The organism is Planococcus beigongshangi, assembly GCF_016820495.1.
GTDB lineage: Bacteria > Bacillota > Bacilli > Bacillales_A > Planococcaceae > Planococcus > Planococcus beigongshangi.
Genome location: NZ_JADHDU010000002.1, coordinates 1 through 57,671, shown reverse-complemented (window position 1 = coordinate 57,671; position 57,671 = coordinate 1). Strand labels below are relative to the sequence as shown.

The window sequence follows — 57,671 nt, the reverse complement described above, 5'->3', positions numbered from 1 at the left end:
CCGTACGGGCTACGAGCATGACATTCGCTCCCGCTTCCGCCACCGCTCGCGCAATGGCTTCTCCGATGCCTTTCCCTGCACCCGTAACAATCGCGGTTTTTCCTTCTAGACTGAATGATTTCAACAAGTTAATCCCCTCCGCTTCTATTATAAGCGAAGATTCGGTAAATTGCCCCGCCGGTTTAAAAACCGGTATTATTTTTCACCGATTCTCACCAGTTGTTCCTTGTCCACTCCAAACGCACCAATACCGTCCGGATCTTTTTTGTACTGGATTACCCCAATCGCTTTATCGATGCCTTCAATCCCTTGGAAATCATCTGCAGTAACCACAAGGAATCTGTCGACATATACCCGGCCATCACCGATGATGATATTGCCTTCGTATTTAGTCGCAAGCTCCAGCCCATCGAGGCCATTTGCATCCTCTTCAGTCTTGGCGAATAAAACGCCCTCACCCTGAATAGTTTCCGGAAGTTCTGAAATCGCTTTTGCATCGTCTCCGGACACTTTCTTCAGCAATTCCTTTTCCATCAGGATTTCGGCAGTTGGCTCGTCCATGACCAAAGTACTTTTTTCGTCCGCTTCAATGATTTTCACAGAGAATGAATCTTTTTCAACTTGCCCTTTATGCTCTTCCTCAAGTGAACTCAAAACTTTTTCTTCATCTCCATACAGAATGATGCCATTCGCTGTCTCAAACAGACTGCACCCCGTCAATGCCATAACCCCTAAAAATGCCGATACCATCAATAATGCTTTTTTCTTCATAAGAATCTCTCCCTGTACTGTAATTTACGATTCACTCGGCGTCTGCCACCGGAGTGTTAACATCAGTATAGGATAGTCAGGAAAATACAGCGTCGTCTTTAGATGACGGCAACCTTACATTTTCGTCATGAAGAAAAAGAGCCTGTCCGGCTGCAGCCGGACAGGCTCTGACATTTTAGAGCTAAACCAATTGATAAACTTTTGAATACTTCTCTTCCAGGTATTTCGCCAAATGATCCGCATTCAATCCTTCGCCCGTCGCTTCTTCCAATATTTCAAGCGGCTTCTTCATCGAGCCATGGCGGTGGACTTTTTCCGTCAGCCATTCACGGATCGGTGCAACATTGCCTAAAGCAAGCAGTTGGTCGTAATTCGGCAGATCTTTCAGCATGGCATTCTTGAACTGGGCCGCATACATATAACCAAGTGCATAAGACGGGAAATAACCGAAGCTCGCCCCTGCCCAGTGGACATCCTGCAGAACCCCTTCAGCGTCATTCGAAGGGCGCACCCCGAGATACTCCTCATATTTATCATTCCACAGCTGCGGCAGATCCTTCACTTCCAAATCTCCATTGAATAAACCTTTTTCCAGTTCATAACGGATCATGATGTGAAGCGCATAAGTCAGTTCATCCGCTTCGATGCGGATCAGCGACGGTTTGGATTCGTTGATCGCACGGATAAAATCTTCCTGCGGCACTGAACCGAATTGTTCAGGTGAATATTTCTTCAGCAGCTCGTAATTGGCTTCCCAGAACTTCTCACTGCGGCCGACAAAATTCTCGAAGAACAGGGATTGCGATTCATGGATGCCCATTGAAGCACCGTCCTCCACGAACGTACCGCTCAACTCCTCGCCGATATTCTGTTCATACAGCGCATGGCCGCATTCATGGATCGTGCCGAAAACAGCTGTCCTGAAGTCTTTCTCATCGTATTTCGTCGTAATGCGGACATCCTGGCGATTGATGCCGATCATGAATGGATGCACGGTTTCATCGAGGCGTCCTGAGTTGAAATCATAGCCGAGCTGTTCCAGCAGTTCATTGCTGAAATCACGCTGTGCCTCTTTTGGAAACGGCTTGTAGAGGAAATCCGTTTCCGGTTTGCTTGAAGCGGCGCTGATCTTCTGCACGAGCGGAATGATCCGGCTGCGCAGCTGGCCAAACACTTCATCCAGGATTTCTGTCGTCATGCCTGGTTCGTACTGATCCAGCAGCGTATTATAGGCACTGCCATTCTTCTCGCCCCAATAGCCGATCATCTTTTTCGACGTCGCCACCATTTTTTCAAGATATGGCTCGAACAATGAAAAATCTGCTGTATCCTTTGCAGTTTCCCAAACGGATTCAGCCTTGGATTGGAGAATGACGAATTCCTTGTATTCTTCAGGCGGAATTTTCTTGCTTAGATCATATTGCTTGCGGGCTTCCTCGACAGAACGCAGCATCACCTGATCCAATTGGTCTTTGTTTTCTTCCAGTTCGGTAAGCAGGCTGCCGAATTCATCTGAAGTTGACATAATAAAAATATCTGAAGAAATCGTTCCGATTGTCTCCGATCTCAGATCAACTCCATTCTTAGGCGCGCCCGTGCGCAGGTCCCAATAAAGAAGTGAAGTCGCTTCATTATAAGCCTTGATTTTTTTCATATGGTCTGTAAATTTTTTTTCGATCGACATATAGCTCCCCCTTTAGTTAACGGGACTATTATATCATGAAATTTTATTGTATTCAGAAATTTTGTGCAGAAACCGGTAAAACTGCTTCCCACAGATGTTCAAGTGCCAATTCTTCCTCGTTTAACAGCATATGGATTTCCCCATGGTCTTCAGAGGTCCGGATCAATCGTCCGATGCCTTGCTGGATGCGCAGCTGCATGAACGGCAAATCGATCTCTTCCAGTGGATTCAGGGAAAATTTCCGTTTCGCTTCGAATACCGGATCCTGCGGAGGGAATGGCAGATCCACGATGATCACTTTCGTCAGCGCTTCTTTCGGCAGATCCAGGCCTTCCCATAAGTGGTAAGAACAAAGGACCTGGAATTTCGCCTCCTGGAAATCCTTGACGACCGTCGATAATTCCCGGTCTCCTTCAAATTCGATTTTAAAGGCATGGTCCAGCGGCAGCGACTGCTTGAAATTATCCATATCCATTTTTGATTTGAATAGAATCAGGGTCTGCTCTCCACCGGCCAGCAAATCGAACGCACGCTCAAATTTATGCTGCTGCTCAAGCGGATGCTTGATCACTTTCATGACGTCCTCGTAATCGAACGGAGAAGGGACAGAAAATGAATTGAAATCGTCAATGCCCAGGCTGTCAGCAAGATAAGTGAAATCCTTTTGGATCGACAGGGTGGCGGATGAGAAAATGATCGGCACTTTGCCGTCGAACAGTTTTTCGTCCAGAATATCCGTCACAAGCCGCGGCATGATGACGAGTGTTTCGATTTCATCCTTCACTTCCAGCCAGTGGACTGCGTCGCCTTCTTCGGTGAACAGCCCCATGGAAAAGATGTATTTCTCAAAGAATTCCTCTGCCAGACGGAGTTCATATTCCGGGATGGTGAATAATTCACCTTCAAAGACGAATTCCTCAAGTAACAGGTGGATGCGGCTGACCAGCTGTTTACCCAGACCGATCAATTCCGGATCGCGTCGGATCGCTTTCCTGTCTTCATCACTCGCTACGATATGAAGGCGCAGCGTGCGGAAGAAATCGTTGTGCATGTCGATGATCTCTTCAATCAGCTTCAATGTTTTTTCACGCACACCATCAATCAATACGCTTTCCGTCACTGCAAGCAGGGTACTTTCCTGCACTTCGTAAGTCAGGGCGCGCTGTGCGGCGAATTCCAGCAGATGTCCTTCGTCCAGTACAATCTGAGAAAACTCCGGCAATAGCGGTGTCTGGCCTTCACGGATGCGTGTCTCCTTCGTCCAGAGATGTTCCATCAGGAAATCATGCGAACAGATGACTAGGTCGGTCGCTTCGCGGTAATGGTTGCGGTGGATGGTCTGGCCGCATTTATTGCGCAGCTCACAGGCCGCGCAATTCTGGATCGGGTGATAATTGACCTGCTGCCATTCGTTATCGGCGATTTCGGGGAAACTGGAACGTTCACCGTATGGATACGTGTTCTGCATCGAAAAGGTCTTGTTGACGAAGTCCGGCAAACGCGTTTCGATATCATCCAGAAAATCCGCTCCGCTTCTTTTCTTGGCACCTTTAAAGCGCTGCAGGCACAGATACTGGTCGCGCGATTTCGCCAGCCGGACATCCAGGTTCAGATCGAACAGGTCGTTGAGGCGGTCGATATCGCCGCCTTTTTTCACCAGCTGTTCGATCAGCGTTTCGTCAGCACAGGAAATTAACGCGGGTTTTCCGGTATAGCGCGCATAGGCAATGGCCGGAAGCAGATAGGCAAGCGTCTTTCCTGTTCCAACCCCCGCTTCAGCGAACATCACCGACTTGTCTTTCAGTGCTTTTTCAATCTGGAAAGCCATGAAAATCTGCTCATCGCGCAGATCGTATCCTTTTTCCGGAAGTTCATCGTAGAAAACATCCCCGATCCAATCATTCAATGATTCGAAGAAAGTTTTGTCTTTCGTTAAGGGAAATGGTATAGGCTGTCTCATAAACTCTCCTCACAGAGAAACGGAAGAGCCTTTGCCCTTCCGTTCCCACAATTTTATTTTTTCGGACGCTCTCCCCAGAATTGGAAAAGGTCAGTTCGTATAAAGCCGTTGAATAATTTCCGCTTTTTCGTAGCCGGCTGCCCGTAAAGCGTTTCAAAACGTGCCATTGATGACAGGATATACACCGACCAAGTCGGGTGTTTGGCAAAAATGCGCCCCATGTCCTGGATCATTTCTTCAATGATTTCAATTTCACCGATACGTTCACCATACGGGGGGTTGCCGATGACGACTCCATTTTCTTCATCGGTCTTAAAATCCTTCACTTGACGCTGTTCGAACTGGATGATATCGGCAAAACCTGCTTCAAGTGCATTCTGTTCAGCGATTTTCACCATCCGGTGGTCGATGTCTGTACCCAGGATATTCAAAGGCTGGTCATAATTCGCCAGTTCCTCCGCTTCTTCACGGACCTGATTCCAGAGATCTTCACCGATCCAAGGCCATTTTTCACTGTCGAATTCCCGGTTATAACCCGGCGCGATATTTTGGCCGATCATTGCCGCTTCAATCGCGATGGTGCCTGAACCGCAGAACGGATCGATAAATGGACGGTCAGGCGTCCAGCGGGACAATTTCACCAATGCCGCAGCCAGTGTCTCTTTCAGCGGAGCTTCCCCCTGATCGACACGGTAACCGCGTTTATGCAGGCCTGCGCCGCTTGTATCAATGGATAGCTGGACTTTGTCTTTGAGTATCGATACTTCTATTTTAAAACGCGGACCTGTTTCATCCAAAAACGAATTTCGGTGATACGCTTTTTTCAATCGCTCAACGATCGCTTTCTTGACGATCGATTGGCAGTTTGGCACCGAGTGCAGCGTGGATTTTACGGATTTGCCCTGTACAGGGAATTCTGCATCCACCGGCAGGAATTTTTCCCATTCGATCGCTTTTGTTTTTTCGAATAATTCATCGAATGTATAAGCATCGAATTCTCCGGCGATGATTTTCACGCGGTCTGCAGTGCGCAGCCATAGATTCGTTTTGACGATATCCCGTTCATCGCCTTCAAAGAAAACTTTTCCGTTTTCAGTTGTTGTTGCATAACCCATTTCTTTCACTTCACCGGCAACAATCGACTCCAGGCCCATTGCAGCGGTAGCGAGCAATTTATATGACGCCATATTTACACCCTTTCCTCTTGCCTGATATTCCATTCCTCCATGAAAAAGCGGATCTCTTCCGGCCGCATCGGTTTGCTGTAATAATATCCTTGAACAATACCACAGCCCAGACGCTGAAGCAATTGTACCTGCTCCAGCGTTTCCGCACCTTCAGCCACCACTTCCATCTGCAGGCTGGAAGCCATCGTGATGATGGCATTTACAATCAATTCATTTTCTTTTTGATCGTGGATATTCTTGATGAAGCTCCGATCGATTTTCAGGAAATCAATCGGGAAGCGGTGCAGATAACTTAACGAAGAATAGCCTGTACCAAAATCATCGATTGAAATCTTGAAGCCCATGTTCTTTAATTCATTCAATTTTTCTGCTGTATGATGGCTATTGTTCATGACCGTATGTTCTGTCAGCTCCAGTTCAAAATAGGCAGGCTGGCAGTTCATCTTCTCAAAGATCTGCTTTAACACTGCGGTAAATTGACTCTGTTGGAAATGGATCCCGGATATATTGATCGACACCGGCAATCCGCAATCTTTCGCCAGATCATAGCGGATAAAATCTTCACAGACCCGTTCCAGGATGACTTCACTGAGCGGTGCAATCAGTCCGGTGGATTCTGCATGCGGAATGAATTCCGAAGGAGACACGGGTCCCAGTTTTTCACTGGTCCACCGGACAAGCGCTTCCAATCCGATCACCCGGTTGCTTCTCACGTCAACTTTAGGCTGATAAACCATCTCAATGGTTTTCGCTTCAATGGCTTTCCGCAATTCGCTTTCCAGGATGACCAGCCGTTTTGAAGAAGGTTGGAGGTCATCATGGAAAAAGCAATATTGGTTGCGGCCATTCTCTTTCGAAAAATACATGGCTTTATCCGCTTTGCGCAACAGCTCATCCGTTGTATCCCCATCATTCGGATACAGTGAAATGCCGATACTGGTGGAAATGTATATTTCCTCTCCGTTCAAATGGAAAGGATGTTCAAGGGCTTCAATGATCCGGTCAGCCAAATGTGCCGCTTCCCTCGGATGTTTTATCGCCGACAAGGCGATGACGAATTCATCCCCGCCGTACCTGGCGATGATATCTTTATTTTTTATCAGTCTGCGGATACGCTTAGAGACTTCTATCAATAGCATGTCGCCGATATCGTGGCCCAGAGAATCATTGATTTGCTTAAAACGGTCCAGATCAAGAAACAGCAAGGAATGGGAAATATTGTATTCTTCAGAAGTTTTCAGGAGCTGCTTCATCCGCTCCGAAAAATCATAGCGATTGGAGACACCGGTCAGCGAATCTGTCAGCGCCATTTCCTTCAGCTCCTGTTCCGCAACTTTGCGGTCAGTCAGATCCGTGAAGATTCCGCAATAATTGCGTATAGCCCCTTCCGCATCACGGACGGCCATGATGTTCAGCCATTCCGGATAAATTTCACCATTTTTTCGCCGGTTCCAGATTTCCCCCTGCCATTCCCCTTTATCATTGACTTCTGCCCACATCTTTTGATAAAAATCACTTCCATGAATGCCTGACTGAAGAATTTTAGGTGAATGTCCGATGACTTCATCCCGTTGAAAACCGGTTACCATCTCAAAAGCCGGATTGACATGAAGGATCCTTTTGGAAAGATCTGTGATCATGATGCCTTCTGAAACTTTTTGAAACACTTTTTCCGACAATTCTATGGGATAACCTGAAATTGAATCCTGCTTTCCTTTTACAAACAGTTCTTCAGCCACATTCAAGCATCCCCTTCTACTTATAATCATAAGAAAGGCTCTCCCAGAGGAGAGCCTTTTTACCAATCATTTTAAGACCATTGAAAATTCCATAAGCCATGTTTTGTTTTCCACGTACTCAAACGGCTTGCGCCTTGTACTCTTGGAAGGCAATCATCTATCTGCAAGACTTGCGCCTGCCTCTTCCTCAGTTCAATTCCTTCGGAAAAGTGCCCCTACCATAGTTTGGGTTTCTCACTCGCGGGGTTTACCTCGTTCCACCTGCATAATTTCTTATGCAGCTCCGTCACTGTGGCACTTTCAGGGTATTTCGACCATATCCGAAGACTTAGGTGTTCTACCCGCCGTCAGCTGTTAAGCTGCCTTAGCTTATTGTTTCGCTAAGCGCGATCACTACGGCCATCTCAGGTCCGTGCGAGCATGGACTTTCCTCTCCGGCCATTAACCGGAGCGATTGCCAGAATTTCAATGGCATCCATAAGTATACTGTAAATCCGGTGAGAAAACAAAAGGTTTTATTCGTTGTTTAACTTATTGCCGAAAACATGGTTCTCCAAATGGGAGAGTCTGCGTAAAATATCGAAATTTGTCGTCCCTGGAGCAGGGGTTGCCTGTTTCCGCGGAGCATCTTCCAGTTCAGCGCGCAGACGTTTGTTTTCATTCGTCAATTGATCGATCTTTTTAGCGAACGCTTCATAATCCTGAATGATATCGTCCAGGAAATGGTCCACCTCATCCTGGTTATAGCCGCGCATGCCAATTTTAAAATCTTTTTCAAGGATATCTTTAGCTGTGAATTTATTGTCCATTTTAATCGTCCTTCCATAAGCGGAAACTTCCTTCAGCGGGAAATCCTCACTGAAAGTCAGTTGATCCAATCGGTTTTTACGGGATAAAAGTCTGCTTATGGTAAGTATATCATAAGCATCATTTTTGTGTTTCAAAACTTATCATTTTGATGGACGATTTTTTTGCTTCTTAAGTTCCAGCCTGTTCAACCTTTTTTCAATATCCTGTGCTAGTGAAGCCCTGACCTTCAGGTGCATGCTCGCTTCTTTCGCAAATCCGGCCATGATCGATGCCTGTTCCGGATCTTTCATCTGATGTTCATACAATTTGGCGGCGTGAAGCCATGCTTCCACTTCGACAGGACCCCGCAGATTGGGAGCCGCTTCCTTGAAAAGTTTCAGCGCTTCCTCAAATTGTCCGCTCCTCTTCCGCTGGATAGCCAGAAGATAGCGGGCCAGTGCCGATGACGCGCCGCGCTCTGCCGTCACATGTTCGAGATAAGCGGCACTTTGATCGAATTGCTTCAGATCTGCATACCATTTCCCGATATTCGTATATGCTCCAAAAGTTTCAGATTCCAGGTCTTTCATCAGCAAATCGGACGAAAGCACATACAGAGACACAAGCGACAGAATATCCAATTCATTGTGCAGCAGGACTTTTTCAAGCGCTTCCGGATAGCCGCTTTTTACTGCGTCCAAATAGATGGCGGGGATAAGGAAACCCGGCACATCCCCTTCTCTCTTGAAACCCAGCTTTTCCTCTTCAATCGTGCTCAGTTTCATCCGTGCCAATTCGTTTTTCCAGATTCTTTTTGTGCCGTGAAACAGATCAATTTGGCGGAGAGGCTTTAGTTTCGGCAGGTCTTTCCGGTGCATCGTCCATCTCGAAGCGAGCTGCGGCCAGTCAAAACTCTTTCCGTTATAAGAGAAAATTATCGGCTCTTTCGACTTCCAGAGTCCTGTCTCATAAAGAAAAGCCGCTTCATTGGATGGGTCCGGCATGACAAATTGAACCATTTCAAAACCGTCCTTTTTCATTTCGAGCAGCCCTGCCAGGAAAATATAAGCGCCGGTCCCGCTGAGTCCTGTCGTTTCTGTATCAAAAAACAGGATGCGTTCGTCCTTCCCGAGTTTGAACGGGTGGTCGAACCCGGCATTCTCCCATGCTTCAAGAACCCGGCCCAATTCATTCAGCTGGATATTGCCGTGCTGTCTTTCAAAAGGATAGACGATGGTTTTTTTAAAGACGAACCCCAGATCGTTCTCGACAAGTTCCAGCCCTATTTCCTGCCAGCGGCTTTCATGAGCCGGCCGTTCCCTATTCTGTTTGGGCGTTTTCGGCCTTGACTTGGCTCCTGCATCTTTTTTCAGCATGCCTTTCATCTGAAGCAATTTATTTTCAAATGACATCGGATCTCACCTCTCTTCGCGAAGCTCGTCCAGTAAACGGATGACATTCTCTTTCATATTGACCATTGCATCCTGAGCTCCGATGCAGGACGGACAGCCGTCCAGACATGGACATTCGGCTACGTGGCTCCTTGCCTTATCAAGCAGCGGCAGCCACATATCGTAAATTCGCTCGCTGATCCCGATGCCGCCGGGATAGGAATCATGGATGAAAAATGAGGGCAGATCATTATGAGGCGATTTCACCTGCGGTACTACATGGACATCTCGCCGGTCGCATGATACGAATATCGGGATGAACGATTCGATGGCATAGGCAGCACCCGTCATCATATCCGACAGTTCAGAATCAGAAAAATCGGCCGGCTTTTCGAAACTCAGCCATGTCGATGACGTATGCAGTTCTTCGGCTGGCAGTGAAATCGGCCCGGAACCGATATTATCATGCGAATCAAACCGGATCTTCTTGAAAATGGTCGGCATCGCAAGTACGGCGATATCCCCGTAATAAACTTCCGATCTCCTCATGTCTTTTGTTTTATCTTCACTCATCACTTTCAATTCCACTGCAAGATTAGCGTCTGTAAAATAATCGACGTCCACTTCCCGGACATAGGCTTTCTTTTCTTCCCAGTCCAGGATCTCCACCTGGAACTGTGTACCCTGATGAAGATAGATCGCTTCTTCATGCAACAGCGTCAATGCACTGAAGCGGTCCATTTCACCGATCACCCGTGTATCCGATGGAACCGACTGGTCGATGATGACGACATTTTCCTGTGAAGCCGAACGGAGTGAAATGTCATGCGCCGGAAACCGGTCGCTCATCCAGTGCCAGCGGTCGGATGTCCGGACAAGCACGCCTTGCTCCTGCAGATATTCCAACAGTTCCTGCACATCAAATTCACCGTACATATCGTCTGTCGAAAAAGGCAATTCAAAAGAAGCGCATTTCAAATGATCCATCAGGATGATGATATTCTCCGGATGGATCCTGGCCTCTTCAGGTGACTGATCCAGCAGATAGGACGGATTGTTGATGATGTATTGGTCGAGTGCGGTTGACTGGGCAACATAGACGACAAGTGATTCGTCCTGCCTTCTCCCGGCACGTCCCGCCTGTTGCCAGGCACTGGCAATATTGCCCGGATAGCCGGTCATGATGCATGCCTGCAACTGCCCGATATCGACACCCAGTTCGAGGGCATTGGTCGAAACGACACACTGGATCGAACCGTCCCGCAAACCTTTTTCAATCGCCCGGCGTTCCGTCGGCAGATAGCCTCCCCGGTAGCCTTTGATGGACTCATCCTGCAATTTCATCTTGGTGATCGCCTGCAGGTAAGTCACAAGCATTTCAACGCGCACCCGGCTTTTCGCAAATACGATTGTCTGGACCCCTTGTTTGATCAATGTCGTCGCAAGGTCACGCACTTCAAGCACGGCGCTCCTTCTGACACCGAATGTCGGATGGATGATCGGCGGGTTATAAAAGAGGATATGCTTTTTACCGGCAGGTGCGCCGTTCTGGTCGATCAGGGCATGTTCTTCATTGGTCAGCGCTTCTGCCAGTTCTTTCGGATTGGCGATCGTCGCGGATGTGCAGATGAACACCGGATTGCTGCCGTAAAATTCACAGATCCGTTTCAGCCGCCGAATGACATGCGCCACATGTGTCCCGAAAACGCCTTTATAAGTATGCAATTCATCGATGACTATATAATGAAGATTTTCAAAAAGCGACACCCATTTAGTATGGTGCGGCAAAATGGCTGAATGAAGCATGTCCGGATTGGTCATGACGATCTGTCCCGCTTTACGGACCTTCGTCCGGATGGCTGGAGATGTGTCCCCGTCATAGGTATAGGACAGAATATCCCTTTCCGTTTTTTCGATCAGATCATGCAGATCGCTTTTCTGATCCTGTGCCAGCGCCTTGGTCGGAAACAGGTATAGGGCTCTGGCACCGGGATCGTTCAAAATTTTATGGAGCACCGGTAAATGATAGCAATACGATTTTCCGGAAGCGGTAGGCGTAACGGCAGTGAACGATTTCCCCCTCTGTGCGAGGTCGAAAGCATCCCGCTGATGGGTGTACAGCTGCTCAATGCCTTTTTTTCTAAGCGCTTCTTTCAGTCCGTCATGCATCTCTTCAGGAAATGCCGCATAGCTGGCAGGCTTTTCCTCTTTCGTATGCCAATGGACGATCCGTTCCATCATGTCCGGTTCCGTTTTCCATTCTTCCATCAACTGCGGCAAAGTTTTCTTTCTGATCATGGCTGTTCGCCCTTTTCATCTATGGCCAGCATAAAAGTCTGCAGTGTATACTGCGCCGCCTGTATAGTCTGCAGAAAACGCTTCCTGCTTGTTTCCTTGTAAAAACTCTGTACGAAAACCTGGGCCATTCCTTCCGCAGCATTATCAATCTGCGGCTTATGGACATACTTCGGACGTTCCTGCTGAATATACAGGAGTGATTTTTCCTGCCACCGCTCTATTTCCTGATGCCAATGATCGGCATATGGTTTAACGTCTTCATAGAAATCAGGCACCGCATCGCGTTCGCGCATGTCAAAAAAGCGGTCCTGGCATTTTCCGCATTCATCATATAATAAGGAAGAAAGTTCGCGAATGTTCATTTTCTTCATCCCTCCAATGCCTTAAGTTTATCATAATCGTATATGGGAGACGAATTTTATCGAACAGGCATTCTTTTCAATTGGAATATCATGTCCATTCGGCTATCATGTAGCTAGCGATTTGGAACCTGGAGACTCATTCATCGTCTAATTTAATGTGATATGATAAAGTAAGCGAGGTGTATCACAATGGCCATTAATTATCCTAATGGGAAAAAGTTCATTCCTGCGGATGTTCAACAGCCGGCTGACAAGAAGAAAAAAAGAAAAAAAGATTTCTCTTTCAGTAATCGGGGTAAAACATTAGAGGATGAGCTGAACGAAACGAACGATTATTATCTCGAACTCGGGCATGCCGTTATCCACAAAAAGCCGGTGCCGGTCCAGATCGTACGGGTGGAATACCCATCCAGGAGCGCCGCGGTCATAAAGGAAGCCTATTTTCGTTCCCCTTCCACGACTGATTACAACGGTGTCTGGAACGGGAAATATGTTGACTTTGAAGCTAAGGAAACGGAAAACAGTACGTCGTTCCCTTTAAAGAACATCCACGACCACCAGGTGCATCATATGGCGCAAGTCAGAAAACACGAGGGCCTGGCGTTCCTGATTATCCGTTTTTCTTCATTGGACCGCTATTTCATCTTGTCGTTCGAAGCATTTGAAGTCTATTGGAACCGGATGATGGAAGGTGGCAGGAAATCTGTAACACTTGCTGAAATCGAAGAAAGCGGCATTGAGATCAAACCGGGGGCATTTCCACGGATCGATTATCTGCCCCAATTGTATAAATTTCTTTAATAAGCAGCAACGAAAGTGAGGAACAATTTGTGAGTGAAAAACAAATGTCGCGCGAACAGCGCAGAAAAGCTATGGAACAGGAAAAGAAAAAAGGCAAGAAAAAGAAAACGTCGACAGGCGGCTGGATGAAACGTGTCATCATGGCCCTCCTTATCATCGGGATTGTCGGACTTGTTTTCGGTATCGGCCTTTTCACTTATTACGCCAGCGGGGCACCGGAACTTGATGAAGAACTTTTGCGCGATCCAATCAGCCCGACCTTCCTGGCAGCTGATGGCGAAACGGAAATACCTTTCTTCACTTCGGAAAACCGCGAATATGTCGATTATGAAAATATTCCGAAGCTGATGGAGAACGCGATTCTGGCAACAGAGGATAATCGCTTTTACGACCATTCCGGAATTGATTTCATCCGCCTGGGCGGAGCAGTCATCGCGAACGTGACCGGTGGATTCGGTTCCCAGGGTGCGAGTACGATCACCCAGCAGGTCGTGAAAAACTCGTTCCTGAAATTCGATAAAACACTTGAACGGAAAGCGCAGGAAGCCTATCTTGCCTACCAGCTTGAAAAAGAATATTCCAAAGAGGAAATCTTTGAAATGTATTTCAATAAAATCCTGATGTCCGGCAATATTTATGGTTTCGGAACGGCATCCGAACATTTTTTCGGCAAGCCGGTTTCAGAACTGGAATTGCACGAAGCTGCCCTTCTTGCAGGGATGCCGCAGAGCCCGAACGGCTATAATCCCTTCAATAATCCAGACCGCGCTGAAGAAAGAAGAAATGTCGTACTCAGCCTGATGGAGCAGCACGGGAAAATTACAACAGCAGAAAAAGAGGCAGCCCAGGCAATTCCGGTCACGGACAGCCTATTGCCGGCAGAGCAGCGTCCCGCTCCTATAAGCGGAGAATACACTGCTTTCATGGAAATGGTCGAAAGTGAAATCGAAGCACTCGATAGTGATATTTCACTGGATGAAGGATTGACGGTTTACACGACTCTCGAACCGGATGTTCAAAAAGCGGTAAACGAAACGATGGCCTCTGATATCTTCTTCAACGAGGAAGTCGAGTCCGGCTTGACGGTCGTTGATACGAAAACCGGCGCGATCCGTGCGATCGGTGCGGCCCGTGATTACAGCGGAGATGTCCGCAGAAACTACGCCACTGAGCGCGAGCGTCAAATCGGTTCTACCATCAAACCGTTGTTGGATTATGGTCCGGCTATTGAATATCTTGACTGGTCCACCGGCAAGACATTGGTGGATGAGCCTTACAGATATCAAGACGGCGACCAGGAAGTCCGGAATTTCGACGGTGATTTCCTGGGTGCCATGACGATGCGGGAAGCCTTATACCGCTCAAGAAACATTCCGGCTGTTAAAACATTAAATGAAGTCGGAGCTGACAATGCGAAAGAGTTCACTCAGAAATTAGGTCTGGACTTCGGTTCGATCGGTGAATCAGCTGCAATCGGCTCGCCGGGAGAAAACATTAATACAATAGAAATGGCCGGTGCATTTGCTGCATTCGGCAATAATGGGATCTACACTAAACCCCATACAGTGACGAAAATCGTTTTCCGCGACGGTACGACTGAACAGGTGGTTGCACCTGAATCGGTTCCGGCGATGAAAGACAGTACCGCTTATATGGTTACGGACATGCTCCGCGATGTACTTGACCCGAATATCTCCGGCGCGTCCGGTAAAGCGGCAGCCATCAATGGCCTCGATATTGCAGGTAAGACAGGTACTACAAACTTCACGGCACAGGAATTTGAGGATTACGGGCACCCAAGCAGTTCTGCACCGGATATCTGGTTTGCCGGCTACTCCCCTGAATATTCGATTTCGGTATGGAGCGGCTATCCAAGCCGTGCTGGCGCAATTAACACATCCAATGATGAACGGCTATTGGCACAACTGCTTTTCAAGGACGTCATGTCGAAAATCTCTTCCCCGGATTCCGGCAGATTCCAGCAGCCTGACTCCGTAGTGGAAGCGACGATCGAAGTCGGTTCTGAACCGCTCCAATTGGCGAGTGATTTTACTCCAAGCTCTCGAAGAAGCACCGAGCTTTTCGTCCGCGGAACTAACCCGACTGAAGTCTCGGAAGAATTCGTCCAGGAAGATCTGGATGCACCGACCGGATTGAATGCGGCAGTTGAAGAATCTAATGTTGCATTGACATGGAATTACGGCGAAGTTGACGATGTGCAATTTGAAGTGGCAGTCGAAGTTGACGGCAGCCGCTCAGTTCTTGGAACTACGGGAGACAGGGCGTTCACTTATGAAGGACTCGAAGAAGGCCGGGCATACACGTTCAGTGTAACGGCAATCAGAGAAGATCAGAGAAGTGACCCGGCATCTGTCATCGTAGAATTAAGGGCAGCACCAGAACCGGAAGAAACGCCTCCTCCGGAAGATGAAACTCCGCCGGAAGATGAAGCTCCACCGGAAGACGAAGCCCCACCTGAAGATGAAGCTCCGCCGGAAGATGATGGCGAAGGTAATGGTGATGGCAACGGGAATGGAAACGGGAATGGAAACGGGAATGGAAACGGCGAAGGTAATGGCAATGGTGAAGCTCCACCGGAAGACGGTGACGGCGAAGAATCACCTGATGCCGGTGGCGAAGGTGATGGCGAAGCAAACGGCGCTTCCGTCCCTCCCAATAACGGCAACGGCAATCGAAATGGAAATGGAAATGGAAATGGCAATGGCAATGGCAATAACGATGATGGCGATGAATGATGATCATCACAGAAAACCCCCTCAAGCGGATATCCGCTTGAGGGGGTTTTCTAATGCCGTCCTTTTTCAAGGAATGCTCTTTTAGAAGCGATCTTCTTTTGCATTTCAGTGAATAATTCCTGAAGCTGCCGGAAAGCTGCATACGAATTTTTGTTCTTCATGACAAAATCCAGCCGTTCTACATTATTCAACGGGGCTAATTGCGTATCACCGAAACTGCATTGAGCCAGTAAAGCCTGATAAATGGTAATCCCCTGAGTCATCTCCGTTTCGATCTTTCGCTTACGATCTGAAAGAAGCGACTCGATCTCCTGCTCTACAGAGGACCAGGAATCAAAGAAAGGAGAAACTTTTTCCTTGTCAATTGACTTCCGTAACATGTTCACGTTTGACCAGCCCTTTTTTCTCGCGTTTCTTCCCTTCCCGGCATCTGTCGAGTAACGGACAGATATGGCAGCCGGGATTTTGGGACTTGCAATGGTAACGCCCGAAGAAAATAATCTGATGATGTGTTTTCGACCAATCATCAGCCGGTGTTTTCTTCATCAGGGTTTCTTCCACTTGAAGAGGTGAATCCTTCCAGCGATTCAATCCGAGACGTTTCGCCACCCGCTCGACATGCGTATCCACAGCCAGGGCCGGGATGCCGAAAGCCACCGACACGACCACGTTAGCCGTTTTCCGTCCGACTCCAGGCAACGTCATCAGCAAGTCCCTGTCTGGCGGAACTTCGCTATTGTGCTCTTCAATCAGAATATGGCTCAACGCCTGGATATTCTTCGCTTTATTGCGGAATAATCCAATTGACCGGATATCGGTCTGCAGTTCTTCCAATGATACGGAAATATAGTCTTCAGGCGTATGATATTTTTGAAAAAGATCGGCAGTCACCCTGTTGACCAGTTTATCTGTGCACTGTGCAGACAGTAATGTCGCGATCAATAAGTCAAAAGCATTGCGGTGCACCAGTTCACAATGTGCATCCGGGAACATATGATCCATTTCATCAAGGCATAATTGCCATTCTTTCTTTGACATCATTCCAATCACCTACTAATTCCGGTCTTCAAGCCAATTGTAAAACTTCACTTTTTTCGCAGTATTATCTGCTACGGGCTGAATCTGGATATTTTTTTCCCTGAATGTCGCCGCATGTTTTGTCACTTCCGACGAAGTCCGGATATTCTTCTTCTTCCATTCAAAAAGAATCCGATCTACATAGCGCAAGCTCATCTTCTGTGAAATGACCGCTTCTTTCAATGCCATTCTGATTACGGCAGGTGTATGTCCGTCCTGGTCCATCCACATCGAAATCGTCTCAATTTCCATCGGCGACAGGAATCGGCCGAATTCCTGCTCAAATAACTGGAACACTTGCCCTTCCACCTCTTTTTGCGAATTCACTTTTTCCTGATGGGCTTCCTGGTCGACACAATCCATCAACCGGTTCCATAAAGGCAGCAAGGTAATGCTTTCAGTCAGAATGTCGTTGACCGTATCCTGCTGGATGGCTATAAACCCTTGCTGCATCAGTTTCTGCAGCATTGTCGTGACGCTTTTTTGAGAGCACATCATGCGTGCTCCGATTTCATCGGGAGTCGGAAACTGGTTGCCTGCCTGCTGAAAAGCATGCACATGCATCAATAGCATCGCTTCTTCATCCGAAATCTTCAATTCCTTATAAAATTGAAAAAAAAGCTGGGAAATGTTCACATTCCCCTGCTCGATCCATTTCTGAAGTCGATCTGGCTGCTTCATATCCCAACCACCTTTCTATCTATTAAATCTATTAAAAATATTTTTTATAATCGATATTCCGCAAAACAGCTTTGCTTTCCAGCGGGCTCCCGCCCAATCCTCCTCGTCCGCTGCGCTCCCTGCGGTGTATCGGTCGTGTCGCTAAGCCGCAGGAGTCTTCGCTGTTTTGCTCCATATCTTAGAAAACCTTCTCGTGCTGAAGTGGTTTCCATAAGCGAACTCGGACACTCGTCCGAGTGGGTGCTCAATGCTATGCTGAGACTGTAGGAGTCTTTGCTCCTCCACTTCAACTCAAGAAGTGAACCTAAGCGAAGGCGCGGCTCAGGACTGGGTGGAGCAATAAGACGAGTGTTCTTCTCGGCGTATTGTGGGAACCTGGTCCATAGCGTCAAAGCGGGATATAAATGTCATTTCTTTAATTCAATTAATAAGCTGTTTATATATTTTATTACGGATACAAACGGTTCAGCAAACGCGGGAACGGGATGGATTCACGGACGTGTTCCGCACCTGAAATCCAAGCCACTGTACGCTCAAGGCCAAGTCCGAAGCCGGAATGCGGAACTGCTCCGTATTTGCTGAGCTCAAGATACCAGGCATAAGCAGATTCGTCGAGATTGTGTTCCTGGATGCGCTGTTTCATCAATTCGTAATCGTAGATCCGTTCTGATCCCCCGATGATTTCGCCGTAACCTTCAGGCGCGATCAAATCGGCGCAAAGAACGACGTCGTCACGTTCCGGATGCGGCTGCATATAGAACGGCTTGATGCCGATCGGATAGTTGATGATGAATACCGGCATATCATATGATTCGGCAATAGCTGTTTCATGCGGTGCGCCGAAATCGTCGCCCCATTCAATATCGTCAAAGCCGTTGTCATTCAGCCATTTGATCGCTTCATCATAAGTGATGCGCGGGAATGGTGCCTGAATCTTTTCAAGTTTTGAAGTGTCTCTTCCCAGACGTTCCAATTCAAGTTTACAATTTTTCAAAACGGATTGGACGATATGGGAAACGAATTGTTCCTGGACTTCCAGGCTTTCATCATGTTCCATAAATGCCATTTCCGGTTCGATCATCCAAAATTCGATCAAGTGGCGGCGCGTTTTCGATTTTTCGGCACGGAAAGTGGGTCCGAAGGAGAACACTTTCCCTAAAGCCATTGCCGCTGCTTCCATATACAGCTGTCCTGATTGGGACAGGAATGCATCTTCGTCAAAATATTTCGTTGCGAAAAGTTCTGAAGTCCCTTCCGGTGCAGAACCGGTCAAAATCGGCGGGTCCACTTTCACGAAGCCATTGTCGTTGAAGAATTCGTATGTGGCACGGATGATTTCATTACGGACTTTCATGATGGCGTGCTGCTTGCGCGAACGCAGCCATAAATGGCGGTTGTCCATCAGGAATTCAGTTCCGTGTTCTTTGGGTGTAATCGGGAAATCTTTTGCTTCGTGCAGCACTTCGATTCCTGTCACCGCTAATTCATAGCCAAAAGATGAACGTTCATCTTTTTTAACTTCTCCGGTTACGTATAAAGACGTTTCCTGCGTCAGGCCTTTTGCAGTTGCGAAGATCTCATCGCCTACTTCAGCTTTCACTACGACTCCCTGGACAAATCCTGAGCCGTCACGCAATTGAAGAAATGCAATTTTTCCGCTTGAGCGTTTATTGGCGACCCAAGCCCCTAGTTTTATCGTTTGACCTTCATATTTAGCCATTTCGGCGATTGTTATTTTTTTCATACCAGCACTAGCCTCCAAAAATATGTTTTCAACGTTATTTCTGCCATCTTTCTGCAACGAATTTACCGATCCGTTCCACCGCTTCGTCCAAAGCTTCCATAGAAGTCGCATATGACAAGCGGATCGTGGATGGTGCGCCAAAACCGGATCCCGGGATCACAGCTACATTCGCTTCCGTAAGTATGGCCTCTGCAAATTCATCGACTGAGGCAAAGCCGGTTTTTTCAGCCGCTTCAGAGACATCCGGCAATAAATAAAATGCCCCCTGCGGACGGATGATGTTAAAACCAGGAATTGCTTCCAGTTTCGGATAAATCTTTTCCAGTCTTCCTTCGAACGCCTGGCGCATTTCCTCCACAGCATCCTGTGGCCCGTTATATGCTTCAATCGCTGCATACTGGGAAGTGGTGGTCGGATTCGAAGTCGAATGGCTCGCTAGATCTGTCATCGCTTTGATCAGGCTTGAATCGCCTGCTGCGTAACCGATGCGCCATCCTGTCATGGAATGGGATTTTGAAACGCCATTCACGATGATCGTCCGATTTTTTGCATCGTCCGATAAAGTCGCTATGGAGACATGCTCATCTTCACCATAGACCAGTTTTTCATAAATTTCATCCGAAACGATCAGGATCTCTTTCTCGCGGCAGACTTCCGCCAGCTCCTGCAATTCCTCTTTCGAATAAATCATGCCGGTCGGGTTGCTCGGCGTATTGATCATCACTGCTTTCGTGCGGTCTGTAATCGCCTCGCGCAATTGCTGCGCCGAAATTTTATAATCCTGGCTGGCTGTAGCTTCTATGTATACCGGTACACCTCCAGCCAACTTCACCTGTTCCGGATAGCTGACCCAATATGGAATGGGGATGATGACTTCATCGCCTTCATCGAGCAATACCTGGAATAGCGTATAAAGTACATGCTTCGCCCCTACCCCAACCATTATTTCATTCGGTGCATAACTTAACTCCTGATCACGCGCTAATTTCTGGATGATCGCCTTTTTCAAAGCAGGCAATCCGCCCGAAGGTGTATATTTTGTCTTTCCGTCAAGCATTGATTGGTAGGCTGCCTGCAAAATATGATCCGGTGTATTATAATCGGGCTCACCTGCTCCCAGTCCGATGATATCCACTCCCTGCGCCTTCAGTTCATTGGCCTTCGCCGTAATGGCCAATGTCGTTGAAGGTGTCAATGTCTGGACGCGTTTTGCCAGTTTACTCACTTGTCTTCAGCCCCTTCACAAATTTAAAATCCTTTTCCAGATCGAACCGTCGTCTGCGGAAACATAGACGTAATTCAATCGGTCGTTCTGCGTTATAAAGACGACTTCCCAGACCACTTTTTCATTTTCCATGCCAAGTTTGGTATGGAGGATCTCTTTGACGTCCATTTCTTCCAAGGCAATGCCTCTTGCCTCCTGGGCCGTCACTTTTCCTTCCATATCCAATTGGATGACTTCCTGTCCTTCGATCGGCACAAATACCGCTTTTAATATGCCTTCTGCATCCGTTCCGATGACAGTGACAGAATTTTGCCCTTTCGAATAAACATATGACCTGCTGATCTCATCGAGTATATTTTCATCCTGGACCTGGGCCACAGCTCTATTTTCAACGTCTGAAAAAGGCTTATTGCCGAGGATCAGGATGACGATGATGATGGCAGTTGCAAGGAAAGTCAGGAAACCGGTTATAAATATGATCCATTGTTTCATTTCATCACCTGATCTATGTTTTGTAAATCGTGAAGACCGCTTTCTCCGGATCTTCTTTATCTAGAGCAAGGCCGAACATCAGATTATCATGCTTCAGCGTCCTGTTCAGTGCATCAACGACTTTATATAAATCAGGTTGATAGGCAATATTCACCGTGGACAGCACTTCTATTTTTGACTCCATCTAAACGACCTTCCTTTCAATTTTCACTGCTTATTATACCAATGTTCAATATCCGTTACCATCTTTTCCAAAGACACTTTTGAGACCCCTACTTTTGGCAGGGCATCGAGAAATTCCTGGCCGTAGGACTTCGTTTCAATACGCCGGTCCAGGACGATGAACAGCCCCTTGTCCTCCTTCGAACGGATCAGCCGCCCGAATCCCTGCCTCAAACGGAGCACGGCTTCGGGCAGAGCGTAATGCATGAATGGATTGATGCCTTCTTTCGCGATCATTTCAGATTTGGCTTTGAAGATCGGCTCGTCCGGTGACGTGAACGGAAGCCTGACCACGACCACCGCCCGCAGTGCATCCCCAGGCACGTCGACCCCTTCCCAGAAGCTGTTGGTGCCGAAGAGGACCGATTTCTGGAAGCGCTGGAACGATTTCAGCAACCGCATCCGGCTGCCCGATGAAATTCCTTGCGCAAACAGCATATAATCGTCGAGCAATCCGGTATCCTGGATCAGATCGACCGTTTTCCTCAGCATATCCTGGGAGGTGAATAAAACAAAGCATCGCCCTTCTGTTACGAGCACTGTGCGAATGACTGCATCTGCCACAGCCTCAATATAATCACTTTGCGAAACCTGCTGGATATCCGGCATATCGTCAATTACAAAAACCTTTGCGCCTTGATAGAAATCTTTTGGCGGTTCGTATTTGGTGACTGCCACGGAATCCGGAACACCTAACTGGTTCACGATAAACCGGTCGTTCGATGGCACGGTCATTGTACCGGACAGCCAGATGATCCCTTTTTCACCACGGATGGGAGCCGTCACCCGGTCGATGATGGACTTCACTTCAAAAGGCCGTTTATATAACGATAAGCTATTCGGCAAGCTCCTCAAATCACCTTCAACCCAGCTGACTTCATCGTTTGCCGGGAAAACGAAGATCTCGCTGAACTCGACCGCTTTCAACATCAGTTCCTGCGTCCAATAACGCCAGTCGGCAATCACAAGATGATCTTCAATCGACTGTTCCGGAATATTCTCCGCTTTCCGGAGAATGGTCTGAGACAGGTCGATCCATTCATTCAATAATTTCAGCAGTTCAGCGAATTCCCCAGTTGGCGCCGGCAGCTCACTGAGCAGCAGAGAATTCTTCTTGTGTTTCTGTTCACGGAATTTCACTGCAAAATCCTGTGAGAGGATTGTGGCGATCCGGTCAAAAGCGACTGTGAACCCGATGAACAGGCTATCGAGCCTGTTCATCTCCGCAAGGCTTGCAAATCCGCTCCTGTCAGCAGCCGATTTCAGCTTCGAATATAGTTGCCGTTCTTCGGCAGTGCCGATCTGGCCGAAAATATACTTCCACTGTGTGTAGACGAAAGTTTTTTCATACTGTGAAACTGCAGCCTGGACTGCCTGATGGGCTTCATCCCATATGATCGAACCGGCATTGTCAAGCAGGGAATTGGATGAATTCGGCTGATTGAGAAGAAATGCATGATTGGTTACGATGATATCAGCTTTTTTTGCTTGATCCAAAGCATATCCAAAAAAGTCATACGCTTGTTCTTCTCGTCTCGGCCTTCTGGTATGTGAACGTCTTATCTTATCCAATAATAATTGGCCGCCGCTGGAAACATTCAGTTCATTCAAATCCCCAGTGGATGTTTTCGTCAGCCAGATGAGAATCTGCATGATCGTAAAGGTTTCATCATAGGATTCATCTTCGCCGTAAAGTATTTCAGCGAATCTCGTCAAATCGATATAATGGCCAAGTCCTTTGATGAGGGCGATGGAAACTTTCTCGCCGGTGAATTTTTCGACGATACCGGCTTCATTCCATAATAACTGGTCCTGAAGATGCGTCGTATACGTACTGACGATCACCTGTTTGCCGGTCGAAAGCGCATGGTTTGCAGCCGGCAAAAGATAGGCGATGGTTTTCCCCATCCCTGTGGAGGCTTCTATCACCATCTCTTCGCCGTCCGAGAGAGTCGACTGGATCGCTGACATCATCCGGAACTGGCTTTCACGCCGTTCAAAATTCGGGAACATCTCACTCAGCCTGTCCTGCCAATCCGTTTTCGGCACGTAATGGCCCCGCTCTTTGTCAGGCGTTTTTGTCCGGGGTTTAAGCGGTATCCCCTTGAACTGATCCAAGTCATTCCGGTGTGAATTTCTCTTGCGGGCCGTTTCCTCATACAGCAGCCGTGATAGATCTGATTTCAGCTGGAATGAACGTTTATGCAGCAGGGCCAATGTTTCATATGGGAGCAACCCCAGATCTTTCTTGGCCTGCAGGAACAGTTCTGCGGTCGCATAGGCATCATCATCGGCCCGATGCGCATTGCCAAGCTCAATATCGAGGTCAGCCGTAATATCCTGTAATTTATAGCTGATGGCTGTCGGATAAAGAAGACGCGCCAGTTCCACCGTGTCCATCGTCAGACCATGCCATTTCGGCTGTCCGCTCCTCTGCAATTCCTTCTGAAGGAACGGCAGGTCGAAATTGGTATTATGCGCGACAAAAATCGCATCCTGCAATTTGCCGTATACTTCTGTTGCATAGGATTCGAAAGGCTCCGCCTGTGCGACATCCGCATCAGAAATCCCGGTCAGATCCTGTATGAACATCGGAATTTTACGTCGGGGATTCACAAACTTCGTATATGTATCAGTAATTAAGCCATTTTCAATCGTCACTATTGCCAATTGGATAATCCGATCACCTTTAGCAGGGGAATGGCCGGTCGTCTCGATATCGACGACAACGTATTTATCTGTGTTCATGACAATCCCTCTTTCTACGGTGGTCCTAAGGAAAAGCGGAAGCGCCCGGTCAGCTCTGAAAGGCATAGGGCAAAGCAGAGTAGTGGCGGTCTTTGCCACGCAGCTGGGTCGCCCTATGTCCCGAAGAGCTGGGCGCTGGAGTCTGGACAGCGATTCATCCATGCAAAGAACTTTTCAATTTTAACAAGTCTTATTTTCATAACATCTCCCAAAATTGTAACATATCCGGCCCTTTTGCGCTTTTTTGTTCTGCTGTATACGTTTGAGAAAAATAATTACTTTTTCAATACGCTTCGGCGCTTTGGACAGACCATGGTTTTTGGAAAGCGAAGCTGCTTTGCGGAATATCGATTGCTCTAGTTTACTAATTCAGTTTAATTTTAAAAACAAAAAAGCCTTCTATATAAGAAGGCGAGGTTTACATAATCGTTGCTTCTGGTTCGTAGCTGATGATTTCTTTGATTGAATTATCCTGGTCCATAATCGCGACGGTCGGTTTATGGCCGCGTGCCTGATCATCCATGATATAGGCATAGGACAGGATGATGACGATATCGCCTTTTTGTACAAGGCGCGCTGCCGCGCCGTTCACACAGATGACGCCGCTGCCCCGTTCGCCTGAAATGATATACGTTTCAAAACGGGCACCGTTATTATTATTGACGATGTGGACTTTTTCATTCGGCAGCATGCCGACCGCATCCAGCAGATCCTGGTCGATCGTGATGCTTCCGACATAATTCAGGTCGGCTTCTGTGACTGTGGCGCGGTGGATTTTTGAGTTGAGCATCATTCGAAGCATTGTCAGTTCCCCTTTACGGTAAATAATAAATTATCGATCAATCGCGCTTTTTCGAATTGGACAGCCAGTGCCAAAATCGCATCGCCCTCCACCTTTTCGGTAAGATCCGGATAGGACAGGAACTGGATGTAATCGATTTTGCCGGAAGTATGGTCTCTCAGATAGTCTGTCATGACAGCAACCGGATCCTGCTTGGCCAGTGCCGCCTGTTTGCCAAGTTCAAGGGCCTTTTTCAGATGCGGCGCTTCTTTACGTTCCTGTTCAGTCAGATAAACATTGCGTGAGCTTTTTGCGAGTCCGTCTTCTTCCCTCACTGTCCCGACGCGCCTGATTTGGAGCGGGAAATTAAAATCGTCGGCTAGCGATTCGATGATTGCCAGCTGCTGGGCATCTTTTTGGCCGAAATAAGCCTTGTCCGGCTGCACCAGATGAAATAATTTCGTCACCACTTTCAGGACGCCGTCAAAATGTCCGGGACGCGATTTTCCGCATAATTGCTCAGCCAAACGCCCTGCTGAAATCGTGATGGCCGATTGTCTCGGATACATCTCTTCCACGCTCGGTGCAAAGATGACATCGACCCCTGCGTCTTTTGCCAGCTGTGTATCACGTGCCATATTCCGAGGGTAGCGGTCAAAATCTTCATCCGGACCGAATTGGGCCGGGTTGACGAAGATGCTCATGACTATGGCATCATTTTCATCCTTTGCCGTACTCACGAGTTTCATGTGCCCTTCATGCAGGAAACCCATCGTCGGCACCAGGCCGATTGTGGAACCGGCAGCTCTTGTATCTGCCACCCATTGTCTTAATTCTTTTATCGTTTCGATAATGCGCAACACTTTTCTCTCCTTCCCGGAAGAAAGCCGCATATAAAAAGTCCTCCTGTCAAAAATGGACAGAAGGACAGAAAATGATAGACTCGTTTCTTCCGTCCCTGTCATGCAATAGATCAAGGCAGATTAAATTATTTTCGTTTTGTTGGTACTTAAAATGGTGCAGTTCCAGATCGGATACTGCCCGTAAAAATACTATAGCAGAAGAGGCATGGAAAAAACAATTATCAATTCTTCATCTCGATATCAGCCGAATAAACGCCGTGTAGCTTGCCGTCCGGTGTACGGAGCTGCAATACACCGTCATCGGTGATGCCTTCCGCAATCCCTTCAAGCGTCTCTTTTGCCATCCGCGCACGAACCGGTTTGCCGATGGTGGTCGAATAGCTTTCCCACATCAATTTCAGCACACCGAACCCTTCTTTGATATAGAGGGCCGTATATTGTTCCAGATGATAAAGGATGGCGCGCACCAATTCCTGGCGGCTGACATGCTGCCCTGTCTCCATCTTTAAGGATGTTGCGATCTCTTTCACTTCATCGCTGAAATCTTCCGGGTCCTGATTGGCATTCAAACCGATTCCGATGATGAGCGCTTTGATGCCATCCGCATCCGATTGAAGTTCGGTCAGGATACCGGTACTTTTTTTGCCGTTCATCAGAATGTCGTTCGGCCATTTTATGTCCGGCCGGAGTCCCGTGACATCCTCGATCGCCCGTACCACAGCCACGGCGGTGATCAATGTAAATTGCGGCGCACGGTGAAGCGGTACATCCGGACGAAGAATCACACTCATCCAAATACCTTTGCCGTGGACAGAGTCCCATTTCCTTGCCATTCTGCCTCGTCCAGCGGTCTGTTCTTCCGTCAATACGACTGTGCCGTCGGGGACACCTTCCTGTGCAAGCCGGTGTGCGATGATCTGAGTGGATTCACAGGAGTCGATCCATTCCAGCGTTTTTCCGAAGCGTTCGGTTTTCAGCAACGGCTGTATGGTCGAAGCTTCAAGTGAATCAGGTATTCCTGACAGCACATAGCCTTTCTTTTTGATGGATGAAATTTCGTAGCCCTTTTCCTGCAGCTCCTTAATATGTTTCCACACAGAAGTCCTGGAAATGCCGAATTCATCTGCAAGCTGCTGTCCGGATACCGGTTCACCTGAAGCTTCCATCAACCGCGAAGCCAGTTTATTCGTTACAGTTATATTCATGAAGGAACCATTCCTTTATCTTCTCTTTGTCATTAGCCAGTCTGCCGTAGACTACCAGCTGTTCTGCAGCAGCAATCGCATCCTTCAGCCACGGCCCGGATTTTCTGTCCGTCCAGCGCATCAGATCACGGCCATTTACAGCGAGATCCGATTTAGACTGAACCGGCAATTCACTTTTTATCTGCGCCCAGTCTCCGTGAATCCGCTTTAGCCGCGCTGCAAGTTCCAGTTGGCGCACTGTGTGCCGATAGAATGTCCCCGCATCCCATGATTCGTTTGAAGCTGCTGCCAATGCATTTTTGAGCAGGCTTTTTTCTTCATTTGAAAATCTATAACCGGCTAAAGCAGAAACGTCGCGCTGATTCTGCCATAATGCATAGAGCCAGCCGCTCAGCGGATCCTCAGTCGGAATAAACCCTTTCCAATCCGATTTGAAGATGTCTCCAGCAGGCAGATGGTCCGCAAGACCGGAAGCCACCAGATAATCGATACTCCGGACAGCATTGGGATTGGACATGATTTTATCCAGTTCAAGCTTCAGGCGTTCAACCGCAATCTTTTCGATTAATCCGGCATTCGAACAGATCGACGCCAATGTATCGTCATCGATCGAGAAGTCCAATTGCCCCGAAAACCTGACTGCCCGAAGCATGCGCAGGGCATCTTCCCGGAAACGGCTGTCCGGATCCCCGACAGCCCGGATGATTTTATGCTCAAGATCTTTTCTGCCGCCGTACAGGTCGATGACTTCCAGCGTTTCTGTCATAGCCATGGCGTTGATCGTAAAATCGCGCCTCTTCAGATCTTCATCCAATGATTTCACGAAATTCACCGAATCCGGCCTCCGATTGTCGGAGTAATCGCTTTCTGTCCTGAAGGTCGTAACTTCTACACCTGTGCCATTTACGAGAACCAGAACCGTGCCGTGCTGTATGCCGGTATCTACAGTCCGTTTAAATAGCCCTTTTACCTGCAGCGGCTCGGCAGAAGTCGCCACATCAAAATCTTTCGGATTTTTGCCGAGAAGGAAGTCCCTTACAGCACCGCCGACCAGATACGCTTCAAATCCGGCTCGTTTTAGCGTGCCGATGATTTCAATCGCTGTTTTCATTTCGCTTCCCCTTTTGTATCAGCCGCGCATAAATCGCCTCGTATTCCTTCAATATCTTTTTGGAATGGAATTTGGAAGCAGCTGTCTCAATGGCCCCCGCCTTTAACTGCACACCCGTTTTCTGATCCATCAACAGATCCACAGCGTATTCGGCAGCTTTCCCGGTGTCGCCGAGTTCCACCAGATAGCCGTTCCTGCCGGGTTCGATGATTTCAGGAATACCGCCGACATTCGTCCCTATCCCCGGCACACCGCAAGCCATCGCTTCCAGCAGCACCAGGCCGAACGCCTCTTTTTCCGAAAGCAGCAATTTCAAGTCGCTGATATTATATAACTCGGATAAATTATCCCGTTTCCCAAGAAACAGCACATCTTCTTCCATATTAAGAGTACGCACTTGTTCCTGGACCCTGCTCATTTCCGGACCGTCACCGACCAGCAGCAATTTACTGGAAACTTCCTTATTAATCCTATAGAAAGTGTCGATGACATCTCCGACTCTTTTCACTTTCCTGAAATTGGAAACGTGGATTACGACTTTCTCATCTTCTCCAATGCCGAGGTCGGTTTTTAATGTGCCCATATTTTTGACCTGATAATCCCGCTCATCCACAAAATTATAGACCGTTTCGATTTGCTGGTCCGGGTCGATCATCTCGTATGTCTGATCGCGGAGCGAATCGGATACCGCTGTCACGATATCCGATTTTTCGATGCCGTAGCGGATGGCTTCCTTCAATGAAGAATCCGATCCCAGCACCGTAATGTCTGTGCCGTGCAATGTCGTCACGATACCGATGTCCGACCCAGCCATATCACGGCCCAGGATTGCGCAAACCGCATGTGGAATCGCATAATGGACGTGCAGAAGATCCAATTGCTCATTTTTGATGACCTCTGCTATTTTCGTTGCCAGCGCAATATCGTAAGGTGCATATTGAAACACAGAGTAGGAATTTACATCCACTTGGTGGCTGAACACATTTGAGTACATCCGGTTCAAGCGGAACGGTGTGCTCGATGTGATGAAGTGAATTTCATGGCCTTTTTCAGCCAGCAGTTTGCCCAGTTCCGTCGCGACCACTCCTGAGCCGCCTACGGTCGGATAACAAGTGATGCCAATTTTCATTTTCTTCAATTCAGCCATTCTTATCCTCTCCGTTCGCGTATCAGGCGCCAATCCACAAAGCCTTCTTTTAAGCCCTTCAATAACACTTCAGCTGTGCCCATATTGGTCGCCAGCGGAATATTGTATACATCACATAGACGGATCAATGCAGTGACATCAGGTTCATGCGGCTGTGCCGTCAATGGATCGCGGAAAAAGATGATCATATCCATTTCATCCTGTGCAATCATTGAGCCGATCTGCTGATCTCCGCCGAGAGGACCTGAGCGGAAACGGTGGACTTCAAGACCTGTCTCCTCAATGATCCGCTGGCCTGTCGTGCCTGTCGCAAACAAGGAATGCTCAGATAAAATCGGCTGATAGGCGATTACGAACTGAATCAGGTCATCCTTTTTGCGGTCATGTGCTATTAATGCGATTTTCATGCCATCTTCCCCTTTTAATCGATTATGTTTTCCAATCCGTAAACGAGATTGTCTATTTCCATCACTTTTGTGACCGATAAAGTCACACCTGACATGAACGAACCGCGGTTGAAAGAATCATGCCTGATCGTCAGCAGCTGGCCTTCTCCCCCGAGCAATACCTGCTGGTGAGCAAGCAGACCCGGAAGCCTCACACTATGGATACGCATGCCGTCATAATTGGCACCGCGCGCCCCTTCCAAAGTCTCTTTTTCTTTGGGGTGGCCCTGCATATGCGGCTCCCGCTGTTTCGAAATCATGTTGGCCGTCTTCATCGCTGTGCCGGACGGGGCATCCAGTTTCTGATCATGGTGCAGCTCAATTATTTCGATATCCGGAAGATATTTCGCTGCCTGTTCTGCAAATTTCATCATCAAGACAGCGCCGATCGCAAAATTCGGGGCGATGATGCAGCCGATGCGATGTTCTTTCGCATAAGCTGTCAATTCCTTCAATTCCTCATCGGAAAATCCTGTCGTTCCGACTACCGGCCGAATGCCGAGTCCGAGCGCATCCCGCGTATGCTGATAAACGGATTCGGGTGATGTCAGATCGACCAGTACATCCGGTTTCGTTTTTTCATGCAATTCCTTAAGATCCAGAAAAATCGGCACTGTAAAGTTCTGCGGAAACAAGTTCGTATCCGCCAGGGTCTCCCCGATTTCTTTATAATCCAGTATGGAAACAAGTTCCATTCCTGTGTTTTTCATAATGGTATGTACAGCTTCCTGCCCCATTTTTCCACGGGCACCAGCGATTGCAACCCGAATCGTCAATTGCTCTCATCCTTTCTTGTCCAGCGGTTTTTATCCCGTGTATTAAACTTTTCCATCACGCCGTCATGTGCTGTGGCCAGGTCTATATCCAATGAATTCGCCATTGTGATCAAAACAAAAAGAAGGTCACCCATTTCTTCCGTGATGCTTGCTTCCGCCTCGGTCGATTTCTTTTTCTTCGGTCCGTATACATGATTGACTTCCCTCGCCAATTCTCCCAATTCTTCCGTCAGACGGGCAATCATTTCAAGCGGCGTAAAATAGCCTTCCTTAAATTGAGAAATATATTGGTCGACTTCCTGCTGCAGTTGTTTCATCGTTTTATCCTGTCCCATATTTTCACACTCCTTAGTCAATCGTAAAGAAAAGAAATGGTGTTGTCAAAATACTGAAAATAACACATAATACAAGAGTTGAACTTTTAGAGCGGAGATGATGACAGTTGAAAGACCTCAGAATAAAAAATATTTTTTTCATCTTATTGGGCGCTGCCATATTCAGTTTTGGGTTTGTTCACTTCAACATCCAAAATGAGCTGGGTGAAGGCGGATTTGCAGGTATTACGTTGATCTTATATTTCCTTCTTAACTGGGATCCTGCGTTAATGAATCTATTATTGAACATCCCGATTTTTTTTATCGGCTGGAAGCTTCTAGGCAGAAAAGTGTTCTTTTATACCATAATCGGAACAGTGGCCGTTTCTGTTTTCCTGAAAATATTTTTGATCTATGAAATCCGGATTGACCTGCAAAATGATTTATTCCTGGCTTCCCTGTTTGCGGGGATTTTCGTCGGCGCGGGTCTCGGCATCATTTTCCGCTACGGCGGAACTACAGGCGGCGTGGATATCATCGCACGGCTTGTGCAAAAATATGTCGGCTGGAGCATGGGGAAGACAATGTTCCTTTTTGATGCCGCCGTTATCCTCGTTTCCTGGGTCGTGTTTTTGGATAACCGTTCGATGATGTATACCCTTGTTGCTGTTTTTGTCGGCGCCCGGGTCATCGACTTTGTGCAGGAAGGCGCATATTCCGGACGCGGGGCTTTAATCATTTCCAATGCCCAGGAAGAGATCGCAAGCCGCATCTCGGTTGAAATGGACCGCGGCATAACGATTCTCCGCGGTTATGGTCATTTCTCCAAAGAAGAGCGGGAAGTCCTGTATTGCGTCGTCGGCCGAAATGAGATTGTCCGTCTGAAAAATATCATCAATGAAGTCGACCCGCATGCTTTTGTATCGCTGATCGAAGTGCATGATGTCATCGGTGAAGGTTTTACGCTCGATGAACAGAAGATGCCGCTCCATTAATCTAGCTGAAATCAGAAAAGCCGCTCCGACTATTCAGTCGGAGCGGCTTTTTACGTATTACGAACGGTTCATGCTTGTGTAGATCAACAGCAGACGGGCAAGCTCCATAACTGCTACTGCAGTTGCGGCCACATATGTCATAGCGGCTGCATTCAAAACTTTCTTCGCATGCGGCTCTTCTTCATTGCGGATGATATTCGCCGACAGCAATTGATCCATCGCCCGGTTCGAAGCGTTGAACTCAACCGGCAGCGTAATGATCTGGAACAATACCCCCATTGCAAGCAGGATGATCCCGATCAGCAAAGCGCCACTTAAAGAAGAGAATATACCGATCATGATGAAGATCCATGATGCGTTGGATGAAATATTGACCAGCGGCACCAGCCGATGGCGCAGACGCAGGAATGAATAATCCTCTGCATCCTGAATCGCATGCCCCACTTCATGGGCAGCTACAGCTGTACCAGCGACAGAAGCTTCATGATAATTATGGCTTGACAGCGCCACAGTTTTCTTCAGCGGGTTATAATGGTCGCTTAACATTCCGCGGCTTTCAATTACCTTTACATCATACAAACCGTTCTGGTCCAGAATCATACGGGCAACTTGAGCACCTGTATGGCCGGAAGTCGAACGAATTTTGGAATACTTACCGTAAGTTCTCTTTAATTTGAATTGAGCCCATAAAGGAAGGATCAACAGCACGGCAAAATAGATTAGATATGCACCTAAACCCATATAGCAATTACACCCTTTCGCAAATATCTGTTACCTTTATTTTACTTGGAATGGTCAGGCTTGGTCAACTGAAACGGCGCGGGCTTATTCAGCCAGGCAACGAATAAGGCAAAGGCGATACAGGCTATTGAAAGCCAGAAGGTAAAGTAGCCGATTTGGCTGCTGTATTCCATGAGGCTTCCATAGATCGGCATCTGGCCGAAGACATAATCGATGACATCGTTATGCAGCGTCCAAATTGCCGCAAGCGCCACTGCCAGCCAGCCGAACCGGTAATGATCGATATACAGGACGGCCTGCAGCGCCATGGCGAAATGGGATGCTACCAGCATCCAGCCGATCCAACCGATATCGCCGGTCTGTCCTAAAGTCAGAAGGTTCATGACCACTGCCCACAAGCCATATTTTATAAGCGTGATAAACGCCAGCGCTTCGATCAGGCTGCTCCGTTTGCCGATCAGCCATAAACCGAGGACGATTGTGAAAAAGAGGCTGGCAGTAGGACTGTCAGGGACAAAAAGAAGGAATTTCGGTGCAGTGATGGCTAATTGCCACCCATACCATATGTATCCGTAAATGGTGCCTCCCAGATTGACGAAAAACAGCAGGATCAAAAACGGCTTGAACATCAGCCAGGCAGAAACTTTATTGATAAAGGAATACATTTCTATTCTTCCTTTCAAGATAGCAAAAAAGAGCCGGTTTCCCGGCTCTTTTTTTAGTATGTCATTCTGCTTCAAGGCCAGCGATAAACTCAGCCATTGTCTGCAGGTCTTCTTCAGAACCATCTACGTCAACTTCGAAGGAAGGTGGCATTTTTTGTTCGCCGTCTTCTTCGATACCGTTGACCGCGATGTCAGCGATTTCTTCAGGCGTATAGCCAGTGCCAACCAAAGTAGGTCCTACTTGACCTTCAAGATTGTCACCATGGCAACTGATACAAGAACTGGTCGAATAAACTTCGTAACCCGGATCTGTAGTATCAATTTCAACTTCTTCCTGGATTTTCCCTTGAGCTTCAGCAGCTTCCCAGTCGTGGTTCGCAACAGATTCCCAAGTAAGGAAAACGATTGAAGCGATAGCAAGCAGCATGAAACCTGTCGGAAGCGGCCGTTTTGACGGGCGTCTTTCCGGACCGCGATCCAGGAATGGCGCCAAGGCCAAAGCACCGAAAGCAAGACCAGGTACGATGATGGCACCTACAATATTGAATGGACCTGAAGCAAATTCATATTTAAGTAATTGGTATAAGAATAAGAAATACCAGTCTGGCAGTGGAATATAGCCCGTATCAGTCGGGTCAGCCTGGCCTTCAAGAGGCGACGGATGAGCGACAGTCAAAAGCAGATAACCAATTAAGAAGACTGCACCTATCATCCATTCTTTAAGAAGGAAGTTAGGCCAGAAAGCTTCTGTCTTACCAGGATATTCGGAATAATCCTTCGGGATATTCGGCATGCGATGTTCTAAGCCTTTAACACGCGAATCCCCTACAAATTTCATTCCTTTTCCGCGATGCATAGTGTCCCCTCCTTTTAAAATCCATTAAGCCTCACTTATTAAAGCGGGCCAGAAATACCCTGTCTCCGAATCATGATAAAGTGTGCCGCAAGCAACCCAAGCAAAGCAGCAGGCAAGAAGAATACATGAATGGCGAAGAATCGGGTCAAGGTTTGTGCACCAAGAATCGTTGAATCCCCGGCAAGCAATGTTTTGATCATATCGCCGACCAGTGGCACCGATGCAGCGATTTCAATACCAACTTTAGTTGCGAATAATGCTTTCATATCCCATGGAAGAAGATAACCTGTGAAACTTAATCCTAAGATAACACCGAACAGCATTACACCAACAACCCAGTTCAATTCACGAGGTTTCTTATATGAACCCGTGAAGAATACGCGAAGCGTATGAAGGAAAATCATAACTACTACTAATGAAGCTCCCCAGTGGTGCATACCGCGCACGATTTCTCCGAATGCAACTTCATTCTGAAGATAATAAACCGACTGCCAGGCATTCTCGATATCTGGTACGTAGTACATAGTTAAGAACATACCGGATAAGATCTGGATTACCGTGATGAAGAACGTTAATCCTCCAAAACAATAAACGAATGCTGAGAAGTGGTGTGCGGGGTTTACGTGTTCCGGTACTTCATGGTCCGCAATATCACGCCAGATCGGCGTAATGTCCAGACGCTCATCAACCCAATCATATAACTTATTTAGCACTGGTGTCGTACCCCCTAACTATTAAACTACTAATGTGTTTGCTTTTACTACTCCGATAGCTACATAGCCATCTTGCTCTTGAACGTCATATTCATCGAGCGGTCCAAGTGGTGGTGTACCTGGAACATTCTGTCCGTTTTTCTCATAACGTCCAGCGTGGCATGGGCAGAAGAATCGATTTGGCTGTTCCGGATCTCCGGCCCAGTTGACTGTGCATCCCAAGTGTTTGCAGACTGGTGAAAGTGCGATCAATTTATCGCCTTCTTTGTAAACCCAAGCTGAACTTGTTACTTCAGATACATACCATGCATCCGTTTGTTCAAATGTAAAGTCGACGCGTACTGGTTCTTCAGTAACTTCATCCACTCTCTGGTCAGTCAATACGAAGTCGCCCCCTTCTTTCTGTTGAAGAACCGGGTCAACTGCGAAACGAACCATCGGCATCAGCATACCTGCTGCCATGAATCCGCCGACTCCTGTTAATGTGTAGCCTAAAAATTGACGTCGTGATACACGATTGTTACTCATCCTTTTCCCCCCTCTAACATTCAAGGTCAGTCCAATGGACATACTCATTTCAAATATAATTACTAGGACAACCTAATGATATATCAATAGAAAGTACAGGTCAATAATGCCGTGAAGCTAAATACCAGTTTGTGAACATTTCATGAAGCTTATGACCATTCCTTCAGGAAAAGCGGAAGCACCTGCCGCAGCTGGTCTTCCATGACCGATTGCTTGAAATTTCTGTCCATATCCATCGTCGGGATGGCCGGAAGCCACAGCACATTTTCCAATTTTTCAACTGAACGCCACGCAGCATCAGTCGTCAGATAAAATACATGTTTAAATTCAGCCTTTTTCATTTCAGCAGATATTTCTTCTGCCACCCGTTCCCTGTCAGCACCCGATGTATAGGATAATGGCGGAAAGAGCAATATTCTTCCTTTGAATTGTTTTTCAAGCAAAGCCGTCAGCGACTGCAAATATTCCGAGGCCCCGGCACTCGATTTCAGGTCGGATGGATTTAAATTCAGCTCGAGCAGCGGAACTACCGCTGTATCCACATATTCTCGCTGGCTGAGATATTGATCGATGTCTTTACCAATAAAATGCATAGAATCTACTCACTTTCCAATTTTTTGATCGTTTTTATCTTGTACAGCAAGGTTGAAAGTTCAAAGAAACGCTCTTTATCATTCGAATCGAGCGCTTCATCAATCTGCGCCAGAATGGTTTCCTCCTGAAATACGGAGAGACTTTCCTCCAGAAGTTCTTCGGCCAATAGCCGGTCCTGGGCACTTACAGTTTCATCCGGCGGCAAATAGGGATTCTCCTCCAGCACAGATAAATATAGGGGTGACGGCGGTCTGTTGGGGAAATTCAATTGCAGATAAAGGTCCTGATCCGGGTTCAACCTCAAATCATGGAAAGATTTTTCGGCATCGGCAGTCATGAGGTTGCCTTTATAGAAACGGAATGGCAATTCTTTGGATTCCGTTGACGACATGACCATCGCGCGCGGACAATAATGCGCCTCTTCAACGAAATGGGTTTTTTCCAGCAGCTCATCATTGCTGAGCATATAGTTCAATATCCAGATACATTCCCGCCGTTTCATCTTATAGGATTGAAGAAACCATCGGACAAACTGCTTTTTATCTCCAACCGAGACAGAAGCTGTCATTCCTGCTCCTCCTTTCATTCAAATGAATGTTCCAAATCGAGCCATTCCTGATTTTCCGGCTCCAGAACCTGCAACTCTTTAAGTATTTCAATAGCACGTTCCCTTTTTCCTTCTTCGATCAGAAAACGCATATATTTCGAGAGGAAATCCGGATCATCGCGGAACGATGGATATGCCAGATCGAAATATTCCGCGGCTTTACCGAATTGCTCTGTTCGTTCGTAGGATTCAGCCAACATCGGGTACAAGCCGGCCCAGTCGTCTCCGCTTGCCACGACCGCTTCCGTAAGTTCGAGGACGTCTTCATCCATTTCCTGCGAATGGAAATAAGATACAAGCGTATAGATGGCCTCCATGTATTCCGGGTCAAGGGCCACTGCCTGCCTTAGATTTTCGATCCCCTCATCCGAATTGCCTAATTTCATCGCAAGCTTCCCTGCAAAAAGATAAAGTTCCTTATCGAATTCGTCTCTCTTTATCCCTTCTTTAATGGCTTCATAAGCAGCTTTATAATCTTCCGCCATATTGAGGCTCTGGGCCTTCAGCAAATAGGCGGAGAAATAATCGGGATCCAGGACAGTCAAGTCGTCGAGGCGCTGGACAGCCCGCTCATATTGCCGGGTTTGAAATGATGCAACCGCCGCTCCGAAGAGGACATCCGGCTGCACTTGGTCTTCAAGTGCTTCTTCGTAATAAGGCAAAGCTTCTTCATAAGCAGCACCTGCACTATAGACTTCGGCAAGCCGTTCCGATAGATTGACCCCGTCGATTTTCACACCATCCCTTTTCAGATCCTGATAAATCTTCGCAGATTCCAGGTATCTGCCAGACTCCAGCAGCAATTCCGCTTTCGCCTGCATCAGAAGGGGTTCATCCGGCAGCAGCTCTATCGCTTCATTCAGCCGGTTTTCCGCCGCTTCCAACAGTCCCTGAAGCTGGAACAGATCGGCAAGCGTCACCAGGGCCTGCGGATAATTCTCATCTTCCTTCGAAACTTCCATCAGCAGGTTCAATGCCTCGTCCTCCCGGTCTGCTTCGATCAAAAGATTGGCGCGGTCTATTTTCAGCTGGCCTTCTTCCGGAAATAAATATTCCAGGTGCTCTAAAACCCGGATCGCCTCTTCAACAAACCCGATATCACCCAGCCATTCCGATAATCCGAATTGCTCTTCCGGGTCAGCGTTCAATAAATATGTGTCGAGCAGGGAGTTCACTTGGTCCATATCCCCAAGTTCCACCGCTTTTTGGATTTCCTCAATTGTAGCCATACTATCACCCATTCTTTCAATTTCCTATATCCATCCTACACGATACCCAGTTGTTAGCATAATAAAAACTCCCCCGGAGGAGAGTCAGCGGACCAAACTATTCAAATGATCCATGAAGCCCGGATAAGAGACCGCGATGCAATCCGGTTCATCGATCGTTACGGGACCCTCAGCCGCAAGTGAAGCGACTGCCGCCATCATACCGAGCCTGTGGTCGCCGTACGTTGTCATGGCGGCACCATTCAGCTGTGTCGGCCCTTTGATGACCATGCCGTCTTCTGTTGCCCTGATATCGGCACCCATTTTCGTCAACTCATCGACTACCGCTGTAATCCGGTCCGTTTCTTTGACGCGCAATTCTTCCGCATCTTTGATGACCGTCGTCCCTTGGCATTGAGTGGCGATCAGTGCAATGACCGGAATTTCATCGATTAATCTTGGAATCAGCTCTCCGCCGATTTCAATTCCGGTCAGTTCGGACGAACGGATGACCAGATCGGCCACCCGCTCCCCCTCGGTTTCTGTTTCAAGGATTTCAAAATCTGCGCCCATTTCTGAAATTACATCCAGAATGCCGGTCCTTGTCGGATTTATCCCTACATTTTCCAATGTGATCTCACTGCCGCGTGTCACCAGGGCCGCGCCGATCATGAAAGCTGCTGATGAAATGTCGCCTGGCACTTTTACATGCCGGGCTGCCAATTCCTGCCCTCCGGCAATCTCGATGGTGCTTCCATTGCGGTTTATCTCGGCACCGAATTGGCGGAGCATGATTTCTGTATGGTCTCTTGTCGCCACCGGTTCTTCGATGGCTGTGGTGCCTGTTGCCTGCAGAGCAGCCAGTAAAATCGCTGACTTCACTTGTGCGCTCGCGACAGGCAGGGAATAATTGATGGCCTTCAGTTGGGTGCCGTTGATCGCAAGCGGTGTAAAACGGCCGTCCTCACGACCACGGATGTCCGCTCCCATCCGCCTAAGCGGTTCAACAATCCGTTTCATCGGCCGCTTCGCAATGGAATCATCACCGGCCATGACCGAATGGAAATTTGTCCCCGCCAGCAGACCCAGCATCAGCCTGGTGGTGGTCCCGGAATTTCCGGTATCCAGCACTCGGGAAGGCTCTTTCCAGTGGGCTATGCCTTTACTGGTGATGGTCACTTTTTCATGATCCAGCCGGATCTCCACCCCGAGATTCCGGAAACAATCGATGGTGCTGAGGCAATCTTCTCCCAATAGAAACCCTTCGACTGTTGTCGTTCCGGATGCGATGGCCCCGAACATGATGGACCTGTGGGAAATCGATTTATCTCCAGGCACTTGAATGGAACCTTTTAATGAAGGGTGGTCAAATGTCAGATTCATAGGCAAAGCGTGTTCCTCCTTATCAGGAAATATAAACTTCATAGGCAGTTTTTCGCCCGATGCAGACTCTGGCTTTTTCCCGGTCTTCAGCGGTCTGAAAACTCATGACCAGGATACCGAATACATCTTCACGTGTTTCGATAATGCGCAGGTTGACGATGCTGACCGCTTCTTCAGCCAAATAGCCGGTCAATTCTGAAATGATCCCTGGAACGTCGGGAATGTCGACATACAAGTCGAACGCGGTATACATGGCGCCGTGTCCGGCAATCGGCAATTCATCCCGGACGGCCTTCGCCTTTTCGAAATAGCGCCTGATCGGCTCTTCTTCATTGGCAGTAAGCAGATCTTTCAAATAAGCCATCTCATCCATCCATTGATCCAGCTGGGCTGTTATCATGCCAGCGTTCTGCGTCGTGATATCCCGCCACATGACGGGATCTGAAGAAGCGATGCGGGTGATATCCCTGAAGCCCCCTGCCGCCAGCTGGCGCGTAAAGGGATACTCCTTCTCACGATCAAGCTGATGGACAAGGGATGCGGCGATCAGATGCGGAAAGTGGCTGACGATCGACGTCATATGGTCATGCTCTTTTGCGCTAAGAACAACCGTCTTCGCTTTCGTCACTTTCAATAAGTCTTCCATCTTCCCGACATGCGCCTCTTCTGCATGCCTGCCGGGCGTCAAAATATAGAAGGCGTTTTCGAATAGTACATCCTTGGCTGCTTCGACTCCGCTTTTATGAGAGCCGGCCATCGGATGCCCGCCGATAAAGACATGTTCCAGTTCTTCCGCAGTTTCCAGAATTTCCATCTTGGTGCTCCCGGTATCGCTGATGATTACCCCTTCCCGCAATTTCCAGAACCGGCTCTGCTTCAATAATTTTTTGGCAGCTCCGACTGGTGTCGCAAGAAAGATGAAATCCGCTTCAGCAGCCGACTCTTCGAGCGATAATACAGCCTGATGGATAATGCCCATCTTATAGGCCTTGCGGACAGTCAAAGTGTCGGCATCATAACCTGAAATCCGTACATTCTCATGCCGCATCAAAGCCTTCGCCAAAGATCCTCCGATCAAGCCTAGGCCGATAACCAATATATTCGTCTTCACCGATTGTTCACCTGACCGTCCTTTACAAGGTCCGGCCGCAATTTCACCGCATCATTCATGTAAATATGTACGATGTCTTTTTGGGCTGCAGTTGTATTGGCGTGCATCATGACCCGGATGCATAGCGGCATACTTCCGGGAACCGACATCTCATGTGTGCACATGACAGGCACATAAGTCCATCCTTCAATCGTCCGCACTGCTTTTGCCGGAAAAGCGGACGAAATATCCGCCGTTGTTGAAATGATGACGGACGCGACCTGCTCCGGATCGACGCCGTTTTGTTCAGCCATCTCCAAAACCAGTTTTCTCGTTTCACCCAGAATTTCATCCGGATGATCCGCAGATACAGTGATCGCCCCTCTTATGCCTCGCATGATCATTTTACAGCTCCCCTATCTTTGAACAGATTGCTCTAAAGGCTTGTTCCGCCTGATGCTCCTCCACCGTCTCCATGAACGGCTGTCCTGTGTCTTCAAGCAATACGAATTTCAATAAACCGCCGGATGTCTTTTTATCTTTTTTCATGAATTGTAAAAGTTTGTCAAAAGGCAGTTCCGATAAAATTTCAAGCGGATAATCATTAGCGAGGCACCATCTTAAATACCGGGGCAGTTTATGATGCCCCGATAATTCAAGGGCATAAGCCATACCGGCCGCCACTGCTTCGCCGTGAGTTATTTTACCGTAGCCGGCACTGGCTTCGATCGCATGGGCCAGTGTATGGCCAAAGTTCAGAAATTTACGGACGCCGTTTTCATATTCATCCTCTTCGACGATGGCCGCTTTCACCGCAATCCCGCGCTCGAGGTGGACAGCCATCTCTGCGTCAGCTATTTCGGTTATATCTGCTACAGCCAATAACTCATCCAGCCATCCTTCATTTGAAATGAAAGCGTGTTTGATGACTTCCGCCATTCCGGAGCGGATTTCCTTAGCCGGCAAGGTCTTCAGGAAATGTGTGTCATAGACGACAGCCACAGGCTGATGGAACGTGCCGATCATATTTTTGCCGGCAGCATGGTTGATGGCCGTTTTTCCGCCGACTGCGCTGTCATGTGCCAAAATCGTTGTCGGAATCTGGATAAAAGGGATGCCGCGCATGAATGTCGAAGCGACAAACCCAGCCAGATCTCCGACGGCTCCTCCCCCGAAAGCGATTAGGAGGGAGTTTCTTGAGAACTCATTTTCCAATAAAAAACTCTGGCATTCCATGAATGTTTCTATCGACTTCGCGTTCTCGCCTTGTGGTATTTCTTTAAAATAGATTTCGGCCGCCTTCGGCAAATAGGCTTGCAGATAATCCAAATGAATGGAAGCGACATATGCATCGGCAATAACGGCTATTTTGTCGGCACCGGCGAGAAGTTCGCCATAGCTTTCTTCCAGTTCACTCACTGCTCCGGCCCCGATATGCACTTTATAAGGATTACCAGCTTCCACAGTCAGTGTAGTCATAGAATCAGAACTCCTTCGTATAAGTCAGGTAGTCAGCGATGTTCGCTTTCAAGCGCGGCAATTGGTCGGCATCAAACTGCTCGAGCAGCGCGTTGGCAACTTCCCATGCGACAACATGTTCCGCAACAATTGAAGCGGCAGGCACAGCACAGCTGTCAGATCGTTCGATACTTGCCTGGAACGGTTCTTTCGTTTCGATATCCACACTCTGTAACGGTTTATATAAAGTCGGTATCGGCTTCATCACGCCGCGGACGACAATCGGCATTCCCGTGGTCATGCCCCCTTCGAAGCCACCCAGGTTATTCGAGTTGCGTGTATAACCCGCTTCTTCCGTCCAGAGAATTTCATCATGCACCTGGCTTCCAGGCTTCCGGGCCATTTCAAAACCGATTCCGAATTCGACTCCTTTAAAAGCATTGATGCTCATGACAGATGCCGCAATCTTGGCATCCAGCTTACGGTCATAATGGACATAGCTGCCGATGCCCGGCGGCATGCCTTCCACAATCACTTCCACTGTGCCGCCGATCGAGTCACCATTTTTTTTCGTTTCATCGATTAAATCCGTCATCTGCTGTGTAACGGATGGATCTGCACAATATACCGCATCTTTTTCGACCAGTTCACGGATTTCAGCTGCCGATTTGCCGGCGAAACTTTTTGGATCCACTTTAATGCCGCCGATTTCTGTAACATGCGAGACCATTTCGATGCCCAATTGGCTCAATAATTGTTTAGCGACCGCACCTACTGCAACCCGGACAGTGGTTTCACGTGCTGAAGAACGTTCCAGTACATTCCGCAGGTCGCGGTGGCCATATTTCATACCGCCATTCAAATCGGCGTGGCCTGGCCGCGGCCGTGATATCTGGCGTTTCACTTCATCGGTTTCTTCGATAGGTTCGATGCCCATGATATTGGTCCAATGTTTCCAATCATCATTTTTCACAACCAGGGCTACAGGTGAGCCAAGGGTTTTACCGTGCCTGACACCTGAGACGATCTCGACTGTATCCTTCTCAATCTGCATTCTCCGGCCGCGGCCGTGCCCCCCTTGCCTTCTCTTTAATTCTTTATTGATCATGTCAGCTGTGAGCGGCATCCCTGCCGGCAACCCTTCAATAATAGCTGTCAATTGCGGTCCATGTGATTCTCCTGCTGTCAAATAACGCATAAACGCTTTCTCCCTTCAACGCACTAAAGTATTTATGTACCACTATAACACATAATATTTCATCAATTCTATATGAAAATCACAAGAAAGTGAACTATACCGGCATGTCATGACAAACTGGAAATTAAGGGCAATGGAAAATATTAAACGATATTGCGCAAAACAGCTTTGCTTTCCAAAACCCGTGCTCCAAATGATTAAAACCTGAATTTTTTTAGATAATAAAAAAGCACCCCGAAGGATGCCTTTCATTACGTTGTCAATTGGATCAGTTAATCCAGCTGCTCATTGTTTTTTCGTAAGATACCAATTCCTCTTCTTTGAAGAACAAGCCGATTTCACGCTCAGCGCTTTCAGCTGAATCCGAACCGTGAATCATGTTTTTGCCGACAGTGACTGCGAAGTCGCCGCGGATAGTTCCTGGAGCTGCATCTTTAGGGTTTGTAGCGCCCATCATTTGACGTGCTGTCAAAATAACGTTCTCGCCTTCCCAAACCATTGCGAATACGGGACCTGAAGTGATGAATTCAACCAATTCACCGAAGAAAGGACGCTCTTTGTGCTCGCCGTAATGTTGTTCTGCCAATTCAGCAGGGATCTGCATCAATTTAGCACCTACAAGGTTGTAGCCTTTTTTCTCGAAACGCGCTACGATTTCACCGATTACATTGCGTTGTACACCATCAGGTTTTACCATTAAAAATGTTTTTTCCATTCATGAACACTCCTCTATTAAAAGCTCGGGCAATTTTGCCCACCTTAAAAAATACTATCATTATGAAGCGGATTGTCAACTCTCTGCCTAAAACTTTCTCTTTCCGATAAACAATGCGATTTTCCGCATCGTCTTATTGGCAGGACCTTTCGGCAAATGGGAAAGTTCTTCCAAAGCCTTTTCCAGGTATCTGTCACTCAACAATTTAGCTTCCTGCATCGCATTGCTGTCCCGGATCATTCTAACGATTTCACGGCGTTCCTCATCAGACAAATCTTTTCCAAGCGCTTCTTTCAACTTGCTGTAGATTTTCGGATCTTTGCGGGCAAACAGGACAGGTATCGTGATATTGCCCTGGATGAAATCGCTGCCGGCAGGTTTCCCCAATTCTTCATCCGTTGAAGTGAAGTCCAGGATATCATCGGTGATCTGAAACGACATGCCGATAAAATAACCGAATCTCCGAAGTCTGGCGGCTGTTTCAGCATCCGTGCCGGAAACTGTCGCCCCGAGTTCACAGCTGGAAGAGATCAGTAATGCTGTTTTTCGTTTTATACGGCGCAGGTAATCCCTGATGGACTGATCCAATTTGTATTTATCCTCAATCTGGATAATCTCCCCGCGGCATACTTCGATCATGGTTTTGGAGAGGATCTTGTGTATTTCGGAATCTTTGATCACCGTAATATACTCCAGAGCCCGTGCCAATATGAAATCCCCCGTATACATCGCTACACTATTATTCCACTGTGCTTTCACCGTTGCCTGGCCGCGTCTCATCTCAGAATCATCGATGACGTCATCATGGACGAGTGAAGCCATATGGATCAATTCGAGTGGAACGGCCACCTGTTTCATGACATCGACATTGTAATTGCCGAATTTGCCTGCAAGCAAAACAAAAACAGGCCGGATTCTTTTTCCTCCGGCCTGCAATAAGTGTAGGGAAGCTTCATTAAGGAGGAGTGAATTGGAACCCACAGCGACTTCCAATTCTTTTTCAATCTTATCCAATTCCGGTCTAAGGTCGGAATAGAGCAATTTCAACTTCACCTTTTCCACTTAAAAACCTTCTCCCGCTACTTTACTTTTTTAATCCCCATATGCAGCGCAGCAGCTCCGCCGGTATAGGGCTTATATTTGACCTTTTCGAAGCCGACCTTCACAAACAGCTTGGCCAATTGCTTCATTCCCGGAAAACCTTTGGCAGATTCCTGCAACCAGGAATATTCCTTATAGCTCTTTGCAAAAAGCTTTCCGAAAACCGGCATGATGAACCGGAAATAAAAACGGAAAAAGGGCTTGAACAGAAGACTCTCCGGTTGGGAAGTCTCTAAACAGGCGATCATTCCACCCGGTTTCAGGACGCGGTGCATTTCAGAAAGCACCTGTTCATAATCGGGTACATTCCGGAGGCCGAAACCGATCGTCGCAAAATCAAACGAATTGTCTGGATAAGGCAAAGACATCGCATTGCCTTGGACAAGTTCGACCTGCGGCATGTGGCTCGTTTTCTCTTTTCCGACATTCAGCATATTCTGGCTGAAATCGAGGCCGACAATCCTTCCGGCCGGGCCGGCTGCTTCTGCAAGGGCGATCGTCCAGTCCGCCGTTCCGCAGCAGACATCTATCGCAGAAGAACCTGGAGCTACCTGCATTTTGTGCATTGTATCTTTACGCCATTTATTGTGCTGTTGAAAACTGATGACGGAATTCATCTGGTCATAGTTTTCTGAAATTTTTTCGAATACTTCATGGACGCGCTGTTCTTTGGTTTTAGGCATCTTCGTCATCCTTCTCGGGTAAGCTGTTCAGCTAAATGCTGATGCGGAGTGATTTGATGGAGCAGAAAATTTTTCACATGAAAATCCAGCTGCTGGCCATCCAAAGCTTTGTTCAATTCATGGTGGAGCATATCCAGCTTATCGAGGAGCCAGCGCTCGCTGTACATCGGCAAAGACAATGTCTGATTCAGCTTGCTTAATAGATTGGTCTCGATGCCGCTCTGCAGATAATCCAATTGCCTTGAGAAATAAACATATTCCAAAGCGGGTTCCGCTATGCTTGCATATTGTGAAAAGCCATAATAATCATAAAAAATACGCAACAAGCGCGTTTCGATCACTTCTGCCGCATTTTCTATTCCAGCTATAGACATCTTCTGGCTTTCATAAAGTGTCGCTTTTTTCTCACTGACGCCGATAATTCCGCTCGCCAGCAGCTGGATCATCTTGATATTATTCGAATTGCTGAGTAATTGATAATAAATACCGCTGTAAAAATCGCCGGCCAGCACTGTAAGCTGCTGGCTTTTCGAAACCGGGGTATCTTCTTTCACCTGATCATGGGCATGCAAAGCCGCATAGACGATGGCGACTGTCTTAGCAGAATCCTCAACATCTTCCGGCCATTGTTGTCCATCAAAAAAAGGCAGCAGCAAAAAGAACAAACGCGCCCGTTCTATCGAGGGGCCGGCTGTATATTTATCGAGAGTCCGCTGCCGCAATGCCTGAAGGACATCGATTTCCATGGATGTGATTTTAGAATGTATTTGTAATTCATTCATACTGCTGCTCCATTCGTGATTAAAGAATTCTACATTTATTCTACATAAGTATAACACAGCACAGGTGCCGCCTTCACTCATTTGGCCCTATTTCTTGGACTCGCTTTCGACCATGCCATGTGCTGAATGAATTTCGGCTTTTCCTCGAATTTTCATTGCAGATGTATGTTCAGTAAACTGTGCAATCATCACTTCACCTTTATCGAGTTTTTCCGTGTGATGAAATTTCGTGTCGTTGCCGCGCGTCAATCCGATGACATTCACTCCGTCTTCCTGGGCGCGAATGACAATATATTCAGTTTGAGCCATTTCCTTCACCTGCTTCCGTCTGCAATTTATTGATTCCATTAATTTTTATTGATATAGGTAATGACTTCGGAGCGTTTGATGGCATCGGTTTCAAGGATGCCCCGTGATACTGCCGTTATTGTAGTGGCGCCAGGTTTTTTTACTCCGCGCATGGTCATGCAGAGATGCTCAGCTTCGACCATGACAAATACACCGTGGGGATTCAGGGTCTCCATCATCGAATCAGCGATGGTCGATGTGATGCGTTCCTGCAGCTGCGGCCGCTTCGCAACAGTTTCCACTGCACGCGCCAATTTGCTTAGCCCTGTCACTACTCCGTCACGAGGAATATAGGCAATGTGCGCTTTGCCGAAAAAAGGCACCAGATGATGCTCACACATCGAATAAAAAGGGATGTCTTTTACTAGAACCAGTTCCTCGTGGCCTTCATGGAATACTGTTTTGAAATATTCCTTCGGATCTTCCTTCAAGCCGGAAAAAACTTCCGCATACATTTTTGCAACACGTTTCGGCGTATCTTGTAAGCCTTCACGTGAAACGTCTTCACCTACCGCTTCCAGGATCATTGAAACTGCCTTTTCTATTTTTTCAAGATCAACATTCTGCAATTCTGTATCGGTCACTGCGGTTCCTCCTGTAAAAGACGAATTCGTATACATTCAGTTCATATGTAAATCGGGTTCATCTCTTGAATATATTTTATGGTTGCTTGATCATGATAGGTCTGAATTTCGAATTTAGATAGAATTGGCCAAAAATGACCGCCTCTTACCATCTTAGCATAAGAATCTTAGCATATGAGAGCTGGTTTTGGAAAGCAAGCTGTTTTCCTGGACAGGGCTGCCGTGGATTTCGGGCACCGGTTTCGACCTGACAGAATCCATCCAATAAAAAGAATGGCCCCGACGGAATCTCCATTCCGGCGGAGCCACTCTATGTACAGCTTTACAACTTATTTCACTGCGTCTTTAAGCGCTTTACCTGGTTTAAATGCAGGTACTTTGCTTGCAGCGATTTCGATTTCTGCACCAGTTTGAGGGTTGCGTCCTTTACGGGCAGCGCGTTCGCGCACTTCGAAGTTACCGAAACCGATCAACTGTACCTTTTCACCTTTTGTCAAAGCGCCTTGAATCGCTTCAAATGCAGCGTCAACTGCTTTAGCAGCATCTTTACGGGAAAGTTCAGCTGCTTCAGCAACAGAGTTCACTAATTCTGTCTTGTTCATGCTATTCACCTCCTCTCAAAGGGGATGTTTACCATCAATCCTGTAAAAAGAGTATCACATCGAAAAACGCATAGCAACCACTATTACAGCGGTTTCGGCAGTTTCAAGGCAAAAACTGACAAAATATTCTAAAAAGAAGGATTTTCTATCATAAACCTTGTAAAATCAACAATAATCACTCATTTGCGAAAATCGGTTCCCCGTTTTCATCAATTGTGTATGGCAGCGAATAGGCAGGCACTATCGGAGAATCCTCATATAACAGAAAACGGATATCCTGTCCTTCTTCCAGTTCCCCTTCATACTCCTGTAGCGCGGAATATAAATCCATGGAATAATCCACGAAAACTTCACCACTCCCAGTAATTACCATAGGTAATTTCCTGCCGCTGTAAGGGCTGGTTACAGCCGGTTCTTCCTTGAAGCCCATAAGGGTATGGTTGAACTTATAGACATTATCGGAAATGATTTCTGAAATCGGGGCTTTTCCGCCATTCGCACTCTTCCTGATATTGACGGATCGAATCGCATCAGCAACCCGTAAGTCAACCAGTTTGACAGTCGGATTTTCTTCAACATCCGTCAAGACATACTGGAATATACCGCCGGTTTCGAAAGCGTTGGGAGGAATTTCAGACATATGGGCAGGTACGATTTTTGAAAAATCAATCGGATACTTGATGTATTGATCGACTTCCATATCCCGCGTCTTTATAGGCAATAAGCCCCCACTTGCATTTCGGTATTTATTCACCCCATCCTGGACGGAAATCAATTGATCTTCGTGGGGTATTTGACTTTCTGCCCGCTCACTGTCCGGGTATGCGCAAGCACTGAGCAGAAACAAGGCCGTAATGAGCAAAGAAAAAAGAACTGTCTTTTTCATATTTACCACCTCATGCGCCGCCAGTTGGACCGCTGAAAATCGTGAAGACCATGATGAAGAATCCAAGTATCAGCAAAATATACGCAACCAGGGCAAAAATAAATTTAAGTACGCCATTATTCAATTTGTATCTGCTTAAGTAAATCAATCCCATGGAGATGATCAGAAAAGCTATACCAGCAAATGATACCCACATTTTATCCAAAGCACTCATTAATTAGCCGCCTCTCGTTCAGTTTCAGTCCATAGTATAGCATAAGACTAACCTTAGTGCCCGTAGAGAATTTGACGAAGAACAGACAATTGGCCGAGGCCACCCTTGACTTGCCGATAAAAAAAGAGCGGCGCATTTACGCCGCTTCTCCTATAGCAAATCGATCAGATCTTCCATTTCATTTTTTTTCATTCTGCCCATCAGATGCCCTACAGCTTCATCTGTAGGTACATTTTCAAACAGGACACTGTAAAGGACTTCCGTGATCGGCATCGGCACATCGTAGGCTTGCGCCATCTGATGCGCTGCTTTCGTCGTACGGATCCCTTCGACGACCATGCCCATATCTTCCAGCACTTCGTCCAGTGAACTGCCTTTGCCGAGCATATTGCCGGCGCGCCAATTGCGGGAATGCTGACTGGTACATGTGACGATCAAATCGCCCACACCAGTCAACCCTGAAAACGTCAGTGGGGTCGCTCCCATCTTCACACCGAGCCGGGCAATTTCTGCAAGGCCGCGGGTCATGATGGCAGCTTTTGCGTTATCGCCAAGGCCCAGGCCATCCGTAATGCCGACAGCGAGGGCAATGATATTTTTCAGGGCTCCGCCAATTTCCACACCGATGACATCCGTATTCGTGTAGACACGGAAATAATGGTTCATGAACATATCCTGCACCCGTTCAGCGGACGCTGTGTTTTCACAGGCAGCCGTGACAGTCGTCGGATGCTCAAGCACCACTTCCTCTGCGTGGCTCGGTCCAGAAAGAACTACAAGGTCTTTTATCCACTTTCCGGGAATTTCCTCACGGATCATTTCACTGACCCTTTTCAGGCTGTCAGGCTCGATCCCTTTGGAAACATGGATAAACAGCGATGGTTTCTGGATCAGCGCTGCGATGTCGGAAGAAACCTCCCGCATCGCTTTTGTCGGGACGGCCATGACATGCACATCCGCATGCCGCACCGCTTCCTCGAGATTGCTGGTGGCCTTGAGGTTTTCAGGCAGCTTAATGCCTTTTAAATAGCGTTCATTGGAATGCCGGTTGATCTCATCCGCCTGATCAGGCCGGTGAGACCATAAAAGAATATCATGGCCATTCTGGGCCAGTACATAGCTGAGGGCTGTCCCCCAGCTGCCGGCACCATAGACCGTAATTTTTTCCATCATTCAATTACCACCTTTAACTCTCTTAAGTACGTGCCCGTGTAATCAGACGCAACGGGGTACCTTCAAAATCAAAGCTTTCCCGTATGCGGTTCTGGATAAACCGCTCGTAACTGAAATGCATCAATTCCGGTTCATTTACAAAGACTACGAACGTCGGCGGCTGGATGGCCACTTGTGTAACATAATAGAGGCGCAGACGTTGGCCTTTGTCTGTAGGAGCCGGGTTCATCGCTACAGCATCCGCTATGACTTCATTGAGTATGCTTGACTGGATGCGGCGTGAATGGTTTTCATTGACCTTATTGATGGTTTCAAGGATCGTGTGTACGCGTTTGCCGCTGATCGCTGATACGAACATGATCGGCGCATAGTCGAGGAACAGGAAATGTTCGCGGATTTTCCGCGTCATGACGTTCATCGTCTTTTCATCTTTTTCGATGGCGTCCCATTTATTGACGACAATGATGACTGCCTTGCCCGCTTCATGCGCGTAACCGGCAATTTTCTTGTCCTGCTCCTGGATGCCTTCTTCAGCGTTCAGGACAACCAGGACGACGTCGGAGCGTTCAATAGCCCGTAGAGCACGAAGCACACTGTATTTTTCAGTGGTCTCGTAAACTTTCCCTTTTTTGCGCATGCCGGCAGTATCGATGATGACATACGGCTGATCTTCATATTCATACTGGGTATCGATTGCGTCCCGTGTCGTGCCCGCCACTTCACTGACGATGACACGCTCTTCGCCTAGGAATGCATTGACCAGAGAAGATTTACCGACATTCGGCCGGCCGATCAATGAAAACTTGATGACATCGTCCGGATAATCCTCTTCATCTTCTTTCGGGAAGTGTTTTGCCACTTCATCTAGAAGATCTCCAAGGCCAAGGCCATGCGAGCCCGAAATTGGATAGGGTTCGCCCATTCCAAGTGTGTAGAAATCAAAAATCATCGGTTTCATATCCGGATTATCGATTTTATTGACTGCCAATATGACAGGTTTTTTTGTACGATAAAGGATTTTTGCGACTTGTTCGTCCTGGACGGTTACACCGTCACGGCCATTTACAAGGAAAATGATGACATCCGCTTCATCCATGGCAATTTCCGCCTGTTGACGGATCTGCTCCAAAAACGGTTCGTCACGAAGGTCGATGCCTCCTGTGTCTATAATATTAAATTCATGTGTCAGCCAATCTGCAGAACTGTAAATACGATCACGCGTCACACCTGGAATATCTTCCACGATGGAAACCCGCTCTCCAACAATACGATTAAAAATCGTAGACTTGCCTACGTTCGGACGGCCGACTATTGCTACTGTCGGTTTTGACATAATTAGTTCATCCTTCCACTTCTGATATGTTTATTATACACGAAAAGGAGGATGGCATCCTGTAAATGTCCATCCTCCTTGTAGGTGAAATATTCAGTTTTTTGAAACGCGTGCAAAAAGAGACGGATCAAACCCTCTGGCCGTCAGATATGCTGCCAGTTCACCCGACAGGACTGCCGGACATTTTTGCAGCTCGCGAATGGACTGGGCACCAAGAGCAGTCATCATCATGGCCAGGTCTTCATGCAGTTCGGCCACGTTCCGTATGAGTGCCGATTCACCTTCCTCAACCGCCACTTTAAGGAAAGTTCCTGCAAGACCTGCAGCGTCAGCCCCCAGCAGAAACGCCTTCACCATGTCCTGGGCATCTCGGATGCCTCCGGAAGCGAGTACCGTTGATGGGAAGGCTTGCCTCACTTCAATGATTGCGGCTGCTGTTGGAATGCCCCATTCCTGGAAATACGCCAGCTTCTTAGCGCGCCTTTCATTCTCAATTTTGGCGAAATTGGTGCCGCCGTATCCACTGACATCAATTGCAGAAATTTTAGTGCCGGCAAGTTTCACCGCAGTTTCATAGGAAATGCCGAAGCCCGTTTCTTTAACGATGACCGGCACATCGATCGAATCCGCGATGAGCTGGATTCGATCGAGTGCGCCTTTGAAATTGCGGTCACCTTCAGGCATCGTCAATTCCTGCACGACATTCAAATGGATCTGAAGGGCGTTCGCTTCAATGATTTCTACAGCTTCCCTTGCCTGTTCCAAACTCGCTTCACTGCCGAGATTGGAGAAGATGATGCCATCGGGATTTTCTTTTCGGACTGTTTTGAATGACGCACGTTCGGAAGGATCCTTGATGGCCGACATCTGGGATCCGACTGCCATGGCCATTCCTGTTTCCCGTGCAGCCCGTGCCAGGATGGCATTTAACTTTTCTGTATGTTCTCCGCCGCCGCCTGTCATAGCATTAATAAAAACAGGTGATTTTAAGTTCAAATCACCTGTTTCAGGGCGCAGATCAATATCAGCCACACCAAGGCCCGGCAATGCCTGATGAACGAATCGGACGTCATCGAACATCGCACCCGTGCCCTGACCTGTTGTTAATGCATAATTGATATGGTCCATCTTGCGCTGGGCTCTCGACATCTACTCGGATTTGAATCCTTTCAATTTGTCGCCAATCACGTCGCTGATGGAGAAGCCACTCGATTCTTCCGGCATTTCATAATCCGAATAATCCTGGTTATCCTCTTTTTCCTGAAGTTCCTTGATGCTGAGTGACAGGCGTTTATCTTCTTTATTGACATCAAGCACTTTTACCTGGACTTCTTCGCCTTCGCTGAGAACTTCATGCGGCGTCGCAATGTGTTTGTGGGCAACCTGCGAGATATGCACGAGGCCTTCTACACCAGGCAGCACTTCAACAAATGCGCCGTAGCTTACAAGGCGCTTCACTTTCCCTGTATGGACCGACCCTTTTGGCGCTTTTTCCTCGATGGAATCCCACGGTCCAGGCAATGTATCTTTGATGGACAGGGAAATCCTCTCCGAATCGCGGTCTACCGAAAGGACTTTTACAGTGACTTCCTGACCTTCAGAAACGGCATCCGATACCTGATCAATATGTTCATGAGAAAGCTGCGAGATATGGACAAGTCCATCTACTCCGCCAATATCGACAAATGCGCCAAACGAAGCGATCCGCTGAACCTTCCCTTTGATGACGTCACCGGGATGGATCGTTTCCATCACTTCCACTTTATGGGACTCTTTCTCCTTTTCAACGACAGCCCGGTGAGAAAGGATGAGCCGGTTATTCTCTTTTTCCATTTCAACGATTTTGAACGTCATTGTGCGCCCTTTATAATCTTCGAATGATTCTACAAAATAATCTTCAACAAGTGAAGCCGGCACAAAACCGCGGACTCCAAGATCGACCACCAGGCCGCCCTTCACCACGTCTTTCACTTCCGCTTCAATGATTTCACCTGAATTGAACTTTTCTTCCAATAGATCCCACGCTTGTTCGGCATCCACTTTACGTTTGGATAAAACAAAGTTTTCGTCTTCCACTTTTGTAATCACCAGATCAAGTACATCACCAACCTGTACAGAATCTGATGCTTTTTCAATATGGAGGCTCGACAACTCACTGATTGGAATTACCCCATCGAACGGAGCACCTTCGATCGTAACTGTAACTGCTTTTTCTTCGATGTTAGCAACTGTACCTTTTACGTGATCGCCAGCTTTAAATTCACTGTTTTCCATCATGTTCATTTCCTCAGACATAAGTAGCCCTCCTTCACAAACTATCCATCTTCTATTTTATGCGAATTCTCTAACAAAAACAAAAATTTCACCTTATTTTTACGAGTTTTCATTCAGAAGTTTTTGGATACTCTCCATTATTACTAACGTAACTTCATCAGCAGAGGCTTTGCGTTCCCGGTACGGTTCCATTAAAATCGGTTCTCCGTAGACGACTTTCACTTTACGGAATGCCTTATAGGGTCCGATGATCGCACAAGGCATGACATCGGCATTGCCTCTGAGCGCAAAGAAACCGGCTCCGCTCAACCCTTTTTTCAGCACCCCATCGTCCGATCTCGTCCCTTCCGGAAACAATCCGACGACATCCCCGTTTTTCAAGATGCGGAGTGCGCTGCGGAGTGCCTCCCTGTCACTCATCCCCCGTTTTACAGGGAATGCATTGACCTGAGGCAGGATGCGCCCAAGCACCGGCACTTTGAATAATTCTTCTTTAGCCATGAAATGGACCGTACGCGGCGAAGTCATCCCCACTACAGGCGGATCGAGTGCATGTATATGATTTGAGCAAAGCAGAATTCCTCCCTGCTGCGGAAATTTCTCAGTGCCCTTCACTTCGAAGCGGTAAAGGGGAGTCAATGCCGTTTTGACCAATGCTTTTCCGACTGTATATAAATTCACTTCAGTTCAACCTTTCTTCCGCTAATTTTAGAATTTCCTGTGCCGCTTCCTCAATGCTCAGTTCAGTCGTATCCAGATAGAATGCATCTTCTGCTTGGCGTAAAGGAGAAACAGCCCGTTCACTGTCCATTTTATCGCGTGCCGCTATCTCTTTCTGAAGATCAGCCAGAGGTGTATTGATCCCTCTTAAAATATTTTCTTCATACCGGCGTCTCGCACGCTCTTCGACAGAAGCCGACATGAAAACTTTCAGCTCTGCATTCGGCAATACATCCGTTCCGATATCCCGGCCATCCATCACCACGCCTCTGCCGGATGCCAGCTGTTGCTGAAGTTTCACCATCTGTGTACGGACAGATTCATGGGATGCCATTTCCGACACGGATTTCGTCACATTTCGCGAGCGGATATCTTCCGTAATATTCCGCCCATCCAGGAATACCAGCTGTCCGTTCGGAGAGGGCTGCAGGTCGATAGCTGTATCACGCAGTAAATTCCCCGCTTCTTCGCTGTCTCCAAGGTCTATCCCTGATTCCAGCGCCTTTAAAGTGATTGCACGGTACATGGCACCCGTATCGATATAAATATAGCCCAATTTCTCTGCTACGATTTTTGCTATTGTGCTCTTTCCTGCCGCAGCCGGGCCATCAAGTGCTATCTGTATGGATTTCGTCAAAAAAAGTCACCTCATCATATGTATTGAAATTATTTTAACACAAGAAAAGCGACAGCGCCCGTTAAGCTCTGAAAGGCATATGAAGGAATAGCGAAGCGGTATCCCGGCTCCACTGGCCTTCACCTATTCAGCCAATAAAAATAGCCCGGATAGCCGGACCATTTTTGATTTTCTTCAATTATGGGAACCTGGAATTCTGCTGATGGTAATGATCCAGTGACAGCAGATGTGCCTGCTTCACTTTCCGAAGGCCGAACCACCAAAGGAACAGCATGAACGGAGCAGCGCCCAGCAAAAGGTTATCGTTGTAATGGATAATCGCATTGAAAAAGAAATGCAGCATAAATGGGACGGCCAATGCCAGAAAAAGCCATTTATGTTCAACTCCATCATCCGAAGAAAACTTCGCCTTTCCGAAATAATACCCCATGACAACACCAAATAATGCATGGCTGGAAACCGGGAGCAACGCCCGGATAAATGCGATGTCCGTACCGTATTCAAGCAGGTAGATGATGTTCTCGACAGTCGCAAATCCGAGGGAGACACTGGCCCCGTATAAAATACCGTCGTAAGGATCTTCAAAATCGACATGGCGGAAAATGGCGATCAGCAGTACGAGCCATTTGAAAAATTCTTCTATTATGCTTGGAAACAGAATAACCGAAGTGAAGACATGACTGAAAAGCCCCTCTTCATTAAAAACATATTGAAGAAATAAAATCGGGAAAGTCAAGACAGCCCCGTATATAAAACTCTGGAACAATAATTTCGAAGGTTCCTGCGCAAACTGGTCGCGCAGATAGAAATAACTGAATAATGCCAGGCTCGGAGCTATCGCTACAGTCAATAATATAATCATCGTGATGCTCCTTTGCACATAGTAACTCCAGTATATCACGATATATTATGAATTTTTAGCCGTTGAGAATAAATTCTTCCTTTTAAATGGAAAAAGTCTGTTCGTCAATTGTTTCTGCTGAAGCCAGAACAACCGCCAGCTTAATCCGCGCTTTTTTACTGTCGTAATCCCGGCCCAGGAAAACGCCTTTCGACAATAAATCATGGGCACTTCCCGGATAGCCATAGGAAGGGTAGACATTGCCTTCTTCAGCGCTTGTCGCCAGAATGACGAATACACCGTTCATTACAGCTTGTTCGATGGCATCCACCATATGGGGTGACACCTGTCCCCTCCCTGCAGCTTCAAGGACAATCCCCTTTGAACCGCCTTTTGCAAGCATATCGATGATATAACCGTCCTGGCCGGAATGGCATTTGACGATATCGACCCGCGGTATGCTGTCAACCACTTTATGTATTTCACGTGTTATCGGTTTCTGATAAACCCTGACTTGATCGTTGTCGATGATCCCCAGATAGCCGTGCCCGAAACTGTCAAATCCCTGCAGATTGCTTGTATGCACTTTTTTGACATATTTTGCGGTATAAATCCTTTCGTTGAACACGACTACTGATCCCACGTCGCGCAGCGTCAGATCGACTGCTGCGTTTATGGAATTCCGCAGATTCGAATAAACATCCGTCCCCACTTCTTCAGGTGCACGCTGGGAGCCCGTGATTACGACAGGCCGGCTGTCATCGACCGTCAAATCCAGGAAGAAAGCAGTTTCCTCCAGAGTGTCGGTGCCGTGAGTGACCACCACCCCGCTCACTGTCGGATCAAGGAATTCCTTCTCCACCGCCCGCTGGATGTCCATCATCTGGTCAAATCCGATATGCATGCTCGGCAGCTGGAACAAATCAACGACTTTTACTTCGATGTCAACCGGCAATTGACACAATTCAGCCAGCTCCTGCCCCGAGATCGCCCCGGATTTCAATAATCCTTTTGAGATTTCTCGTGAGGCGATAGTTCCTCCTGTCGTGATCAAAGATACTTTTTTCTTCATAAAAAAACTCCTTCCCATACAAAAAGCTGTGGTATTTTTCCCATTCCTGTAAATTCAGCTTCTAGCTTCTTTCGCTGCGATGTCGGCAGCAATCTGGCCTCCGTGGAAACGGCCATTTTCGATGAATATTTCATTGGCATTATTTCCTGCCGCAATGACCCCTGCGATATACAGACGGTCTACAGTGGTCTCCATCGTTTCCTCATTAAACGCAGGACGCCCGGTTGCCGGGTCGATGGCAATTCCCATGCTCTGCAGGAATCCGTGATCCGGATGATAGCCGATCATGGCAAATACGAAATCATTTTTGATGACTTCTTTTCTGTCATCGACGGTAAGCTCCACTTCATCCGCAGAAATCCGGTCCACCATGGAATCGAACAGCATACGGATTTCCCCTTTTCGGACTAAGCCATCGAATTCAGGCAGTATCCATGGTTTGATGCTTTGTGAATAACTTGTGCCGTGATAAGAGACGGTGACACGGCTGCCCGCTTTATGCAGCTCGAGCGCAGCATCGACCGCCGAGTTTTTACCGCCGATCACAAGAACATCCTGATTGAAATATGGATGCCCTTCTTTGAAGTAATGCATCACCTTTTCCAGTTCCGCTCCTTCAATGTTCAGCTTATTCGGCTGGTCATAATAACCGGTCGCTGCCACCAGGTATTTGGAACGATACGATTTTTTATCGGTTTTGATGATGAAATCCTCTTCTTTATCCACAGATAACACCGTTTCATAAGTTCTGACATCGATGCCTGTCATCGAGACGACATTCCGGTAATAGACGAGCGCCTGGTTTCGTCTCGGTTTGCGTTCTTCTGTTATAAAAGGAATGTCCCCTATCGACAAACGTTCGCTGGAACTGAAAAAAGTCTGGTGTGTCGGGTACTTATAAATAGCATTGACCACATTTCCTTTTTCGATGACAATCGCCCGGAGACCCACTTTTTCCAGTTCAATTGCTGCAGACAATCCGCAAGGACCTCCGCCAATAATTATGACATCCGTCGTTTCCATTAAAGCCAACTCCTGCCTATCGTATTTCTTTTCTATCTTCAGTCTATATAAGTTGAACGGAATACTCTACATCAGAC

At 47.5% G+C, this 57,671-nt stretch carries 60 protein-coding genes and 1 other RNA gene (1 of these 61 running past the window's edge); 3 read left to right on the top strand and 58 right to left on the bottom strand.

Annotation, left to right across the window (positions count from 1 at the left end; genetic code table 11):
• The 11 genes from IQ294_RS04370 to IQ294_RS04320 all read right to left on the bottom strand — a co-directional run.
• A protein-coding gene (locus tag IQ294_RS04370) for an SDR family NAD(P)-dependent oxidoreductase (protein WP_203332814.1) crosses the window boundary here: on the bottom strand, window positions 1-127 show its beginning. The gene continues 632 nt to the left of window position 1, outside the view; only the first 127 of its 759 coding nucleotides appear in the window; its start codon is at window positions 125-127; the stop codon falls past the left edge of the window.
• A gap of 68 nt (window positions 128-195) precedes the next feature.
• Window positions 196-771, bottom strand: coding sequence for a lipoprotein BA_5634 family protein (locus tag IQ294_RS04365; RefSeq protein ID WP_203332813.1), 576 nt, complete (start codon window positions 769-771; stop codon window positions 196-198).
• 181 nt (window positions 772-952) lie between these two features.
• Complete coding sequence (locus IQ294_RS04360) at window positions 953-2,455, bottom strand: carboxypeptidase M32 (RefSeq protein ID WP_203332812.1); 1,503 nt, start codon at window positions 2,453-2,455, stop codon at window positions 953-955.
• A 52-nt stretch (window positions 2,456-2,507) separates the two neighbouring features.
• Window positions 2,508-4,415: an ATP-dependent DNA helicase gene (locus IQ294_RS04355; RefSeq protein WP_203332811.1), complete on the bottom strand. Its 1,908-nt coding sequence runs from the start codon at window positions 4,413-4,415 to the stop codon at window positions 2,508-2,510.
• 53 nt (window positions 4,416-4,468) lie between these two features.
• Window positions 4,469-5,602: a THUMP domain-containing class I SAM-dependent RNA methyltransferase gene (locus tag IQ294_RS04350; RefSeq protein ID WP_203332810.1), complete on the bottom strand. Its 1,134-nt coding sequence runs from the start codon at window positions 5,600-5,602 to the stop codon at window positions 4,469-4,471.
• Between the two features lie 2 nt (window positions 5,603-5,604).
• Window positions 5,605-7,341 (bottom strand): putative bifunctional diguanylate cyclase/phosphodiesterase, encoded by a 1,737-nt coding sequence (locus IQ294_RS04345; protein WP_349291322.1) that lies wholly within the window; start codon window positions 7,339-7,341, stop codon window positions 5,605-5,607.
• A gap of 87 nt (window positions 7,342-7,428) precedes the next feature.
• Window positions 7,429-7,807, bottom strand: an RNA gene (gene rnpB, locus IQ294_RS04340) — RNase P RNA component class B.
• 49 nt (window positions 7,808-7,856) lie between these two features.
• A complete protein-coding gene (gene gpsB / locus IQ294_RS04335) occupies window positions 7,857-8,150 on the bottom strand; it encodes a cell division regulator GpsB (RefSeq protein WP_203332808.1) in 294 nt (97 codons plus the stop codon).
• A 141-nt stretch (window positions 8,151-8,291) separates the two neighbouring features.
• Complete coding sequence (locus IQ294_RS04330) at window positions 8,292-9,542, bottom strand: ribonuclease H-like domain-containing protein (RefSeq protein ID WP_203332807.1); 1,251 nt, start codon at window positions 9,540-9,542, stop codon at window positions 8,292-8,294.
• A gap of 6 nt (window positions 9,543-9,548) precedes the next feature.
• Window positions 9,549-11,819, bottom strand: a complete 2,271-nt coding sequence (locus IQ294_RS04325) for a DEAD/DEAH box helicase (protein ID WP_238942652.1) — start codon at window positions 11,817-11,819, stop codon at window positions 9,549-9,551.
• On the bottom strand, window positions 11,816-12,181 hold the full coding sequence (locus IQ294_RS04320) for a YppE family protein (RefSeq protein ID WP_203332806.1): 366 nt from the start codon (window positions 12,179-12,181) through the stop codon (window positions 11,816-11,818). The genes IQ294_RS04325 and IQ294_RS04320 overlap by 4 nt, the downstream gene beginning before the upstream one ends.
• Window positions 12,182-12,370: 189 nt before the next feature.
• Here IQ294_RS04320 and recU point away from each other — a divergent pair, with 189 nt between their 5' ends.
• Window positions 12,371-12,982 (top strand): Holliday junction resolvase RecU, encoded by a 612-nt coding sequence (gene recU / locus IQ294_RS04315; RefSeq protein WP_203332805.1) that lies wholly within the window; start codon window positions 12,371-12,373, stop codon window positions 12,980-12,982.
• 29 nt (window positions 12,983-13,011) lie between these two features.
• The gene (locus IQ294_RS04310) at window positions 13,012-15,738 is read left to right on the top strand and encodes a PBP1A family penicillin-binding protein (protein ID WP_203332804.1); all 2,727 of its coding nucleotides are present in this window, start codon (window positions 13,012-13,014) and stop codon (window positions 15,736-15,738) included.
• A 50-nt stretch (window positions 15,739-15,788) separates the two neighbouring features.
• On the opposite strand, the gene IQ294_RS04305 is transcribed toward IQ294_RS04310, so the two are convergent.
• From IQ294_RS04305 to IQ294_RS04230, 16 genes are all read right to left on the bottom strand, one after another.
• Window positions 15,789-16,118, bottom strand: a complete 330-nt coding sequence (locus tag IQ294_RS04305; protein ID WP_349291328.1) for a YpoC family protein — start codon at window positions 16,116-16,118, stop codon at window positions 15,789-15,791.
• A complete protein-coding gene (gene nth / locus IQ294_RS04300; protein WP_203332802.1) occupies window positions 16,099-16,779 on the bottom strand; it encodes an endonuclease III in 681 nt (226 codons plus the stop codon). Before nth ends, IQ294_RS04305 begins: the two co-directional genes overlap by 20 nt.
• 12 nt (window positions 16,780-16,791) lie before the next feature.
• The gene (locus IQ294_RS04295; protein WP_203332801.1) at window positions 16,792-17,496 is read right to left on the bottom strand and encodes a DnaD domain-containing protein; all 705 of its coding nucleotides are present in this window, start codon (window positions 17,494-17,496) and stop codon (window positions 16,792-16,794) included.
• Between the two features lie 448 nt (window positions 17,497-17,944).
• Window positions 17,945-19,240: an asparagine--tRNA ligase gene (asnS, locus tag IQ294_RS04290; RefSeq protein ID WP_203332800.1), complete on the bottom strand. Its 1,296-nt coding sequence runs from the start codon at window positions 19,238-19,240 to the stop codon at window positions 17,945-17,947.
• Window positions 19,241-19,274: 34 nt separating this feature from the next.
• The gene (locus IQ294_RS04285) at window positions 19,275-20,465 is read right to left on the bottom strand and encodes an aminotransferase class I/II-fold pyridoxal phosphate-dependent enzyme (RefSeq protein ID WP_203332799.1); all 1,191 of its coding nucleotides are present in this window, start codon (window positions 20,463-20,465) and stop codon (window positions 19,275-19,277) included.
• 15 nt (window positions 20,466-20,480) lie between these two features.
• Window positions 20,481-20,957 carry a cell wall elongation regulator TseB-like domain-containing protein gene (locus IQ294_RS04280; protein WP_203332798.1) on the bottom strand — a complete coding sequence of 159 codons (477 nt, stop codon included), beginning with the start codon at window positions 20,955-20,957 and terminating at the stop codon, window positions 20,481-20,483.
• Between the two features lie 13 nt (window positions 20,958-20,970).
• Entirely contained in the window at window positions 20,971-21,141 is a 171-nt protein-coding gene (locus IQ294_RS04275; RefSeq protein ID WP_144836946.1) for a YpmA family protein, read from the bottom strand.
• A gap of 23 nt (window positions 21,142-21,164) precedes the next feature.
• Window positions 21,165-23,927, bottom strand: a complete 2,763-nt coding sequence (gene dinG / locus IQ294_RS04270) for an ATP-dependent DNA helicase DinG (protein ID WP_203332797.1) — start codon at window positions 23,925-23,927, stop codon at window positions 21,165-21,167.
• 418 nt (window positions 23,928-24,345) lie between these two features.
• Window positions 24,346-24,729, bottom strand: a complete 384-nt coding sequence (panD, locus tag IQ294_RS04265; protein WP_203332796.1) for an aspartate 1-decarboxylase — start codon at window positions 24,727-24,729, stop codon at window positions 24,346-24,348.
• A gap of 2 nt (window positions 24,730-24,731) precedes the next feature.
• The gene (panC, locus tag IQ294_RS04260) at window positions 24,732-25,568 is read right to left on the bottom strand and encodes a pantoate--beta-alanine ligase (protein WP_203332795.1); all 837 of its coding nucleotides are present in this window, start codon (window positions 25,566-25,568) and stop codon (window positions 24,732-24,734) included.
• 224 nt (window positions 25,569-25,792) lie between these two features.
• Window positions 25,793-26,776, bottom strand: coding sequence for a biotin--[acetyl-CoA-carboxylase] ligase (locus tag IQ294_RS04255; RefSeq protein WP_203332794.1), 984 nt, complete (start codon window positions 26,774-26,776; stop codon window positions 25,793-25,795).
• A complete protein-coding gene (locus IQ294_RS04250; RefSeq protein ID WP_203332793.1) occupies window positions 26,754-27,887 on the bottom strand; it encodes a CCA tRNA nucleotidyltransferase in 1,134 nt (377 codons plus the stop codon). Before IQ294_RS04250 ends, IQ294_RS04255 begins: the two co-directional genes overlap by 23 nt.
• Window positions 27,871-29,025 carry an N-acetyl-alpha-D-glucosaminyl L-malate synthase BshA gene (bshA, locus tag IQ294_RS04245; RefSeq protein ID WP_203333300.1) on the bottom strand — a complete coding sequence of 385 codons (1,155 nt, stop codon included), beginning with the start codon at window positions 29,023-29,025 and terminating at the stop codon, window positions 27,871-27,873. The genes IQ294_RS04250 and bshA overlap by 17 nt, the downstream gene beginning before the upstream one ends.
• A gap of 11 nt (window positions 29,026-29,036) precedes the next feature.
• Window positions 29,037-29,441 carry a methylglyoxal synthase gene (gene mgsA, locus IQ294_RS04240; protein WP_203332792.1) on the bottom strand — a complete coding sequence of 135 codons (405 nt, stop codon included), beginning with the start codon at window positions 29,439-29,441 and terminating at the stop codon, window positions 29,037-29,039.
• A gap of 14 nt (window positions 29,442-29,455) precedes the next feature.
• Complete coding sequence (dapB, locus tag IQ294_RS04235; protein ID WP_203332791.1) at window positions 29,456-30,256, bottom strand: 4-hydroxy-tetrahydrodipicolinate reductase; 801 nt, start codon at window positions 30,254-30,256, stop codon at window positions 29,456-29,458.
• Window positions 30,253-30,591: a nucleotide pyrophosphohydrolase gene (locus IQ294_RS04230; protein ID WP_203332790.1), complete on the bottom strand. Its 339-nt coding sequence runs from the start codon at window positions 30,589-30,591 to the stop codon at window positions 30,253-30,255. The genes dapB and IQ294_RS04230 overlap by 4 nt, the downstream gene beginning before the upstream one ends.
• A 107-nt stretch (window positions 30,592-30,698) precedes the next feature.
• On the opposite strand from IQ294_RS04230, the gene IQ294_RS04225 reads away from it, so the two are divergent.
• Window positions 30,699-31,565 carry a YitT family protein gene (locus IQ294_RS04225; protein WP_203332789.1) on the top strand — a complete coding sequence of 289 codons (867 nt, stop codon included), beginning with the start codon at window positions 30,699-30,701 and terminating at the stop codon, window positions 31,563-31,565.
• 57 nt (window positions 31,566-31,622) lie between these two features.
• Here IQ294_RS04225 and IQ294_RS04220 read toward each other — a convergent pair whose 3' ends face one another.
• The 31 genes from IQ294_RS04220 to IQ294_RS04070 all read right to left on the bottom strand — a co-directional run bounded on the left by IQ294_RS04220 (window position 31,623) and on the right by IQ294_RS04070 (window position 57,594).
• Window positions 31,623-32,306, bottom strand: a complete 684-nt coding sequence (locus IQ294_RS04220; RefSeq protein ID WP_203332788.1) for a zinc metallopeptidase — start codon at window positions 32,304-32,306, stop codon at window positions 31,623-31,625.
• Window positions 32,307-32,347: 41 nt separating this feature from the next.
• Window positions 32,348-32,971 carry a lipoprotein heptaprenylglyceryl N-acetyltransferase LhaT gene (lhaT, locus tag IQ294_RS04215; RefSeq protein ID WP_203332787.1) on the bottom strand — a complete coding sequence of 208 codons (624 nt, stop codon included), beginning with the start codon at window positions 32,969-32,971 and terminating at the stop codon, window positions 32,348-32,350.
• Between the two features lie 61 nt (window positions 32,972-33,032).
• Window positions 33,033-33,827: a menaquinol-cytochrome c reductase cytochrome b/c subunit gene (locus tag IQ294_RS04210; protein ID WP_203332786.1), complete on the bottom strand. Its 795-nt coding sequence runs from the start codon at window positions 33,825-33,827 to the stop codon at window positions 33,033-33,035.
• Window positions 33,828-33,865: 38 nt separating this feature from the next.
• Complete coding sequence (qcrB, locus tag IQ294_RS04205) at window positions 33,866-34,540, bottom strand: menaquinol-cytochrome c reductase cytochrome b subunit (protein ID WP_203332785.1); 675 nt, start codon at window positions 34,538-34,540, stop codon at window positions 33,866-33,868.
• A 21-nt stretch (window positions 34,541-34,561) separates the two neighbouring features.
• Window positions 34,562-35,068: a Rieske (2Fe-2S) protein gene (locus tag IQ294_RS04200; RefSeq protein WP_203332784.1), complete on the bottom strand. Its 507-nt coding sequence runs from the start codon at window positions 35,066-35,068 to the stop codon at window positions 34,562-34,564.
• A gap of 149 nt (window positions 35,069-35,217) precedes the next feature.
• Window positions 35,218-35,661 (bottom strand): DUF2487 family protein, encoded by a 444-nt coding sequence (locus tag IQ294_RS04195; protein WP_203332783.1) that lies wholly within the window; start codon window positions 35,659-35,661, stop codon window positions 35,218-35,220.
• Between the two features lie 5 nt (window positions 35,662-35,666).
• Window positions 35,667-36,230, bottom strand: a complete 564-nt coding sequence (locus IQ294_RS04190) for a ReoY family proteolytic degradation factor (RefSeq protein WP_203332782.1) — start codon at window positions 36,228-36,230, stop codon at window positions 35,667-35,669.
• Between the two features lie 14 nt (window positions 36,231-36,244).
• A complete protein-coding gene (locus IQ294_RS04185) occupies window positions 36,245-37,498 on the bottom strand; it encodes a tetratricopeptide repeat protein (protein WP_203333299.1) in 1,254 nt (417 codons plus the stop codon).
• Between the two features lie 84 nt (window positions 37,499-37,582).
• Entirely contained in the window at window positions 37,583-38,860 is a 1,278-nt protein-coding gene (gene aroA, locus IQ294_RS04180; RefSeq protein ID WP_203333298.1) for a 3-phosphoshikimate 1-carboxyvinyltransferase, read from the bottom strand.
• Window positions 38,861-38,882: 22 nt separating this feature from the next.
• Entirely contained in the window at window positions 38,883-39,971 is a 1,089-nt protein-coding gene (locus IQ294_RS04175; RefSeq protein ID WP_203332781.1) for a prephenate dehydrogenase, read from the bottom strand.
• Window positions 39,968-40,351 carry a chorismate mutase gene (gene aroH / locus IQ294_RS04170; protein ID WP_203333297.1) on the bottom strand — a complete coding sequence of 128 codons (384 nt, stop codon included), beginning with the start codon at window positions 40,349-40,351 and terminating at the stop codon, window positions 39,968-39,970. Before aroH ends, IQ294_RS04175 begins: the two co-directional genes overlap by 4 nt.
• A gap of 4 nt (window positions 40,352-40,355) precedes the next feature.
• On the bottom strand, window positions 40,356-41,429 hold the full coding sequence (gene aroB / locus IQ294_RS04165) for a 3-dehydroquinate synthase (protein ID WP_203332780.1): 1,074 nt from the start codon (window positions 41,427-41,429) through the stop codon (window positions 40,356-40,358).
• Window positions 41,430-41,433: 4 nt separating this feature from the next.
• Window positions 41,434-42,606: a chorismate synthase gene (gene aroC / locus IQ294_RS04160; RefSeq protein WP_203332779.1), complete on the bottom strand. Its 1,173-nt coding sequence runs from the start codon at window positions 42,604-42,606 to the stop codon at window positions 41,434-41,436.
• 268 nt (window positions 42,607-42,874) lie between these two features.
• Window positions 42,875-43,321: a nucleoside-diphosphate kinase gene (ndk, locus tag IQ294_RS04155; protein ID WP_203332778.1), complete on the bottom strand. Its 447-nt coding sequence runs from the start codon at window positions 43,319-43,321 to the stop codon at window positions 42,875-42,877.
• An 87-nt stretch (window positions 43,322-43,408) separates the two neighbouring features.
• Entirely contained in the window at window positions 43,409-44,383 is a 975-nt protein-coding gene (hepT, locus tag IQ294_RS04150; RefSeq protein ID WP_203332777.1) for a heptaprenyl diphosphate synthase component II, read from the bottom strand.
• A 17-nt stretch (window positions 44,384-44,400) separates the two neighbouring features.
• The gene (locus IQ294_RS04145; RefSeq protein WP_203332776.1) at window positions 44,401-45,105 is read right to left on the bottom strand and encodes a demethylmenaquinone methyltransferase; all 705 of its coding nucleotides are present in this window, start codon (window positions 45,103-45,105) and stop codon (window positions 44,401-44,403) included.
• Between the two features lie 5 nt (window positions 45,106-45,110).
• Window positions 45,111-45,887, bottom strand: a complete 777-nt coding sequence (locus IQ294_RS04140; protein WP_203332775.1) for a heptaprenyl diphosphate synthase component 1 — start codon at window positions 45,885-45,887, stop codon at window positions 45,111-45,113.
• 87 nt (window positions 45,888-45,974) lie between these two features.
• The gene (gene mtrB, locus IQ294_RS04135) at window positions 45,975-46,196 is read right to left on the bottom strand and encodes a trp RNA-binding attenuation protein MtrB (protein WP_203332774.1); all 222 of its coding nucleotides are present in this window, start codon (window positions 46,194-46,196) and stop codon (window positions 45,975-45,977) included.
• 38 nt (window positions 46,197-46,234) lie between these two features.
• A complete protein-coding gene (gene folE / locus IQ294_RS04130) occupies window positions 46,235-46,804 on the bottom strand; it encodes a GTP cyclohydrolase I FolE (protein WP_203333296.1) in 570 nt (189 codons plus the stop codon).
• Window positions 46,805-47,148: 344 nt separating this feature from the next.
• Window positions 47,149-47,421: an HU family DNA-binding protein gene (locus tag IQ294_RS04125; RefSeq protein ID WP_203332773.1), complete on the bottom strand. Its 273-nt coding sequence runs from the start codon at window positions 47,419-47,421 to the stop codon at window positions 47,149-47,151.
• A gap of 175 nt (window positions 47,422-47,596) precedes the next feature.
• Window positions 47,597-48,307, bottom strand: a complete 711-nt coding sequence (locus IQ294_RS04120; protein ID WP_203332772.1) for a YphF family lipoprotein — start codon at window positions 48,305-48,307, stop codon at window positions 47,597-47,599.
• 10 nt (window positions 48,308-48,317) lie between these two features.
• A complete protein-coding gene (locus IQ294_RS04115; protein WP_203332771.1) occupies window positions 48,318-48,521 on the bottom strand; it encodes a DUF2768 domain-containing protein in 204 nt (67 codons plus the stop codon).
• 150 nt (window positions 48,522-48,671) lie between these two features.
• Window positions 48,672-49,691: an NAD(P)H-dependent glycerol-3-phosphate dehydrogenase gene (locus IQ294_RS04110; RefSeq protein WP_203333295.1), complete on the bottom strand. Its 1,020-nt coding sequence runs from the start codon at window positions 49,689-49,691 to the stop codon at window positions 48,672-48,674.
• Window positions 49,692-49,716: 25 nt separating this feature from the next.
• Window positions 49,717-51,027 (bottom strand): ribosome biogenesis GTPase Der, encoded by a 1,311-nt coding sequence (gene der, locus IQ294_RS04105; RefSeq protein WP_203332770.1) that lies wholly within the window; start codon window positions 51,025-51,027, stop codon window positions 49,717-49,719.
• A gap of 93 nt (window positions 51,028-51,120) precedes the next feature.
• On the bottom strand, window positions 51,121-52,176 hold the full coding sequence (gene fni / locus IQ294_RS04100; protein WP_203332769.1) for a type 2 isopentenyl-diphosphate Delta-isomerase: 1,056 nt from the start codon (window positions 52,174-52,176) through the stop codon (window positions 51,121-51,123).
• Window positions 52,177-53,322, bottom strand: a complete 1,146-nt coding sequence (gene rpsA / locus IQ294_RS04095) for a 30S ribosomal protein S1 (protein WP_203332768.1) — start codon at window positions 53,320-53,322, stop codon at window positions 52,177-52,179. It abuts the gene before it with no gap.
• A gap of 78 nt (window positions 53,323-53,400) precedes the next feature.
• Window positions 53,401-53,982 (bottom strand): 1-acyl-sn-glycerol-3-phosphate acyltransferase, encoded by a 582-nt coding sequence (locus IQ294_RS04090; RefSeq protein WP_203332767.1) that lies wholly within the window; start codon window positions 53,980-53,982, stop codon window positions 53,401-53,403.
• 1 nt (window position 53,983) lies between these two features.
• Window positions 53,984-54,658: a (d)CMP kinase gene (gene cmk / locus IQ294_RS04085; RefSeq protein ID WP_203332766.1), complete on the bottom strand. Its 675-nt coding sequence runs from the start codon at window positions 54,656-54,658 to the stop codon at window positions 53,984-53,986.
• A 178-nt stretch (window positions 54,659-54,836) separates the two neighbouring features.
• Window positions 54,837-55,520 carry a glutamic-type intramembrane protease PrsW gene (gene prsW, locus IQ294_RS04080; RefSeq protein ID WP_203332765.1) on the bottom strand — a complete coding sequence of 228 codons (684 nt, stop codon included), beginning with the start codon at window positions 55,518-55,520 and terminating at the stop codon, window positions 54,837-54,839.
• Window positions 55,521-55,602: 82 nt separating this feature from the next.
• Window positions 55,603-56,571, bottom strand: a complete 969-nt coding sequence (locus IQ294_RS04075; RefSeq protein WP_203332764.1) for an asparaginase — start codon at window positions 56,569-56,571, stop codon at window positions 55,603-55,605.
• A gap of 54 nt (window positions 56,572-56,625) precedes the next feature.
• Window positions 56,626-57,594 (bottom strand): YpdA family putative bacillithiol disulfide reductase, encoded by a 969-nt coding sequence (locus IQ294_RS04070; RefSeq protein ID WP_203332763.1) that lies wholly within the window; start codon window positions 57,592-57,594, stop codon window positions 56,626-56,628.
• Between the last annotated feature and the right edge of the window lie 77 nt (window positions 57,595-57,671).

Excerpts from the sequence above, each read along its gene's own strand:
- IQ294_RS04365 (WP_203332813.1), bottom strand. The coding sequence starts at position 771 with ATGAAGAAAAAAGCATTATTGATGGTATCGGCATTTTTAGGGGTTATG.
- IQ294_RS04360 (WP_203332812.1), bottom strand. The coding sequence starts at position 2,455 with ATGTCGATCGAAAAAAAATTTACAGACCATATGAAAAAAATCAAGGCT.
- IQ294_RS04355 (WP_203332811.1), bottom strand. The coding sequence starts at position 4,415 with ATGAGACAGCCTATACCATTTCCCTTAACGAAAGACAAAACTTTCTTC.
- IQ294_RS04350 (WP_203332810.1), bottom strand. The coding sequence starts at position 5,602 with ATGGCGTCATATAAATTGCTCGCTACCGCTGCAATGGGCCTGGAGTCG.
- gpsB (WP_203332808.1), bottom strand. The coding sequence starts at position 8,150 with ATGGACAATAAATTCACAGCTAAAGATATCCTTGAAAAAGATTTTAAA.
- IQ294_RS04330 (WP_203332807.1), bottom strand. The coding sequence starts at position 9,542 with ATGTCATTTGAAAATAAATTGCTTCAGATGAAAGGCATGCTGAAAAAA.
- IQ294_RS04325 (WP_238942652.1), bottom strand. The coding sequence starts at position 11,819 with ATGATCAGAAAGAAAACTTTGCCGCAGTTGATGGAAGAATGGAAAACG.
- IQ294_RS04320 (WP_203332806.1), bottom strand. The coding sequence starts at position 12,181 with ATGAACATTCGCGAACTTTCTTCCTTATTATATGATGAATGCGGAAAA.
- recU (WP_203332805.1), top strand. The coding sequence starts at position 12,371 with ATGGCCATTAATTATCCTAATGGGAAAAAGTTCATTCCTGCGGATGTT.
- IQ294_RS04305 (WP_349291328.1), bottom strand. The coding sequence starts at position 16,118 with ATGTTACGGAAGTCAATTGACAAGGAAAAAGTTTCTCCTTTCTTTGAT.
- nth (WP_203332802.1), bottom strand. The coding sequence starts at position 16,779 with ATGATGTCAAAGAAAGAATGGCAATTATGCCTTGATGAAATGGATCAT.
- IQ294_RS04295 (WP_203332801.1), bottom strand. The coding sequence starts at position 17,496 with ATGAAGCAGCCAGATCGACTTCAGAAATGGATCGAGCAGGGGAATGTG.
- asnS (WP_203332800.1), bottom strand. The coding sequence starts at position 19,240 with ATGAAAAAAATAACAATCGCCGAAATGGCTAAATATGAAGGTCAAACG.
- IQ294_RS04280 (WP_203332798.1), bottom strand. The coding sequence starts at position 20,957 with ATGAAACAATGGATCATATTTATAACCGGTTTCCTGACTTTCCTTGCA.
- IQ294_RS04275 (WP_144836946.1), bottom strand. The coding sequence starts at position 21,141 with ATGGAGTCAAAAATAGAAGTGCTGTCCACGGTGAATATTGCCTATCAA.
- dinG (WP_203332797.1), bottom strand. The coding sequence starts at position 23,927 with ATGAACACAGATAAATACGTTGTCGTCGATATCGAGACGACCGGCCAT.
- panD (WP_203332796.1), bottom strand. The coding sequence starts at position 24,729 with ATGCTTCGAATGATGCTCAACTCAAAAATCCACCGCGCCACAGTCACA.
- IQ294_RS04255 (WP_203332794.1), bottom strand. The coding sequence starts at position 26,776 with ATGAATATAACTGTAACGAATAAACTGGCTTCGCGGTTGATGGAAGCT.
- IQ294_RS04250 (WP_203332793.1), bottom strand. The coding sequence starts at position 27,887 with ATGAAAACAGCGATTGAAATCATCGGCACGCTAAAACGAGCCGGATTT.
- mgsA (WP_203332792.1), bottom strand. The coding sequence starts at position 29,441 with ATGAAAATCGCATTAATAGCACATGACCGCAAAAAGGATGACCTGATT.
- IQ294_RS04230 (WP_203332790.1), bottom strand. The coding sequence starts at position 30,591 with ATGGGACAGGATAAAACGATGAAACAACTGCAGCAGGAAGTCGACCAA.
- IQ294_RS04220 (WP_203332788.1), bottom strand. The coding sequence starts at position 32,306 with ATGGGTTTAGGTGCATATCTAATCTATTTTGCCGTGCTGTTGATCCTT.
- lhaT (WP_203332787.1), bottom strand. The coding sequence starts at position 32,971 with ATGTATTCCTTTATCAATAAAGTTTCTGCCTGGCTGATGTTCAAGCCG.
- IQ294_RS04210 (WP_203332786.1), bottom strand. The coding sequence starts at position 33,827 with ATGCATCGCGGAAAAGGAATGAAATTTGTAGGGGATTCGCGTGTTAAA.
- IQ294_RS04200 (WP_203332784.1), bottom strand. The coding sequence starts at position 35,068 with ATGAGTAACAATCGTGTATCACGACGTCAATTTTTAGGCTACACATTA.
- IQ294_RS04195 (WP_203332783.1), bottom strand. The coding sequence starts at position 35,661 with ATGCATTTTATTGGTAAAGACATCGATCAATATCTCAGCCAGCGAGAA.
- IQ294_RS04190 (WP_203332782.1), bottom strand. The coding sequence starts at position 36,230 with ATGACAGCTTCTGTCTCGGTTGGAGATAAAAAGCAGTTTGTCCGATGG.
- IQ294_RS04185 (WP_203333299.1), bottom strand. The coding sequence starts at position 37,498 with ATGGCTACAATTGAGGAAATCCAAAAAGCGGTGGAACTTGGGGATATG.
- aroA (WP_203333298.1), bottom strand. The coding sequence starts at position 38,860 with ATGAATCTGACATTTGACCACCCTTCATTAAAAGGTTCCATTCAAGTG.
- aroB (WP_203332780.1), bottom strand. The coding sequence starts at position 41,429 with ATGACTACACTGACTGTGGAAGCTGGTAATCCTTATAAAGTGCATATC.
- aroC (WP_203332779.1), bottom strand. The coding sequence starts at position 42,606 with ATGCGTTATTTGACAGCAGGAGAATCACATGGACCGCAATTGACAGCT.
- ndk (WP_203332778.1), bottom strand. The coding sequence starts at position 43,321 with ATGGAAAAAACATTTTTAATGGTAAAACCTGATGGTGTACAACGCAAT.
- IQ294_RS04145 (WP_203332776.1), bottom strand. The coding sequence starts at position 45,105 with ATGCCTAAAACCAAAGAACAGCGCGTCCATGAAGTATTCGAAAAAATT.
- IQ294_RS04140 (WP_203332775.1), bottom strand. The coding sequence starts at position 45,887 with ATGAATGAATTACAAATACATTCTAAAATCACATCCATGGAAATCGAT.
- mtrB (WP_203332774.1), bottom strand. The coding sequence starts at position 46,196 with ATGGCTCAAACTGAATATATTGTCATTCGCGCCCAGGAAGACGGAGTG.
- IQ294_RS04125 (WP_203332773.1), bottom strand. The coding sequence starts at position 47,421 with ATGAACAAGACAGAATTAGTGAACTCTGTTGCTGAAGCAGCTGAACTT.
- IQ294_RS04120 (WP_203332772.1), bottom strand. The coding sequence starts at position 48,307 with ATGAAAAAGACAGTTCTTTTTTCTTTGCTCATTACGGCCTTGTTTCTG.
- IQ294_RS04115 (WP_203332771.1), bottom strand. The coding sequence starts at position 48,521 with ATGAGTGCTTTGGATAAAATGTGGGTATCATTTGCTGGTATAGCTTTT.
- IQ294_RS04110 (WP_203333295.1), bottom strand. The coding sequence starts at position 49,691 with ATGGAAAAAATTACGGTCTATGGTGCCGGCAGCTGGGGGACAGCCCTC.
- der (WP_203332770.1), bottom strand. The coding sequence starts at position 51,027 with ATGTCAAAACCGACAGTAGCAATAGTCGGCCGTCCGAACGTAGGCAAG.
- fni (WP_203332769.1), bottom strand. The coding sequence starts at position 52,176 with ATGTCGAGAGCCCAGCGCAAGATGGACCATATCAATTATGCATTAACA.
- rpsA (WP_203332768.1), bottom strand. The coding sequence starts at position 53,322 with ATGTCTGAGGAAATGAACATGATGGAAAACAGTGAATTTAAAGCTGGC.
- prsW (WP_203332765.1), bottom strand. The coding sequence starts at position 55,520 with ATGATTATATTATTGACTGTAGCGATAGCTCCGAGCCTGGCATTATTC.
- IQ294_RS04075 (WP_203332764.1), bottom strand. The coding sequence starts at position 56,571 with ATGAAGAAAAAAGTATCTTTGATCACGACAGGAGGAACTATCGCCTCA.
- IQ294_RS04070 (WP_203332763.1), bottom strand. The coding sequence starts at position 57,594 with ATGGAAACGACGGATGTCATAATTATTGGCGGAGGTCCTTGCGGATTG.